Annotated in this window: 57 protein-coding genes (2 of these 57 running past the window's edge); 25 read left to right on the top strand and 32 right to left on the bottom strand. The window is 71.7% G+C overall.

Features of this window, described 5'->3' with window-relative positions; translation table 11 throughout:
* The 3 genes from K4G59_RS10785 to ygfZ form a co-directional block, all read left to right on the top strand.
* Positions 1 to 292: the 3' portion of a heme-binding beta-barrel domain-containing protein gene (locus K4G59_RS10785; protein WP_231250995.1), read on the top strand. 203 nt of this gene lie to the left of the window's left edge; 292 of the gene's 495 nt are visible here — the last part of the coding sequence; its start codon lies beyond the left edge, outside the window; its stop codon occupies positions 290 to 292.
* A 7-nt stretch (positions 293 to 299) separates the two neighbouring features.
* Positions 300 to 764: a Fur family transcriptional regulator gene (locus K4G59_RS10780; protein ID WP_231250993.1), complete on the top strand. Its 465-nt coding sequence runs from the start codon at positions 300 to 302 to the stop codon at positions 762 to 764.
* A 65-nt stretch (positions 765 to 829) separates the two neighbouring features.
* Entirely contained in the window at positions 830 to 1,777 is a 948-nt protein-coding gene (ygfZ, locus tag K4G59_RS10775; RefSeq protein ID WP_231250992.1) for a CAF17-like 4Fe-4S cluster assembly/insertion protein YgfZ, read from the top strand.
* Here the strand turns inward: ygfZ and mshD are convergent, their stop codons facing one another.
* Positions 1,778 to 2,590, bottom strand: coding sequence for a mycothiol synthase (gene mshD / locus K4G59_RS10770; RefSeq protein WP_231250991.1), 813 nt, complete (start codon positions 2,588 to 2,590; stop codon positions 1,778 to 1,780).
* Between the two features lie 33 nt (positions 2,591 to 2,623).
* On the bottom strand, positions 2,624 to 3,355 hold the full coding sequence (locus K4G59_RS10765; RefSeq protein WP_231250989.1) for a winged helix-turn-helix transcriptional regulator: 732 nt from the start codon (positions 3,353 to 3,355) through the stop codon (positions 2,624 to 2,626).
* A gap of 43 nt (positions 3,356 to 3,398) precedes the next feature.
* Between K4G59_RS10765 and K4G59_RS10760 the strand changes: the two genes are divergently transcribed.
* On the top strand, positions 3,399 to 3,695 hold the full coding sequence (locus K4G59_RS10760) for a MoaD/ThiS family protein (RefSeq protein ID WP_231250987.1): 297 nt from the start codon (positions 3,399 to 3,401) through the stop codon (positions 3,693 to 3,695).
* Positions 3,696 to 3,772: 77 nt separating this feature from the next.
* Here K4G59_RS10760 and K4G59_RS10755 read toward each other — a convergent pair whose 3' ends face one another.
* On the bottom strand, positions 3,773 to 4,201 hold the full coding sequence (locus K4G59_RS10755; protein WP_231250985.1) for an Hsp20/alpha crystallin family protein: 429 nt from the start codon (positions 4,199 to 4,201) through the stop codon (positions 3,773 to 3,775).
* 141 nt (positions 4,202 to 4,342) lie between these two features.
* Between K4G59_RS10755 and K4G59_RS10750 the strand changes: the two genes are divergently transcribed.
* The 8 genes from K4G59_RS10750 (at position 4,343) to K4G59_RS20125 (ending at position 10,704) form a co-directional block, all read left to right on the top strand.
* Entirely contained in the window at positions 4,343 to 4,627 is a 285-nt protein-coding gene (locus K4G59_RS10750) for a MerR family transcriptional regulator (protein ID WP_231250984.1), read from the top strand.
* Positions 4,628 to 4,669: 42 nt separating this feature from the next.
* Positions 4,670 to 5,134 (top strand): TlpA family protein disulfide reductase, encoded by a 465-nt coding sequence (locus K4G59_RS10745; RefSeq protein WP_231250982.1) that lies wholly within the window; start codon positions 4,670 to 4,672, stop codon positions 5,132 to 5,134.
* Positions 5,135 to 5,411: 277 nt separating this feature from the next.
* Positions 5,412 to 5,888 carry a DUF4395 domain-containing protein gene (locus tag K4G59_RS10740; protein WP_231250980.1) on the top strand — a complete coding sequence of 159 codons (477 nt, stop codon included), beginning with the start codon at positions 5,412 to 5,414 and terminating at the stop codon, positions 5,886 to 5,888.
* Between the two features lie 34 nt (positions 5,889 to 5,922).
* Entirely contained in the window at positions 5,923 to 6,771 is an 849-nt protein-coding gene (locus K4G59_RS10735; protein WP_231250978.1) for a sulfurtransferase, read from the top strand.
* A gap of 1 nt (position 6,772) precedes the next feature.
* Positions 6,773 to 7,090 carry a DUF1416 domain-containing protein gene (locus K4G59_RS10730; RefSeq protein ID WP_231250977.1) on the top strand — a complete coding sequence of 106 codons (318 nt, stop codon included), beginning with the start codon at positions 6,773 to 6,775 and terminating at the stop codon, positions 7,088 to 7,090.
* 134 nt (positions 7,091 to 7,224) lie between these two features.
* On the top strand, positions 7,225 to 8,709 hold the full coding sequence (locus tag K4G59_RS10725; RefSeq protein WP_231250975.1) for a sensor histidine kinase: 1,485 nt from the start codon (positions 7,225 to 7,227) through the stop codon (positions 8,707 to 8,709).
* A 97-nt stretch (positions 8,710 to 8,806) separates the two neighbouring features.
* On the top strand, positions 8,807 to 10,285 hold the full coding sequence (locus K4G59_RS10720; RefSeq protein WP_231250974.1) for a sensor histidine kinase: 1,479 nt from the start codon (positions 8,807 to 8,809) through the stop codon (positions 10,283 to 10,285).
* A gap of 296 nt (positions 10,286 to 10,581) precedes the next feature.
* Positions 10,582 to 10,704: a hypothetical protein gene (locus K4G59_RS20125; protein ID WP_269209956.1), complete on the top strand. Its 123-nt coding sequence runs from the start codon at positions 10,582 to 10,584 to the stop codon at positions 10,702 to 10,704.
* 18 nt (positions 10,705 to 10,722) lie between these two features.
* On the opposite strand, the gene K4G59_RS10715 is transcribed toward K4G59_RS20125, so the two are convergent.
* From K4G59_RS10715 to cysD, 3 genes are all read right to left on the bottom strand, one after another.
* The gene (locus K4G59_RS10715; protein ID WP_231250972.1) at positions 10,723 to 12,081 is read right to left on the bottom strand and encodes a helix-turn-helix domain-containing protein; all 1,359 of its coding nucleotides are present in this window, start codon (positions 12,079 to 12,081) and stop codon (positions 10,723 to 10,725) included.
* A 186-nt stretch (positions 12,082 to 12,267) separates the two neighbouring features.
* Positions 12,268 to 13,569, bottom strand: coding sequence for a sulfate adenylyltransferase subunit 1 (locus K4G59_RS10710; RefSeq protein WP_231250971.1), 1,302 nt, complete (start codon positions 13,567 to 13,569; stop codon positions 12,268 to 12,270).
* Positions 13,569 to 14,483 (bottom strand): sulfate adenylyltransferase subunit CysD, encoded by a 915-nt coding sequence (cysD, locus tag K4G59_RS10705; RefSeq protein ID WP_231250970.1) that lies wholly within the window; start codon positions 14,481 to 14,483, stop codon positions 13,569 to 13,571. Before cysD ends, K4G59_RS10710 begins: the two co-directional genes overlap by 1 nt.
* Before the next feature lie 102 nt (positions 14,484 to 14,585).
* On the opposite strand from cysD, the gene K4G59_RS10700 reads away from it, so the two are divergent.
* Positions 14,586 to 15,761, top strand: coding sequence for a glycoside hydrolase family 16 protein (locus K4G59_RS10700; RefSeq protein WP_231250968.1), 1,176 nt, complete (start codon positions 14,586 to 14,588; stop codon positions 15,759 to 15,761).
* Here K4G59_RS10700 and dtd read toward each other — a convergent pair.
* Complete coding sequence (dtd, locus tag K4G59_RS10695) at positions 15,758 to 16,186, bottom strand: D-aminoacyl-tRNA deacylase (protein WP_231250966.1); 429 nt, start codon at positions 16,184 to 16,186, stop codon at positions 15,758 to 15,760. The two genes, K4G59_RS10700 and dtd, sit on opposite strands and share 4 nt — an antisense overlap.
* Positions 16,187 to 16,203: 17 nt before the next feature.
* Between dtd and K4G59_RS10690 the strand changes: the two genes are divergently transcribed.
* A complete protein-coding gene (locus K4G59_RS10690; RefSeq protein WP_231250964.1) occupies positions 16,204 to 17,040 on the top strand; it encodes a beta-keto acid cleavage family enzyme in 837 nt (278 codons plus the stop codon).
* A 5-nt stretch (positions 17,041 to 17,045) separates the two neighbouring features.
* Here the strand turns inward: K4G59_RS10690 and K4G59_RS10685 are convergent, their stop codons facing one another.
* Genes K4G59_RS10685 through cysC form a run of 3 tightly spaced genes read right to left on the bottom strand, consistent with a single transcriptional unit; the run spans position 17,046 to position 19,769 of the window.
* Positions 17,046 to 18,053, bottom strand: coding sequence for a sulfite exporter TauE/SafE family protein (locus K4G59_RS10685; RefSeq protein WP_231250962.1), 1,008 nt, complete (start codon positions 18,051 to 18,053; stop codon positions 17,046 to 17,048).
* Entirely contained in the window at positions 18,053 to 18,595 is a 543-nt protein-coding gene (locus K4G59_RS10680) for an arsenate reductase/protein-tyrosine-phosphatase family protein (RefSeq protein WP_231250960.1), read from the bottom strand. The genes K4G59_RS10685 and K4G59_RS10680 overlap by 1 nt, the downstream gene beginning before the upstream one ends.
* On the bottom strand, positions 18,588 to 19,769 hold the full coding sequence (cysC, locus tag K4G59_RS20495) for an adenylyl-sulfate kinase (RefSeq protein WP_231250959.1): 1,182 nt from the start codon (positions 19,767 to 19,769) through the stop codon (positions 18,588 to 18,590). Before cysC ends, K4G59_RS10680 begins: the two co-directional genes overlap by 8 nt.
* A gap of 55 nt (positions 19,770 to 19,824) precedes the next feature.
* Between cysC and K4G59_RS10670 the strand changes: the two genes are divergently transcribed.
* The 4 genes from K4G59_RS10670 (at position 19,825) to K4G59_RS10655 (ending at position 22,484) form a co-directional block, all read left to right on the top strand.
* A complete protein-coding gene (locus K4G59_RS10670; protein ID WP_231250958.1) occupies positions 19,825 to 20,811 on the top strand; it encodes an asparaginase in 987 nt (328 codons plus the stop codon).
* A gap of 93 nt (positions 20,812 to 20,904) precedes the next feature.
* Positions 20,905 to 21,318, top strand: coding sequence for a helix-turn-helix domain-containing protein (locus K4G59_RS10665; RefSeq protein WP_231250956.1), 414 nt, complete (start codon positions 20,905 to 20,907; stop codon positions 21,316 to 21,318).
* A gap of 49 nt (positions 21,319 to 21,367) precedes the next feature.
* A complete protein-coding gene (locus K4G59_RS10660; RefSeq protein ID WP_231250955.1) occupies positions 21,368 to 22,090 on the top strand; it encodes a hypothetical protein in 723 nt (240 codons plus the stop codon).
* Between the two features lie 100 nt (positions 22,091 to 22,190).
* A complete protein-coding gene (locus tag K4G59_RS10655; protein ID WP_231250954.1) occupies positions 22,191 to 22,484 on the top strand; it encodes a DUF2516 family protein in 294 nt (97 codons plus the stop codon).
* Between the two features lie 4 nt (positions 22,485 to 22,488).
* Here K4G59_RS10655 and K4G59_RS10650 read toward each other — a convergent pair whose 3' ends face one another.
* The 3 genes from K4G59_RS10650 to K4G59_RS10640 are packed head-to-tail and all read right to left on the bottom strand — an operon-like array spanning position 22,489 to position 26,850.
* Positions 22,489 to 23,940 carry a sugar nucleotide-binding protein gene (locus K4G59_RS10650; protein WP_231250953.1) on the bottom strand — a complete coding sequence of 484 codons (1,452 nt, stop codon included), beginning with the start codon at positions 23,938 to 23,940 and terminating at the stop codon, positions 22,489 to 22,491.
* Positions 23,937 to 24,935: a dTDP-glucose 4,6-dehydratase gene (gene rfbB, locus K4G59_RS10645; protein ID WP_231250951.1), complete on the bottom strand. Its 999-nt coding sequence runs from the start codon at positions 24,933 to 24,935 to the stop codon at positions 23,937 to 23,939. The genes K4G59_RS10650 and rfbB overlap by 4 nt, the downstream gene beginning before the upstream one ends.
* A gap of 10 nt (positions 24,936 to 24,945) precedes the next feature.
* Complete coding sequence (locus K4G59_RS10640) at positions 24,946 to 26,850, bottom strand: DUF4012 domain-containing protein (protein WP_231250949.1); 1,905 nt, start codon at positions 26,848 to 26,850, stop codon at positions 24,946 to 24,948.
* A gap of 54 nt (positions 26,851 to 26,904) precedes the next feature.
* Between K4G59_RS10640 and rfbA the strand changes: the two genes are divergently transcribed.
* Entirely contained in the window at positions 26,905 to 27,771 is an 867-nt protein-coding gene (gene rfbA / locus K4G59_RS10635) for a glucose-1-phosphate thymidylyltransferase RfbA (protein WP_231250947.1), read from the top strand.
* Between the two features lie 120 nt (positions 27,772 to 27,891).
* On the opposite strand, the gene K4G59_RS10630 is transcribed toward rfbA, so the two are convergent.
* Both K4G59_RS10630 and gmd read right to left on the bottom strand, forming a co-directional pair.
* The gene (locus K4G59_RS10630; protein WP_231250945.1) at positions 27,892 to 28,827 is read right to left on the bottom strand and encodes a GDP-mannose 4,6-dehydratase; all 936 of its coding nucleotides are present in this window, start codon (positions 28,825 to 28,827) and stop codon (positions 27,892 to 27,894) included.
* Entirely contained in the window at positions 28,824 to 29,804 is a 981-nt protein-coding gene (gene gmd, locus K4G59_RS10625) for a GDP-mannose 4,6-dehydratase (protein WP_231250943.1), read from the bottom strand. The genes K4G59_RS10630 and gmd overlap by 4 nt, the downstream gene beginning before the upstream one ends.
* Before the next feature lie 41 nt (positions 29,805 to 29,845).
* Between gmd and galE the strand changes: the two genes are divergently transcribed.
* Together galE and K4G59_RS20490 are read left to right on the top strand one after the other, a co-directional pair.
* Positions 29,846 to 30,859 carry a UDP-glucose 4-epimerase GalE gene (gene galE / locus K4G59_RS10620; RefSeq protein ID WP_231250942.1) on the top strand — a complete coding sequence of 338 codons (1,014 nt, stop codon included), beginning with the start codon at positions 29,846 to 29,848 and terminating at the stop codon, positions 30,857 to 30,859.
* A gap of 191 nt (positions 30,860 to 31,050) precedes the next feature.
* Complete coding sequence (locus K4G59_RS20490) at positions 31,051 to 31,923, top strand: DUF559 domain-containing protein (RefSeq protein WP_231250941.1); 873 nt, start codon at positions 31,051 to 31,053, stop codon at positions 31,921 to 31,923.
* 46 nt (positions 31,924 to 31,969) lie between these two features.
* Here K4G59_RS20490 and K4G59_RS10610 read toward each other — a convergent pair whose 3' ends face one another.
* A complete protein-coding gene (locus K4G59_RS10610; protein ID WP_231250940.1) occupies positions 31,970 to 32,872 on the bottom strand; it encodes a dihydropteroate synthase in 903 nt (300 codons plus the stop codon).
* A gap of 30 nt (positions 32,873 to 32,902) precedes the next feature.
* Between K4G59_RS10610 and K4G59_RS10605 the strand changes: the two genes are divergently transcribed.
* The gene (locus K4G59_RS10605; RefSeq protein WP_231250938.1) at positions 32,903 to 33,580 is read left to right on the top strand and encodes a dihydrofolate reductase family protein; all 678 of its coding nucleotides are present in this window, start codon (positions 32,903 to 32,905) and stop codon (positions 33,578 to 33,580) included.
* 7 nt (positions 33,581 to 33,587) lie between these two features.
* On the opposite strand, the gene K4G59_RS10600 is transcribed toward K4G59_RS10605, so the two are convergent.
* The 5 genes from K4G59_RS10600 to K4G59_RS10580 all read right to left on the bottom strand — a co-directional run bounded on the left by K4G59_RS10600 (position 33,588) and on the right by K4G59_RS10580 (position 39,937).
* Positions 33,588 to 35,504 carry a pectate lyase-like domain-containing protein gene (locus K4G59_RS10600; RefSeq protein ID WP_231250937.1) on the bottom strand — a complete coding sequence of 639 codons (1,917 nt, stop codon included), beginning with the start codon at positions 35,502 to 35,504 and terminating at the stop codon, positions 33,588 to 33,590.
* An 89-nt stretch (positions 35,505 to 35,593) separates the two neighbouring features.
* A complete protein-coding gene (locus K4G59_RS10595) occupies positions 35,594 to 36,121 on the bottom strand; it encodes a type 1 glutamine amidotransferase domain-containing protein (protein ID WP_231250935.1) in 528 nt (175 codons plus the stop codon).
* A 190-nt stretch (positions 36,122 to 36,311) separates the two neighbouring features.
* Positions 36,312 to 37,262, bottom strand: coding sequence for a type IV toxin-antitoxin system AbiEi family antitoxin domain-containing protein (locus K4G59_RS10590; protein WP_231250933.1), 951 nt, complete (start codon positions 37,260 to 37,262; stop codon positions 36,312 to 36,314).
* A 200-nt stretch (positions 37,263 to 37,462) separates the two neighbouring features.
* The gene (locus tag K4G59_RS10585; RefSeq protein WP_231250932.1) at positions 37,463 to 38,623 is read right to left on the bottom strand and encodes an acyl-CoA dehydrogenase family protein; all 1,161 of its coding nucleotides are present in this window, start codon (positions 38,621 to 38,623) and stop codon (positions 37,463 to 37,465) included.
* A 231-nt stretch (positions 38,624 to 38,854) separates the two neighbouring features.
* Complete coding sequence (locus K4G59_RS10580; protein ID WP_231250931.1) at positions 38,855 to 39,937, bottom strand: P-loop NTPase family protein; 1,083 nt, start codon at positions 39,935 to 39,937, stop codon at positions 38,855 to 38,857.
* Between the two features lie 32 nt (positions 39,938 to 39,969).
* Here K4G59_RS10580 and K4G59_RS10575 point away from each other — a divergent pair, with 32 nt between their 5' ends.
* A complete protein-coding gene (locus K4G59_RS10575; RefSeq protein WP_231251094.1) occupies positions 39,970 to 40,419 on the top strand; it encodes a VanZ family protein in 450 nt (149 codons plus the stop codon).
* Here K4G59_RS10575 and K4G59_RS10570 read toward each other — a convergent pair.
* Together K4G59_RS10570 and K4G59_RS10565 are read right to left on the bottom strand one after the other, a co-directional pair.
* Positions 40,355 to 40,645 carry a PqqD family protein gene (locus tag K4G59_RS10570; RefSeq protein ID WP_231250930.1) on the bottom strand — a complete coding sequence of 97 codons (291 nt, stop codon included), beginning with the start codon at positions 40,643 to 40,645 and terminating at the stop codon, positions 40,355 to 40,357. The genes K4G59_RS10575 and K4G59_RS10570 overlap by 65 nt on opposite strands.
* Complete coding sequence (locus K4G59_RS10565; RefSeq protein WP_231250929.1) at positions 40,642 to 41,499, bottom strand: nucleotidyltransferase family protein; 858 nt, start codon at positions 41,497 to 41,499, stop codon at positions 40,642 to 40,644. Before K4G59_RS10565 ends, K4G59_RS10570 begins: the two co-directional genes overlap by 4 nt.
* Before the next feature lie 81 nt (positions 41,500 to 41,580).
* Between K4G59_RS10565 and K4G59_RS10560 the strand changes: the two genes are divergently transcribed.
* Positions 41,581 to 43,179 (top strand): tyrosine-protein kinase domain-containing protein, encoded by a 1,599-nt coding sequence (locus K4G59_RS10560; RefSeq protein WP_231250928.1) that lies wholly within the window; start codon positions 41,581 to 41,583, stop codon positions 43,177 to 43,179.
* A gap of 18 nt (positions 43,180 to 43,197) precedes the next feature.
* Here the strand turns inward: K4G59_RS10560 and K4G59_RS10555 are convergent, their stop codons facing one another.
* The 9 genes from K4G59_RS10555 to K4G59_RS10515 form a co-directional block, all read right to left on the bottom strand.
* On the bottom strand, positions 43,198 to 44,613 hold the full coding sequence (locus K4G59_RS10555; RefSeq protein WP_231250927.1) for a sugar transferase: 1,416 nt from the start codon (positions 44,611 to 44,613) through the stop codon (positions 43,198 to 43,200).
* Position 44,614: 1 nt separating this feature from the next.
* Positions 44,615 to 45,727 carry a glycosyltransferase gene (locus K4G59_RS10550; protein WP_231250926.1) on the bottom strand — a complete coding sequence of 371 codons (1,113 nt, stop codon included), beginning with the start codon at positions 45,725 to 45,727 and terminating at the stop codon, positions 44,615 to 44,617.
* Positions 45,724 to 46,746, bottom strand: coding sequence for a glycosyltransferase family 4 protein (locus K4G59_RS20110; protein ID WP_269209954.1), 1,023 nt, complete (start codon positions 46,744 to 46,746; stop codon positions 45,724 to 45,726). Before K4G59_RS20110 ends, K4G59_RS10550 begins: the two co-directional genes overlap by 4 nt.
* A complete protein-coding gene (locus K4G59_RS10540; protein ID WP_231250925.1) occupies positions 46,739 to 47,890 on the bottom strand; it encodes an O-antigen ligase family protein in 1,152 nt (383 codons plus the stop codon). Before K4G59_RS10540 ends, K4G59_RS20110 begins: the two co-directional genes overlap by 8 nt.
* A complete protein-coding gene (locus K4G59_RS10535) occupies positions 47,887 to 48,975 on the bottom strand; it encodes a glycosyltransferase family 4 protein (protein WP_231250924.1) in 1,089 nt (362 codons plus the stop codon). Before K4G59_RS10535 ends, K4G59_RS10540 begins: the two co-directional genes overlap by 4 nt.
* Entirely contained in the window at positions 48,966 to 51,239 is a 2,274-nt protein-coding gene (locus tag K4G59_RS10530; RefSeq protein ID WP_231250923.1) for an N-acetylneuraminate synthase family protein, read from the bottom strand. The genes K4G59_RS10535 and K4G59_RS10530 overlap by 10 nt, the downstream gene beginning before the upstream one ends.
* Before the next feature lie 72 nt (positions 51,240 to 51,311).
* Positions 51,312 to 51,983, bottom strand: coding sequence for an acylneuraminate cytidylyltransferase family protein (locus K4G59_RS10525; RefSeq protein ID WP_231250922.1), 672 nt, complete (start codon positions 51,981 to 51,983; stop codon positions 51,312 to 51,314).
* Positions 51,980 to 53,041 (bottom strand): hypothetical protein, encoded by a 1,062-nt coding sequence (locus K4G59_RS10520; protein WP_231250921.1) that lies wholly within the window; start codon positions 53,039 to 53,041, stop codon positions 51,980 to 51,982. Before K4G59_RS10520 ends, K4G59_RS10525 begins: the two co-directional genes overlap by 4 nt.
* A complete protein-coding gene (locus K4G59_RS10515; RefSeq protein ID WP_231250920.1) occupies positions 53,026 to 54,030 on the bottom strand; it encodes a glycosyltransferase family protein in 1,005 nt (334 codons plus the stop codon). The genes K4G59_RS10520 and K4G59_RS10515 overlap by 16 nt, the downstream gene beginning before the upstream one ends.
* Before the next feature lie 98 nt (positions 54,031 to 54,128).
* Between K4G59_RS10515 and K4G59_RS10510 the strand changes: the two genes are divergently transcribed.
* Positions 54,129 to 55,024, top strand: the 5' portion of a protein-coding gene (locus tag K4G59_RS10510; RefSeq protein ID WP_231250919.1) for a glycosyltransferase family 2 protein. Its footprint extends 22 nt past the window's final position; 896 of the gene's 918 nt are visible here — the first part of the coding sequence; it begins with the start codon at positions 54,129 to 54,131; the stop codon falls past the right edge of the window.

Raw genomic sequence — 55,024 nt, 5'->3', positions numbered from 1 at the left:
CGTCCGCGACGCCGCCATGGAGACCGGCTTCCTGCGCTGCCCCGAGCCGGGCAAGGTCGAGCTGCTCCTGGCACACAACATCGGCTTCTCCGAGGTCTGGTACGGCGCAGCCGAGGGCGGCAAGCTCGAGATGCACACCGCCGGGGTGTCCTTCACGGAGACTGCGAAGGAGGTCACCGGCGGGTCGCGCATGTACGGCAACGTCGAGGGCGACCTCCTCTACGCCTACGACATGGCCGCGGTCGGCCAGGACCTCCAGCCCCACACCTGGGCCCGCCTCCAGCGGGCGTGAGCCCCCGATGAGCGACGACCTCGCCGCCCGGCTGCGCAAGCAGGGGCTGCGCCTCACCCCTCAGCGGCAGCTGATCCTGCGCGCCGTCGAGGAGCTCGGGCACGCCACACCGGACGAGGTGCTCGCCCACGTGCGCAGCCAGGTCAGCTCGGTCAACGCCTCGACCGTCTACCGCACCCTCGAGGTCCTCGAGGAGCTCGGCCTGGTGCGCCACACCCATCTCAGCGACCGCGCCCCGACCTACCACTCGACCCGCGAGCACGAGCACGTCCACGCGGTCTGCCGCCGCTGCCACGCCGTACGCTCCTACGACCCCGCGGTCGTTGCCCCGCTCGTCGCCGCGCTGGGCGAGGACGGCTTCACCGTCGATGTCGGGCACCTCGCGATCTTCGGGCTCTGCGCGGACTGCGCCTCGGAGGATCCCCGGGCACCCGGGGAAACTGAAGCCTCCAGTGCGAGACTTCGGGGGTGAAGCTCCAGTTTCCCCGGGTGGCCGGGGAAACCGGCAAGCGCGGGGCCGCGACCTAGACTCGAGGCATGGCCAGCCCCTTCCTCGCCCTTCCCGGAGCCGTCGCCGGTGACGGCATCGACGCTCCGGTCGCCGCGCACTACGGCTCCTTCAACACCGAGCAGCGCAGCCTGGCCCGTGGCGAGGGATTCGTGGACCTGTCGCACCGCGACGTCCTGCGGATCTCCGGTCCGGACCGCCTGAGCTGGCTGCACAGCCTCACCACCCAGTACTTCGAGGGCCTCGCGCCCGGCGTGTGGACCCAGGCCCTGGTGCTCAGCCCGCAGGGGCACGTCGAGCACGCCTTCGCCGGCGTCGACGACGGTGAGTCCTTCACCGCCCACACCGAGCCCGGCGCCGGAGCCGCCCTGGTGGAGTGGCTGGAGCGGATGAAGTTCATGACCCGTGTCGAGATCGCGCTGGTCGACGACCTGGCCGTCATGTGGCGCCCGGGTGAGGCTCCGTCACGGACGGGCGGACGCTACGACCTCGTCCCGCGCGAGCGCATGGCGGCGTACGCCGACGCTGCCGAGCCCGCCGCTGGCCTGTGGGCCTTCGAGGCGCTGCGGATCGAGCGCGGCGAGCCGCGCCTGGGCATCGACACCGACCACCGCACGATCCCCAACGAGGTCGGCTGGATCGGTCCGGCGGTGCACCTCGAGAAGGGGTGCTACCGCGGGCAGGAGACGGTCGCGCGCGTGCACACCCTCGGCCGGCCGCCGCGACGGCTGGCGCTGCTCCACCTCGACGGGTCGGAGAACCGCCTCCCCGCTGCGGGGTCGCCGGTGTCGTACGAGGGCCGCGACATCGGGTTCGTCGGCTCGAGCGCCCGACACCACGAGCTCGGCCCGATCGCGCTCGCGCTCGTGAAGCGCAACGTCCCGGTCGACGCGACCCTCACCGTCGACGAGATGCCCGCCGCCCAGGAGGTCGTCGTCGACCCCGAGGTCGGGCTGCACGTGCGCCCGCTGCGCTAGTCAGCGGTCGGTGCGGGTGTACTGCACGTGGGTGTCGACGTCCGCGTGGGTGAAGCCGAGGCGTGAGTAGACGCTGACGGCCGGCGCGTTGTCCGACTCGACGTAGAGCAGCACCTCGTCCACACCGAGACCGGCGAGGTGGTGCAGCCCGGCGAGGGTCAGCACGCGGCCGAGCCCGCGACCCTGGGCCGCCGGCGCGACGCCCACGACGTAGACCTCGCCGAGCCGCGCGTCGTGCTGCTTGGTCCAGTGGAAGCCCAGCACGCCCGACGCGTCCTCGGCGATGAGCAGTCCGGCCGGGTCGAACCACGGCTCGGCCATCCGCCGGGCCAGGTTGTCGGCGTCCATGGCGCCCTGCTCCGGGTGCTGCGCGAACGCGGTGGCGTTGACCGCCACGACCGCCTCCGCGTCGGCGTCGCGGTAGGCGCGGATCGTGACCCCCGACGGCGGCTCCAGCGGGAGAAGTCCGAGGTGCGCGTCGCGGCGCATGACCCACAGGTCCCGCACCCGCTCCCAGCCGTGCCCCGCCGCGAGCCGGGCCGCGGCCGGGTGGTTGCCGTGGGACCAGGCCGTGCGCGCGTCGGCGTACGCCGTCTCCTGCAGCAGCGCGGTCGCGACGCCGCGCCTGCGGTGGTCGGGGTGCACCGCCAGGCTCAGGTCGCCGTCGTGGACCAGCGCGAAGCCTCCGTCGCGGACCATCACGGCCGCGGTGCCGTCGGTGAGCGCCATCCGGGCCGCCTCGTCGAGCGGTGATGCACCGTCGGCGGCACCTGCCGCCTCGGCGATCCGGATGACTTCGGCGACCTCGTCCACGCCCCGAACCCTAGCCCCGCCCCGGAGACCGGCTCAGGCGTCGGAGGTCGAGCGCGAGGAGCGGGGCTGCTCCTCGGTGTCCTTGTCGCGGGAGGGGACGACGAAGCGGTAGCCGACGTTGCGGACCGTGCCGATGTGGTGCTCGTGCTCGGTGCCGAGCTTGGCGCGCAGGCGGCGCACGTGGACGTCGACGGTGCGGGTGCCGCCGAAGTAGTCGTAGCCCCAGACCTCCTGCAGCAGCTGCTCGCGGCTGAAGACGCGGCCGGGATGCTGGGCGAGGTACTTGAGGAGCTCGAACTCCTTGTAGGTGAGGTCGAGCGGGCGGCCGCCGATGCGGGCGGTGTAGGTGGCGTCGTCCACGACGACCTCCCCGCGGTGGATCACGTGGGCGCTGGGGTCGTCGGGCGACGCCGCCCCGGCGCGGCCGATGGCCAGGCGGATCCGGGCGTCGAGCTCGGCCGGGCCGCAGGTGTGGAGCACCACGTCGTCCATGCCCCAGTCGTGGGCGACGACAGCGAGACCGCCCTCGGTGACGACGAGCAGGACCGGTGCGTCGGCGCCGGTGGTGCGGATCAGGCGGCACAGGTCGCGAGCCGCGGCCAGGTCCTGGCGGCCGTCGACGAGCACCAGGTCGGCGTCCGGCGCGTCGAGCAGCGCACTGCCCTGTGCGGGCACGATCTTCACCGTGTGCGCCAGCAGGGCCAGGCCGGGCAGCACCTCGGCCGACGGCTGGAGCGCGCTCGTGAGCAGCAGCAGTGTGCTCATGGCGGGGGCCCTCCTCGTGCCGGGATGAGCAAGGATATCCCGCATGAGCGACGCTGACGGGCGAGTCCAGGGACCTGAGACGGTGACGGTGCGCTACTGGGCGGGGGCACGGGCGGCCGCGGGGACCGCCGAGGACACCTTCGAGGTCGACGGAGCGCTCGCCCTCGCCGAGCTGGTGCGCCGGGTGCTCGAGCGGCACCCCGGCGACCGGATGGCTCGCACCGTGGGCGTCTGCTCGGTGCTCGTCGGGGACCGGCCGGTGCGGTCCCAGGACCCCGCGACCGTGGTCGTGCCGCCCGGCTCGGTGGTCGAGCTGCTGCCCCCCTTCGCAGGCGGCTGAGCCGTTCGACCGCTCGCATGACGACGGGCCCCGGGAAGCGTGTTCCCGAGGCCCGTTCGCCCTCCCCCCGCGAGGGCTCAGGCCTCGATCGCCTGGCGCGAGTCGCCGTCGGTGCGGAGCTCGATCTTGCGCGGCTTCGCCTTCTCCGCGACCGGTACGACGAGCCGGAGCACGCCGTCGCTGTAGGACGCGTCGATGTGGTCGAGGTCGAGGTTGTCGCCGAGCACGAGCTGGCGGCTGAACGCACCCCGTGGCCGCTCGGAGGCGAGCATCTGCCAGTCACCGTTGTTCTGCGCCACGCGCTCGGCGCGGATGGTCAGGACGTTGCGCTCCACGTCGAGGTCGACCGAGTCGGGGCTGACCCCGGGCAGGTCGAACTCGAGGACGAAGCGGTCGCCCTCGCGCCATGCGTCCATCGGCATGACGACGGGTCGGTTGGTGGTGCCCATGAGCTGCTGGGTGAGCCGGTCGAACTCACGGAACGGGTCGGCGTTGCGGATCAGCATGGCGGTCTTCCTCCTGGTTCTGGGATCGGTCGAGGCCCTGCGTGAGTGCCTCTGATCTATAACACACGGTATAGGTTTCTTATATTCCAGAGATCAGGCAGAATCAAGACCTCCAAGCGAGAAAGTTGGGAGGAGTCGACGGTGGCGGCACGGGAGGCAGGGGTCTTCGCGATCTCGGTCGCGGCCGAGATGACCTCGATGCAGGTGCAGAACCTCCGGGTCTACGAGCGTCGTGGGCTTCTCGCCCCGGACCGCACGTCCGGCGGCACGCGCCTCTACAGCGCCGAGGACATCGAGCGGCTGCACCGCATCCGCGACCTGCTCGCCGCGGGGCTCAACCTCGCGGGCATCGCGGCCGTCCTGGAGCTCGAGGAGGAGAACCAGCGACTGCGATCCCGTCTGGCGCGGGCGCGCGATCGGTCCTGAGGCTCGGGAACACGCGAGGCACCACGCGGCGTTGGGACCGTCATGAGCACGGGAGCATGGATCGCGGTGGGCGCCGTCGCGCTCGCCCTGGTCGTCGGCCTCTGGCGGCTCGCGACCGACGGCCGCTTCCGCGGCACGCACGTCGTACGCCAGCCGGACCCACCGTTGGTCGAGGAAGGACGACGTCCTGTCACGAGAGCTCCGGGCGCAGAGCTCGTCGCGGCGATGGGCGAGCAGCTGGGTGAGCGTGCCACCCTGCTGCAGTTCTCCAGCGCCTTCTGCGCTCCCTGCCGAGCCACGCGGCGGGTGCTGTCCGAGGTCACCGACCTGGTCGAGGGCGTACGCCACGTCGAGGTCGACGCCGAGCACCACCTGGACGCCACGCGCGCCCTCGGGATCCTCCGAACGCCCACGACGGTGGTGCTCGATGCCACCGGCACCGAGGTCACCCGCGCCACGGGCGCCCCGTCGCGCGACCAGGTGCTGAGCGCTCTGGCGCGGGTCTGATCTCACGATATGGATACAAGGACCACATCATGAGACCAACGTTCGGGACCCGTCGAGAACGGCCTACTGTCGTGGCCATGTCGTCGACCATGCTCACCAAGCGCCGCGCAGTGGACCACTGCCGCGTGCGCTCGGCGCTGTGTCGAATGTCGTGACGTCCCGCCGTTGACCTGAGCGCAGTCGTCTCCCGTCCGGGAGGCCTGCTCCGGTGGGACTCGGCGCTGGGTTCCCCCAGCGCGCCTGGCCTCGTGCCGCGCCGACCACCCCCGGGAGAGACATGTCCACCACCGCCACGCCCCGCTCCACCACGACCGTCACCGGTCGTCCGGACGGCGCCATCGACCCGCGCAGCCCCCAGCTCGCGGCGGCCCTGACCGCCGTCGTGCTGGTGGCGGTGCTGCTGCTGCCGTCGCCCGTGAACGTCGTCCTGCTCGCGGTCCAGGCCGCGCTGTTCGCCGTCGGCGCGGTTCGCGGGGTGCAGGCCACGCCGCACGCGTGGCTGTTCCGCACCCTCGTTCGTCCACGGCTGGCCCCGCCCACCGAGTGGGAGGCGCCGGAGCCCCCGCGCTTCGCCCAGGCCGTCGGCCTGGCCTTCGCCCTCGTCGGCCTGGTCGCGCTCCTGGCGGGCGCGACGGTGCTCGGGCAGGTCGCGGTCGGCCTCGCGCTGGTCGCCGCCCTGCTCAACGCCCTCTTCGCCTTCTGCCTGGGATGCGAGGTCTACCTGCTCGTCCGCCGCTTCATCGCCACCGCCTGATCGCCCGAACTTCCACCACAAGGAGCACACCACCATGAGCCGCGAGAACTCGCTCGTCACCGCCCAGTGGGTCGAGGACAACCTCGACACTGACGGCATCGTCCTCGTCGAGGTCGACGAGGACACCACCGCCTACGACAAGGGCCACATCCGTGGCGCCATCAAGCTCGACTGGACCACCGACCTCCAGGACCAGGTCCGTCGCGACTTCGTCAGCAAGGAGCAGTTCGAGGCGCTGCTGTCCGAGCGCGGTGTGTCCAACAACGACACCGTCGTGCTCTACGGCGGCAACAACAACTGGTTCGCCGCCTACGCCTACTGGTACTTCAAGCTCTACGGCCACCGGTCCGTCAAGCTCCTCGACGGCGGCCGCAAGAAGTGGGAGCTCGACTCGCGCGAGCTGACCGCCGACCTGCCCGACCGCGCGCAGACGTCGTACACCGCCACCGAGCAGGACCACTCCATCCGCGCCTTCCGCGACGAGACGGTGGCGGCCATCGGCACCCAGAACCTGGTCGACGTGCGCAGCCCCGACGAGTACGCCGGACGCCTCCTCGCCCCGGCCCACCTCCCGCAGGAGCAGGCCCAGCGCGCCGGCCACGTCCCGACGTCGATCAACGTGCCGTGGAGCAAGGCGGCCAACGACGACGGCACCTTCAAGTCCGACGACGAGCTGCGTGAGATCTACGGCGCGGCCGGCCTCGACGACTCCAAGGACACGATCGCGCTGTGCCGCATCGGTGAGCGCTCCTCGCACACGTGGTTCGTGCTCAAGGAGCTGCTCGGCCACGACAACGTGAAGAACTACGACGGCTCGTGGACCGAGTACGGCTCCCTCGTCGGCGTCCCCGTCGCCCTCGGCGACGAGCCCGGGAAGGCCTGAGATGTGCGGCGCGACCGAGGGCGGGCTGTCGCTCGACGGCGTCAACGTGGCCAGGGAGGCCGTGATCCAGGGCCAGGTCCTGCGTGCGGGTGCCGGTGAGGAGAGCGAGCCGGTCGCAGGCGCGTACGTGAGGCTGCTCGACCGCTCCGGCGAGTTCACCGCCGAGGTCCCGACCTCGGCCACCGGGCACTTCCGCTTCTTCGCCGGTGACGGTGAGTGGACGCTGCGCACCCTCGCACCGAAGGCGCAGCCGGTGGACACCCGCGTCGTCGCGGCGACCGGGTCCGTGGCCGAGGTGCAGGTGCTCGTCAGCGCCTGACCCCGAGCTCGACGACGAACCGCCCCCCACGACACGTGCGGGGCGGTTCGTCAGATTTCACGCAGTTCTCCCGCAGGAACAACAGCGGTGCCGTCCGGCCGCTTACCGTCGTTGCACGGGGAGAGGAGGGCGTGATGGCGTCCGTGACGGATGTGCGCGACTCGGGCGACCTCTGGCGCCTGACGATGGAGCACTCGCCGGTGGGCATGGCGCTGCTGTCCACCGAGGGGGTCTTCCTGACCGCCAACCGCGCGCTCTGCGAGATGCTCGGCCAGGACGTCGAGGCGATCACCAGCCTCACCTTCCATGCCGTGACCCACCCCGACGACCTCGAGCTGGTCGTGAAGTCGGTGCGCGAGATGCTCATCGGCGAGGTCGGGTCGTTCCGGATGGTCAAGCGCTGCCTACGCGCCGACGGCAGCGCGGTCCTCGGCGACGTGTCGGTCGCGCTGCTGCGCGACGACGACGGTCAGCCGCTCCACATCATCGCCCAGGTCGTCGACCTGTCGGGGCGTCACGCCCTGGAGCAGCGCCTCGACGCTGCGGAGGAGGAGATCGAGCAGACACGCATCAGGGCCGAGGCGGTCTTCGAGGCGGTGGACGCGGGGCTGCTGCTCTTCGACGCGGTCGGCAACACCGTGGCGCTCAATCGTCGCCAGCGCGAGATGATGGCCATCGCGTTTCCCGACGGGTACGGCGGGGCTGCGGGCCAGACCGGCCTGGTCTTCACCGAGGACCAGAGCCGCCCCCTCGAGGCCGAGGAGATGCCGTCGACCCGGGCGGCGGCCGGCGAGCCCTTCGAGGACGCGGTCGTGTGGATCGGCGCGGAGCCGCGTCACCGGCGGGCGTTGTCCGTCACGGCCCGGCCCGTGCGCGACCGGACGGGGGCCACCGTGGGGTCGGCCGTGGCCTGCACGGACATCACCGACCTCGTGCGCGCGACGCAGGTCAAGGAGTCCTTCGTCGCGGCGGTGTCGCACGAGCTGCGTACGCCCCTCACCGCTGCGCTGGCCTACCTCGAGCTGGTCGAGGACTCACCCGGCCTGAGCGACGACGTCCGCCAGCACCTCGGGGCCGTACGCCGCAACTCCCGACGTCTCGCGATGCTGGTCAACGACCTCATCTACGCCGCACGCGCCACCACCGGGACGCCCACGGCCGATCGCTACCGCATCGACCTGGCGGCGCTCCTCCGGGAGTCCTTGGCGGCAGCGGAGGTCGACGCGGCGGGCAAGGACGTACACCTGGTGGCACGGTTGCCCGAGGAGATGCCGGTGGTCGGCGACGGGATGCAGCTGCGGCACGCGATCGACAACCTCCTCGCCCACGCCGTCGCGTCCGCCGAGGACGAGGTGCGGGTCGAGGCGGCGCTCACGGACCGGGGGCGCCACGTCGCGCTGTCGGTGGTCGACGACGGAGCCGGTGTGGCCGACCGGGACGGCGCGGTGCTCTTCGGCAGCGGCCTGTTCGTCGAGCAGGACACCGAGCGGGAGCGGCTCCCGACCGCCGGCCGCGGACTCCGTATCGCGCGGTCCATCATCGAGGCCCACGGGGGCGAGATCCACGTCGAGAGCGACCTCGGCGTGGGCACCACGGTGCGCGTCGGCCTGCCCTGCTGATTCCCTCAGTTCTGCCACTGTTTCGCCAAGTGGACGAGTGCGGAGTGCGCCCACTCGTACGGTGAGCATCCCGGCGGTGCGTGCGAAGGAGGGTTGCGTGACGGCACAGACCCATCTGGCCGAAACGGAGGACCTGTGGCGACTGACCATGGAGCACTCGCCCGTCGGCATGGCGATCGTCTCTCCCGCCGGGGCGTTCCTCACCGTCAACGCAGCGCTGTGCGACATGCTCGGCCACGAGCCCGACGTGCTCGCCACCCTCGACGTCCAGTCGGTCACCCACTCCGACGACCTCGCGAGCGACCTCCGGCTGCTCCACCGGACGATAGCGGGAGACATCAGCTCCTACCGGATCACCAAGCGCTTCATCCGCGCCGACGGTGCCGTCGTGATCGGCGACCTGTCGGTGGCGTTGCTGCGAGCACCGGACGGCTCACCGGTCCACTTCATCTTCCAGGTCGCCGACATCACCGAGCGGCACGCGTTCGTCGAGCGGCTCGACGCGGCCGAGGCCGCGGTGGAGGCGGAGCAGCGACGCACCGAGGCCCTCTTCGAGTCGGTGGCCGTCGGCCTGCTCCAGGTCGACGCCGACGGCGCCTACCTCGCCTTCAACAACCGACTCTCGGACATCCTCGACCTGGTCTACCCACGCGGGCACGACGGCCACGCGGGCCCCGGCGCGTTCGCCTACGACCTCGACCTGCGCCGGCTGCCCGTCGACGAGCTGCCGACGGTGCGAGCCGCGCGGGGCGAGCAGTTCGACGACGTGCTGCTGTGGGTCGGGGAGGACCCGGACTCCCGGCGCGCCCTGTCGGTCTCCGCACGTCCGGTCCGTGACCGATTCGGACGACTCTCCGGCGCCGTGGTGGCCCACCAGGACGTCACCGACCTGCTGCGGGCGGTGCGGGCCAAGGACGACTTCGTCGCGACCGTGTCCCACGAGCTCCGTACGCCGCTGACCTCCGCGCTCGCCTACCTCGAGCTGCTCGACGACTCCGGCGACGTCACGGCCGAGGGGCACCAGCAGGTGGGCGCCGCCCGGCGCAACATGCTGCGGCTGTCCCACCTGGTCGCCGACCTGCTCCTCGCCGCCCGCGTGTCGGCCGGGTCGTCGGTCGTCGACCCCTACCGTCTCGACGTCGCCGCGGTGCTCACCGAGGCGGTCGAGGCCGCCGGTCTCGACGCGTCGGGATCCGGGGTGCGCGTGGAGTGGCACGGGCCATCCTCGCTGGTGGCCGTGGCCGACGGCATGCGCCTGCGGCAGGTGCTCGACAACCTGCTCGCCAACGCCATCGCCTACAGCCGGGCCGGCGACCTGGTCCGCGTCACCCTGTCGGAGGACCGGGGCCAGGTCGTGCTCACCGTCGTCGACGAGGGTGTCGGCATCGACCTCCTCGACGTGGCCGACGTCTTCACCCGCTTCTTCCGCGGCGCCAACTCCCGTCGCCTCCGGGTGCCCGGCGCGGGCCTCGGGTTGCACACCGTGCGCACCATCGTCGAGGCCCACGCCGGCGAGGTGTCGCTCGACAGCGCCCCCGGAGCCGGCACCACCGTGCGGGTGGCCCTGCCGCGCTGACCCTTCCTGCAGGCCGTCCCCGACGCGGGCTGCGTGAGACCCTGCGCGCCCGGACGCGCGGGGACCCCCTGCCGGGGCAGGGGGTCCGGGCGGTGTCCGGGTGGGGTCCGGCACGTGTCCCGCAGGGGTGGGTTCCCGCAGGGCTGGTGCGATGCGTCTCACGTGATTTGTCATCGCACTTGCCCAACTTTGCCAAACGGGACGACACTCAGCACCAGCTTTGACAAGATTTCTCCGGCAGGGGCTCGGGACGCCTGCCACAACCCCACCCAGCACACCTAGCCCCTGGAGACACCATGATCCGCAAGGCCCCCCGCATCCTCGTCGCCTCGATCGCCCTGATCGGCATGATCGGTCTCTCCGCGCCGGCCGAGGCCGCGCCCGCCAAGCAGCAGATGCGCAACGTGTGGTGCTGCTGATCCCGAGTGACCTGAGGATCAGCTGCGGGCGAGGGTCGTCGAGGTGACCCGAGCCCGCAGCCCGGTCGACGCCGCGGCACGGCGGTAGGCGTCCAGCGCCTGATCGGCCAGCCCGACGCCCTCGAGGAGGTCGGCGAGGTCGAACCACAGCTGTGCCGCGCCCTGGTCGGCACCGATGGCTGAGAGCCGGAGGACCGCGGCCTGGTAGGACCGTGCGGCGAGCTCGGTCGCGCCCTCGGCGGCGTACGTCCTGCCCTCGAGGGTCAGCGCCTCGGCCTCGGCCAGCGGGGCGTTCCCGTCGGCGGTGGTGTGCACCTGCGCCACGAGGGCACGGCTCCCGGCGAGGTCCCCGGCCAGGAAGCCCACGCGCGCAAGCCCCAGCAGCGTCCACGCGCGGTCGACGGGGGAGGCGCTGCTCCACTCCATCTCCGCCGCCGCCTGCTCGAGGTTGTGGCGCGCCTCGTCGATGGCCGGCGGGTCCAGCTCGAGCTGGAGTCGTCCGACCTCGGTGCGCAGGCGGGCGAGGTTGCGGGCGTCCTGGCCCTCGCCGAGCAGCGCCAGCGCGCGCTCCGCGAGGGGCACGGCCGCGCTCACATCGCCGCGGTTGGCCTGCATGACGCTGGCGTTCCAGTAGGCCGAGGCGCGCGCTCGGGGCGACCCGAGCGACTCGGCCCTGGTGATGGCCTTGCGGCACAGGCGTACGGCGTGGGCGGTGTCGCCGCGCTCGAAGTGTGCGGCGGCAACGGTGACCGCGAGCTGGACCGCCTCGTCGCAGGACTCGAGCCCGGCCTCCTCCACGTCGGACATGACCCGCTCGCCGCACTCGATGGCGCGACCCAGGTCGCCGGTCTCGCGGTAGATGCGGCTCAGGGCGATGCCGGCCTTGATCCGGGTCAGCCCGTCGGCGGACCGGTCGTCGATGACCGACTCGAGCTCGATGACGGCGTCGTCCTCGCGGTGGGTGGCCTCGAGGGCACGGGCGTGGAGCAGGCGCGCGCGCTCGCGGAGCCCGGCCGTGCGTGAGGTGGCCAAGGTGTCCAGCGCCTGCTGCAGGTGGCGCTCGGCGTCCTCGGGCTGCCCGGACTCCAAGGAGAGCTCGGCATAGTCGAGGGCGAGGCGGATCTGGTCGACCACGTGGCGCTCGGGCTCGCCCAGCAGGGAGTCGACGGTGACGCCGAGGCGCTCCGCGAGGGTCTCGAGCGCAGGCGCGGTGGGGCGGCGGTGGCCGCTCTCGATGCGGGAGAGGTAGGCCACCGACATCAGGTCGCCCGCGACCTGCCCCTGGGTGAGACCCCGTGCCTGGCGTGCGGACCGGAGCCGGCGACCCAGCGCCTCGCGGTCGGTGCGGCCCAGCATCTCGGCATGACGCGCGTCCATGGGGTCATTGTGCGCCACGTTTGCCACTCAGGTGTCGATTTCGGGCAAGCGCGGGGCCGTGGTTCTCACATTTTCAATTGGGTGAGCTGGCGCACGACGCGACGAGGCCCCGACCGGGTGGTCGGGGCCTCGTGAGCGTTGGTTCCGCGACAGGCGCTGAGCCCGTCCCTCCACCAGCGTCGAGGATCAGCTGCCGCTGTTGATCATCCCCGCGCCGACGGTCACGCCGGTGGCCTCGTCGATGAGGATGAACGAGCCCGTGGTGCGGTTCTTGGAGTACGGGTCGCACAGCAGCGGCACCGTGGTGCGCAGCTGGACGCGGCCGATCTCGTTGAGACCGAGCTCCTTCGTGTCCTGGTCACGGTGCAGCGAGTTGACGTCCAGGCGGTACTGGATGTCCTTGACCATCGCGCGCCCCGTGCGGGTGGTGTGCTTGATGGCCAGCTTCTGCCGCGGCTTGAGCGGCTCGTTGGTCATCCAGCAGATCATCGCGTCGATGTCCTGGCTGGGCTTGGGCGCGTTCTTCGGCCTGGCGATCATGTCGCCGCGCGAGACGTCGACGTCGTCCTCGAGGTGCACCGTGACGCTCATGGGCGGGAAGGCCTCGGCGACCTCCTGGTCGAAGAGCTCGACCTTGGCGATCTTCGACGGCATGCCGCTGGGGAGCACGACGACCTCGTCGCCCTTCTTCAGCACGCCGCCGGCCACCTGACCGGCATAGCCACGGAAGTCGTGGTAGGCGTCGGACTTGGGGCGGATGACGTACTGCACGGGGAAGCGGGTGTCGACCAGGTCGCGGTCGGACGCGACGTGGACGTGCTCGAGGTGGTGCATGAGCGTGGGACCGGAGTACCACGGGGTGTTCTCGGAGCGGTTGACGACGTTGTCACCCTGCAGCGCCGAGATCGGGATGACCTCGAGGTCGGGGATGTTGAGCTTCGTCGCGAAGGTCGTGAACTCGCGGTGGATCTTCTCGTAGACCTCCTCCGACCAGTCGACGAGGTCCATCTTGTTGATCGCGAGCACGAGGTGCGGGACCCGGAGCAGCGACAGCAGCACCGCGTGGCGGCGCGACTGCTCGGTGAGGCCCTGCCGGGCGTCGACCAGCACGAGGCCGAGGTCGGCGGTCGAGGCGCCGGTGACCATGTTGCGGGTGTACTGGATGTGGCCGGGGGTGTCGGCGATGATGAACTTGCGCGTGGGCGTGGCGAAGTAGCGGTAGGCCACGTCGATGGTGATGCCCTGCTCGCGCTCGGAGCGCAGGCCGTCGGTCAGCAGTGCCAGGTCGGTGTAGTCGTAGCCCTTGGACACGCTCGTCGACTCCACCGCCTCGAGCTGGTCCTCGAAGATCGACTTCGAGTCGAGGAGCAGGCGCCCGATGAGGGTGGACTTGCCGTCGTCGACCGAGCCGGCGGTCGCGAAGCGGAGCAGGTCCATCCCGCCCTGGGCCATGGTGTGGGAGTCAGAGGTCTGGGGGGTGCTGGCCATCAGAAGTAGCCTTCCTTCTTGCGGTCTTCCATGGCGGCCTCGGAGAACCGGTCGTCGCCACGGGTGGCACCACGCTCGGTCACGCGCGCGATGGCGATCTCGTCGATGATGGCGGCGGTGTCGGTGGCACGGGACTCGACGCAGCCGGTCTGGGTGCGGTCACCCACGGTGCGGAAGCGCACCATCTTCTTCTCGACCTGCTCGTTGCCCTTGGGCTGGATCTCCGGACCGAGCGAGAGCAGCATGCCGTCGCGCTCGATGACCTCGCGCTCGTGCGCGAAGTAGATCGAGGGGATCTCGATCTGCTCGCGGTGGATGTAGTGCCAGATGTCGAGCTCGGTCCAGTTGGACAGCGGGAAGATCCGCATGTGCTCCCCGGCGTGGATGCGTCCGTTGTAGAGGCTCCACAGCTCGGGGCGCTGCATCTTGGGGTCCCACTGGCCGAAGTCGTCGCGGTGGGAGTAGACGCGCTCCTTGGCGCGGGCCTTCTCCTCGTCGCGGCGCCCCCCACCGAAGGCGGCGGTGAAGCCGTGCTCCTCGATGGCGCCGAGCAGCGTGCCGATCTGCATCCGGTTGCGGCTGGTCTTGCCGTCGTCGACCACGTGACCGGCGGCGATCGCCTCGTCGATCGTGGCGACGATCATCCGCGCGCCGAGCCGCTCGACCCACGAGTCACGCGTGGAGAGCACCTCGTCGAAGTCCAGGCCGGTGTCGACCTGGAGCAGCGGGAAGGGGAGCTTGGACGGGAAGAACGCCTTCTCCGCGAGGCGGAGCATGACGATGGAGTCCTTGCCACCGGAGAACATCAGGACCGGCTTCTCGAACTCGGCGGCGACCTCACGGAAGATGTGGATCGACTCTGCCTCGAGCTGGTCCAGCTGACTCAGCTGGTAGTCGACGTGGGTGTTGGTCATGACGTGGCAAGGACCTCTCTAGGGACAGCAGCGACCATCGTAGCGACGGCGCTCCCCTCGGTGAATTCGCGTCACCGGGTGTGGTCGGCCAGACTCGACGGAATGAGCCGAAACCCCCGACTCGTGTCCCGCACGCTCTCCTCCCGGAGCGCCCTCGGCGCACTGCTCGCCGTCGCCCTCGTCGGCGCCGGCTGCTCGTCCGCCGAGAGCACGCCCGCGCCCCCGACGTACGACGCCAGTGACGCCGTGCAGGCCCGCGTGCTGCCCCAGCTCGCCGCCACCGGCGAGGACGTCGAGGCGGCCGACGAGGCCGCGTGGGTCGTGGACGCGACCGTGGCCGACGTCGAGGCCGGAACCGCCGTCACCCTGGTAGCTGAGACCGGCGACGGCGAGTGGGAGACGGTCTCGGAGGCCGAGACCGACGACGAGGGCCACGTCGCGCTGACCTCGCGCGAGGACGGCGAGCTCCACGTCGTGGTCGGCGACGGTGACGACGCGATCGGCGCCGCGGTGGACACCGCTGACGCCCCGGAGGCCGGCTTCACCGACGACTTCGACGAGGACACCGTCGACGAGGCGGACGGGCCCTGGGCCACCCGCGACCAGGGCTACATTGGCGTACGCACCTGCTCGCGCGCCTCCGCCGACGCCGCGGAGGTCGCCGACGGCGTGCTCCGGCTGAGCGTGCTCGAGGACCCGGACCGCCGCGGCGACGAGTGCCAGCTGCCGGGACGGCGCAAGAAGTTCCCCTTCCGGCTCAACGGCCACGTCGGCACCGAGGGCTCGTACGCCTTCACCTACGGCTTCGCCGCTGCGCGGATCAAGACCCAGGCCGCACGCGGGCAGCACTCCGCCTTCTGGATGCAGGCCGCCGGCGGCCAGCAGCCCGGCGGCCCCGAGAAGGGTGGCGCCGAGATCGACGTCATGGAGTACTTCGGCGACGACCACCCCGAGGGCGGGCTGACCAGCTTCACCTACTTCCTCGACGAGGCCGGCGAGAAGAAGACGCTCGGCGGCTGGCTCCCCGACGTCGACGAGCTCGGCGACGACTGGGCCAGCGAGTACCACGTCTTCTCCGTCGAGTGGACGCCGGAGGAGTACGTCTTCCGCATCGACGGTCGTGTCACCCAGCGCATCGAGGGCGAGACGTCCGGGCGCCCGGAGTTCCTGATCCTCAGCCTGCTGTCGTCGGACTACGAGCTGCCGCGCTTCAACGGCGAGCTGCCCGAGCACATGGACGTCGACTGGGCGCGGGTCTGGGAGACCGGGCCGAGCTAGGGAGTGTCGAGGACGAGGGTGATCGGGCCGTCGTTGACGCTCTCCACCCTCATGTCGGCCCCGAAGCGCCCGCGCTCGACGTGGGCGCCGAGGCGCACCAGCTCGGCGCACACCGCGTCGTAGGCCGGCTCGCTGACCGGTCCCGGTGCTGCGGCCTGCCAGGTGGGTCGTCGGCCCTTGCGGGCGTCGCCGTACAGCGTGAACTGGCTGACCACCAGCACCGGGGCACCGACGTCGCTCGCGCTCTGCTCCTCGCGGAGCAGGCGCAGGTCCCAGATCTTGCGAGCCGTCCACGCCACCTCGTCCGGACCGTCGCCGTGGGTGACGCCGAGGTAGACCAGGAGCCCCGGGACGTCGATGCTCCCGACGACCTCGTCGTCGACCCGGACGCTGGCGGAGAGGACCCGCTGGATGACCGCACGCATGGTGCAAGGATGCCGCCATGCCTGCCACCCACGCCGACGCGTTGCTGATCACGGTCGCCCCCACGGGGGCCGAGACCGCCAAGGCCGACTGCCCGCACCTCCCCACCACGCCGGAGGAGATCGCGCGCACGGCCGCCGAGTGCGAGGCCGCCGGAGCGGCGATGATCCACCTCCACGTGCGCGACGGCGAGCACGCGCCGACGCTCGACCAGTCGCTGCTGCGCGAGTGGGTCGACGCCGTGCGCTCGAGCTCCTCGCTCGTCGTGCAGCTCTCGACGGGAGGGTCGGTGCACGACCCGTTGGATGAGCGGCTGAAGGTGCTCGACGCCGGGCCCGACTCGTGCAGCCTGACCATGGGCACCACGAACTTCGGCGACGACGTCTTCCTCAACCCCTGGCCCTTCGTGAAGGACCTCTACCAGCTCGCCCTCGAACGCGGCGTGGCTCCGGAGTTCGAGCTGTTCGACCTCGGCCAGGTGCACGCGCTGGGTCGGCTGCTGCGGGAGCACGGCACGCCCGCCGGCGCCAAGGTGCACGTCGACTTCGTGATGGGCGTCCCCGGCGGCATGCCCGGCACCGCCCCGGCCCTCGTCGCCGGCGTCACGGCCCTGCCGCCCGAGGTCACCTCCTGGTCGGCCACCGGCATCGGGCGCTCGACGCTCGCGGTCGCGATGGCCTCGCTGTCCATGGGCGGGCACCTGCGCGTCGGCATGGAGGACGTGCTCACCATCAGCCGCGGCGTGCCCGTGGAGTCCAACGCCCAGCTCGTCGCGCGCGCGGTCGACCTGGGACGGATCGCGCAGCGTACGCCGATGACGCCCGCCCAGTGCCGCGAGCTGCTCGGCCTGGGCTGAGGGGTCTAGGAGTCGTCGACCTTCTTCATCCCCACGAGCCCGGGGCGATAGCTCGGGTCCTCGAGCTGGGCGATGGTGGGGGAGCCGAACATCGGCAGTCCCTGCTGCTTGCGCAGGAAGCCCCACACGATCGGGAGCACCAGCAGCACCGCCAGGCCGATGCCGGCGATGAGCATCGGGTGGGTCTCCTCCACGCCGAGCGGGGCCCAGCCGGACTTGTCGAGCAGCGCGACACCGCTCATGGTCAGCACCACCACGATGCCGCGGCGGATGAAGGACTGCGGCACGCGCGGGGCGAGGACCGATCCCAAGATGGTGCCGGGCACCGAGCCGATGACCAGGGGGATGAGGATCTCCCAGTCGATGCCGTGCAGCGCGATGTTGGAGATGGCCGCGGCCAGCACCAGCGGCACGGCCTGCACGAGGTCCGTGCCGACGAGCTTCACCGCGGAGAGGCCGGGGTAGAGCATCAGCAGCGCGATCATGATGACCGAGCCCGAGCCGACGCTGGTGACGCCGACGAGCAGGCCACCGAGCATGCCGACCAGCAGGGTCGGGACCACGCGGATCGCCGGGTTGTCGTCGGTGACGTGGGTGCCGGAGCGCACGCGGAGCAGGTTGACGTAGAGGCGCAGGGCGTACGTCGCCGCGGCGAGGAGCAGGGCGAAGCCGATGCAGATCACCAGGACGTGGTTGAGCTGGTCGACGTCGTCGGTGAGCCACGCCACGAGGTGGGGGCCCAGCAAGGCCATCGGGATCGAGCCGATCATCAGCCACTTGGCCAGCTGCATGTTGGGCGAGCCTTCGCGCTGGTGCACGATCGCGCCGCCGGTCTTGTAGATCGCAGCCGCCGTGAGGTCGGCGGTGACCACGACGGCGGGGGAGCCGACGCCGAGGAACAGCAGCGCCGGCGTCATCAGGGCGCCTCCGCCCATGCCGGTGAGGCCGACGACGATGCCGACGAAGAACCCGGCGGCGAGGATCGAGAAGAAGGCGGCTGTGATCCAGTCCATCAGCGCGTCTCCTCCGACGGGGCTCGGCCGGTCAGGCGCGGCACGATCACGCTCAGCATGGCAGTGATTGTGCCGGTTGCCTGCTGGGCGGCTGCCCTCCCGCGCCGGTAGGGGTCGGCGACGTCGTGCTCGGGGGCCGACGGCGTACGCCGCTGGCCGGCCGCGGCCACCAGCTCGTGGCCGCTGAGGTCGGGCAGGTCCGCGACGGTCGCCTCGAACTGGCCCAGCGTGAAGACCTTGCGGTGCAGCTGCGGGAAGTCGTCGAGGATGTGCTGGCGGTGCGCCGACTCGGCGGTCAGTACCAGGTCGGCGTCGTCGAGCAGGGCCGGGGTGAGGTGCCGGCTGCGGAACCCGCTGGCCATCCCCTCGGGCAGCAGCGCGCGCATCTCGGAGTTCATCCGGTGCCCGTCGCGGGCGTGGGTGCCGAGGCTGCTGAAGACGATGTCGGCATCGCCGGCGAGGTCGCGGGCGATGAGCTCCATCGCGGGCGAGCGGCAGATGTTGGCGGTGCACACGAAGAGCACCCGCAACGGCTCAGCCATGCGAGGCCTCGAGGTGGAGGTAGCCGGCCTCGTCGAGGGCGACGAGGACGTCGCCCAGCGCGTCCTCGATGGTGCGTCCGGTGGTGTCGACGCGGACGGCGGGGTCCACGGGCTCCTCGTAGGGCGAGGAGATGCCGGTGAACTCCGGGATCTCGCCGGCGCGCGCCTTGGCGTAGAGGCCCTTGCGGTCGCGACGCTCGCACTCCTCCAGCGGCGTGGCGACGTGGACCAGGAAGAAGGCGCCGCCGGCGACCTCGACCATCTCCTGCACCTGCTCGCGGGTCTCGGCGAAGGGCGCGATCGGCGAGCAGACGGCGACGCCGCCGTGGCGGGCGATCTCGGCGGCGACCCAGCCGATGCGGCGGATGTTGGTCTCCCGGTCGGCCTTGGAGAAGGTCAGGCCCGCGGACAGGTGACGGCGTACGACATCTCCGTCGAGGCTGGTGACCGAGCGGCCGCCCTGCTCGAGCAGGAGGTCCATGAAGGCGCGGGCCAGCGTGGACTTGCCGCTGCCGGAGAGTCCGGTGAAGAAGAGCACGAGGCCCTGCTCCTCGGGCCCGGGTCGGTCCGCGTCGGCGATCGCTGCGACGGGTGCGGGGAGGGGCGAGTCGGGGGCGTCGGCCAGCCCGTGGACCGGGTCGCCCGCGGCGTAGTTGCCGACGACCCTCACGCCCAGCTCGTGGTCGGCGTCCGCGTCGCCGTGGGCCGGAAGCGGCACCGCGACCACGCTCGCGTCGTCGAGCAGGTCGGCCGCGACCAGCGTCGCGCGGACCAGCGCGACCGGGGACAGGGCAGCGGTGCCGGTGCCGGTCAGGGCGAGCAGGACCACGCGGCCCAGGCCGCGCAGCTCGGCGAGCTCGGCGTCGGAGAGCGCGTCGGTGACCGGCACGAAGGTGGCACCGGCGTGCTGCTCGCGGACCTGGGCGGGGGAGAGGTGCAGCCGGCGGAAGGGGCCGTACTGCGCGTGGGTGAGGGGATCCAGCGAGCCGTCCGCGCCGACCCGCGCCAGGGGGAGCCCCTCGGGGTCGACGAGCTCGGCCTCGCTCACGCCCTCGGGCAGCGCGAGCGTCACTGCGCTGCCGGGCTCGTTGAAGCGGGTCGACGGTGCGTAGGCACCGGAGACGAGGAGCTCCAGGTCGTCGAGCTCGGTCGGCGTGGGGCAGTGCTGGATCACCCGCGCATCCTCTCACTGTGCAGGTGGGCCGTCCGCGGTGAGTAGCCTGCGGGCCATGTCGTCTGCTGCCCCCACCACGCCCCGGACTGGCCTGCCGGTCGTCGCCGAGATCGTCCGCTCCGGCTTCGTCGAGGGCCACCACTACGGATCGATCGTCGCGCTCGCCGCCGACGGGACGGTCGACTGGTCCGTCGGCGAGGTCACCGTGCCGGTGCTGCCGCGCTCGAGCAACAAGCCCGTGCAGGCGCTCGCGATGGTCGAGCTCGGCCTGGACCTCCCGCCGGACCTGCTGGCGCTGGCCTGCGCGTCGCACTCGGGGGAGTCCTTCCACGTCGAGGGCGTACGCCGCACGCTGGCCTCGGCGGGCCTCGACGAGTCGGCCCTGCAGACGCCGCTCGACTACCCGCTCGACGACGCCGCGCGCGAGCGGGTGATCCGCGAGGGCGGGACCCGTTCCTCGATCCTGATGAACTGCTCGGGTAAGCACGCGGCGATGCTGGCCACCTGCGTGCTGCAGGGGTGGGACACCGCGACCTACCTCCACGCCGACCACCCGCTGCAGGTCGCGATCGGCGAGACCTTCGCCCGGGTGACGGGCGAGCCCGTCGACACCGTCGCCGTCGACGGCTGCGGAGCCCCGCTGCTGTCCACCTCGCTCGTGGGCCTGGCGCGCGCCTTCGCGACCCTCGCCACGGCGACGGACGGGCCGGAGCGCACCGTGGCCGAGGCGATCCGCCGCCATCCCGACCACGTCAGCGGGACGACCCGCGACGAGCTCGCGCTGCACCGCGCGATCCCGGGCCTTATCGGCAAGGCCGGCGCCGAGTCCTGCTACGCCGTGGCGCTGCCCGACGGCCGCGCCTGGGCGCTGAAGACCGACGACGGGGCTCCCCGTGTGCGCCCCGTGCTGATGGCCGAGGCGTTGCGGCGCTCGGGGGTGCTGGAGGAGGCCGGCGTCGACGCGGCCGCGGTCAAGGCCACCGGGCACCACGAGCTCCTGGGCGGCGGCGTACCCGTCGGGGTGATCCGCGCTGCCTTCTAGCTAGCGCTGAACGTGCGTAAAATATGGCGGTTGTGAGCGCAGTCACCCTGTCAGGACTTGGCTTTTGCTAACTGGTGTTAGCACAATGGGGACATGGCCAAGGACAAGAGCACCAAGACGAGCAAGGCTGTCGTCGGCTCCCTGGGCTCGCTCGGCTCCCTGGGTGACTACCTCAAGGAGCAGCGCCTGGCCGCCCAGCTCTCGCTGCGGCAGCTGGCCGATCAGGTCGGCGTCAGCAACCCCTACCTCAGCCAGATCGAGCGCGGTCTGCGCAAGCCCTCGGCCGAGGTGCTGCAGCAACTGGCCCGCGCGCTGCGGGTCTCTGCCGAGCAGCTCTACGTCCGCGCGGGCATCGTCCATCCCGATCCCGGCCAGGCCGGCTCCGTCGAGCTGGCGATCCTCGCCGACCCAGGACTCACCGAGCGGCAGAAGCACTCGCTGCTCGACGTCTACGCGTCGTTCCTCGCGCTGAACGAGCGCGACGCCCCCGAAGCCATCCAGGACTGAAACCCGACCCGACCATCCGGGTCGGGACATCCACCAGAAGGAGAAGGACATGGCCAACGCCAAGTTCGACATCAAGACCGAAGCCCTCAAGCCCGTCCTCGCCGGTGTCGGCGTGACCGACCTCGCCGTCGAGGCCGTCCGCGAGGCCGTCGCCGACGTGCAGAAGCGCGTCTCCGCCGTGCAGAAGGACGTCAGCACCCGGGTGACCGACGTCCAGAAGACCGCGACCGACCCGAAGGCGCTGCGCAAGCAGGCCCAGGCCCGCCGTGCCGCCGTCGAGGCCCGCGTCGCCGAGCTCCAGGCCGAGGCCAAGGCGTACCCCGCCAAGGTCACCACCCAGGTCTCCACGCTGGTCGACGAGAACGTCGCGGCCGCGAACGCCACCTACACCGAGCTGGTCAAGCGCGGCGAGTCCCTCGTGGGCCGCATCCGCCGCCAGGAGTCGACCAAGGCGACGGTGAAGTCCGCCAAGACCACCGCCACCAAGGCCAAGACCACCGCCACCCAGGCCAAGAAGGCCGCCGAGGCCAACGTCGAGGCTGCCGACAAGACCGCTGCGACCAAGGTCGCCCCCAAGCCGAAGCCGACCGCCAAGAAGGCGACGCAGAAGGCTGCCGGCAAGAAGGCCGCCGCGACCACCGCGCGCAAGACCGCGGCCAAGAAGACGGCCACCGCACAGAGCAGCGCCAAGGCCACCGCGACCACCGCCACCAAGACCGCGACCACCGCGGTCAAGGCCGTCGCCGACGCCGCCGAGAAGGTCGGCGACTGAAGAGCACCCGCCGATGAGCAGCAGCTGATGCTGTTCTGACACGCACGAGGCCCCCGTCCGCGAGGACGGGGGCCTTCTGCGTTCGCCTACTCTTGTCCTCGTGACCATCTACGCGTTCCAGAGCACCCTCATGCTGGTGGTGCTCGTCGTGCTGCTCGCGGTCAAGGGGTTCGCCTTCATCAACTCCCTCACCTACTCCGCCGAGGCCTACGAAGCCGCCGGCAAGCTCACCAAGCAGGCGTGGTGCGCGATCACCGGTCTCGGCTTCGCGGCGCAGCTGATCTTCATCGGCTCCTCGCCGCTGGGGATCATCCACCTCGTCTTCACGATCGCCGCGTTCGTCTACCTCGCCGACGTACGCCCTGCGCTGGCCGAGGTCACCTCGCGCCGCTGATCGCTCAGCGGGCGAGGTAGCGGTCGAGCGCGATCAGGGCGTCCTCCGGCTCGAAGCCGGTGGCCCGGATCTTCGCCAGCGACAGCGCGGAGTTGAGCGGGCGCGGGGCGAACGGGTTGCCCTGCGCCAGCACGCCCTCGGCGTACGCCTCCGTGGTGGTTCCGGAGACGTCGTCGGCGCTGCGCCCGGACCGCTGGAAGACGGCCTGCGCGATCTCGCGCCACGACATCGCCGGCCCGCCGTTGGACAGGTTGTAGGTGCCGAAGTCGGCGCCGCTGTCGAGCAGGTGGGCGGTCGCGCGCACGAGCTCCTCGGTGAAGGTGAGGCGGCCGACCTGGTCCTCGACCACGCTGGGTGAGACGCCCTTCTCCGCCAGCGACTGCATGGTGCGCACGAAGTTCTTGCCCTCGCCGATCACCCAGGAGGTGCGGAGCAGGTAGTGGCGCGGTGCCAGGCCCACGGCCAGGTCTCCGGCGGCCTTGGACTGGGCGTAGACCCCGAGCGGGGACAGCGGCTCGTCCTCGGTGTGGCCGGGGTCGAGGTCGGCGGTGCCGTCGAAGACGTACTCCGAGGAGTAGTGGACCAGCGTGAAGCGGTGCTCGCGCGCGAGCCTGGCCAGCGTGGCGGGACCGGAGGCGTTGGCGGCCCAGGCGGTCACCCGCCCCTCGGTGGTCTCGGCGGCGTCGACGGCGGTGTACGCCGCTGCGTTGAGCACGACGGCGTACTCGTGCCACGGCCAGGCGGCGACGGCCTCGCTGTCGGTCAGGTCGAGCGCGGTGACGCCGCTGTGCCCGTCTTCCTCGGCGGCGACGAGGTCGACGCGGTCCGCAGCCGGGTGGGCGGCGTGCAGGGCGCGGCCGAGCTGGCCGAGCGCACCGACGATGAGCGTCTTCCTCGGTGCCATCGCCGTGCTCGGGTCGAGCGCGGGGGCGTTCTGGTCCTTCTCGCTGATGATCGCCTCGGACAGCGGGATCGGCCAGTCGATCGCCGCGGTGGGGTCGCCCAGCGCGAGCGCGGGGTAGGTCACGCCGGGACGCCAGTGGTCGTTGACGAGGTAGGTGTAGGCGGTCGAGTCCTCGAGCACCTGGTAGCTGTTGCCGACGCCGCGGGGGACGAAGACCGCCACCGAGGTGTCCATCTCGAGGGTGAAGGTCGTGCCGAAGGACTCGCCCTCGCGCATGTCGACCCAGGCGCCGAAGATCCGTCCGGTCGCCAGCGAGATGAACTTGTCCCACGGCTCGGTGTGGATGCCGCGCGTGACGCCGCGGTCTGCGTTGAAGGAGACGTTGTTCTGGACCGGGCCGAAGTCGGGCAGGCCGATGGCCAGCATCTTCTCGCGCTGCCAGTTCTCCTTGAAGAACCCGCGGTCGTCGTCGCGGCGGTCGAGGCGTACGACGACGAGGCCCGGGATGGGGGTCGTCTCGAGGCTCGGCAACGTCTGGGGGGAGAGGCTCACTGGCCCTTCTCCGCGTACTTCGCCTCGGTGGCGTCCTTGTGGGGGCGCCACCAGTCCTCGTGGGTCTCGTACCACTTGATGGTGTTGGCCAGGCCGGACTCGAAGTCCTGGAACTGCGGCGACCAGCCGAGCTCCTGGCGCAGCTTGCCCGACTCGATGGCGTAGCGCATGTCGTGCCCGGCGCGGTCGTTGACGTGGTCGAAGTCGTCGGCGTCCTTGCCCATCAGCGTGAGGATGAGTCGGACGACCTCGAGGTTGTTCTTCTCGCCGTCGGCGCCGATGAGGTAGGTCTCGCCGATGCGGCCCTTCTCCAGGATCGTGAGCACGGCCGAGGAGTGGTCGTCGGCGTGGATCCAGTCGCGGACGTTCTCGCCGGAGCCGTAGAGCTTGGGGCGGATGCCGTCGATGACGTTGGTGATCTGGCGCGGGATGAACTTCTCGATGTGCTGCCAGGGGCCGTAGTTGTTGGAGCAGTTGGACACCGTCGCGCGGACACCGAAGCTGCGCACCCAGGCCCGGACGAGGTGGTCCGACCCGGCCTTGGAGGCGGAGTACGGCGAGGACGGGTTGTAGGGGGTGTCCTCGGTGAAGCGCTCGGGGTCGTCGAGCTCGAGGTCGCCGTAGACCTCGTCGGTCGAGACGTGGTGCAGGCGCTTGTCGTGCTTGCGCACCGCCTCGAGGATCGTGTAGGTGCCGAGGATGTTGGTGCGGATGAACGGGCTCGGGTCGTTGAGCGAGTTGTCGTTGTGGGACTCCGCGGCGTAGTGGACGACCGCGTCGTGGGCCGCCACCAGCGGGTCGACGACGTCCTCGTCGGCGATGTCGCCGACCACCAGCTGCACCCGGTCCTCGGGCAGCCCGGCCAGCGACTCCTTGCTGGCCGCGTAGGTCAGCTTGTCGAGGACGGTGATGCGCAGGTCGGTGTGGTCGACGAGGTGGTGCACGAAGTTCGACCCGATGAACCCCGCGCCCCCGGTCACGAGAAGGCGTTCCATGCGGGGGAGTCTAGGGCGCGGTGGCCCCGACGGTGGAGCCGGTGATGCTGAAGCTCGGCTGGGTGACCAGGCCCGGGTCGTCGTACGTCGCCCGGCCGGGGCCGGAGCGCGTCCAGCCCTCCGGCAGCTCGGAGACGTCGTAGCCCTCTGGCCACTGCACGCTGACCTTCATCGCCTGCGGGATCACCATGCCCTGCGGCGTGGCGTCGAGCCGGTAGGTGAGCGTGCCGTCGTCGCGCGCGACCGCGGCGGCAGGGACGACGTACTCCAGCACGGCCTCACGGGTCGTGCGCGGCGGGAGCGTGATGCCGAGCAGCTTGTAGGGGCGGCCGTAGTAGTCGAAGACCTTGGTGCCGACCTCGCGCCCGGCGACCACGGCGCGGTCGACCTCGACGCCCTCGGGCAGGAAGACGCCCAGGCGCATGCCGTTCCAGCGGGTGCGGGCTGCGCCGCCGCGCGGGTCGCCGTAGAGCTCGTTGGCGTAGGGCGGGGAGTCGTTGAAGACCGAGATGGTGAGCTCGACCGCCGCCGACCCGTCCTTGCGCAGGCGGACGTTGCTGGTCACCGTGCGGCGCTGCCAGTAGTCGGACTTGCTGCGGTTGGTGTTCTGGTTGAAGACGCCGATGTAGTCGTGGTCGGTGGTGGACAGCTCCCCGGAGAGCCCGACGTCGGTCACCGCCGCCTGCACGTCGGGGTCGCGCATCCACATCGCGAAGTGGCGCCCGCGGGCGGAGTCGCGCAGCGACTCGATCTTCTCCATGCCCTGGCCGGCGCCGAGGATCTGGTCGGCGAAGAGCGGGACCAGCGCGAGGTTCAGCTCGTGGCGGGCCTCGTTGTCGGGGAAGGCGTCGTAGTCGCCGACCATCTTCTGGGTGAAGTTGGAGGAGTCGATGCGCCCGTAGATCGGGACGTCGACAGGGCCGGTGACCCGCAGCAGGTCGGCGAGCGCGACCACGTCGACGGCGATCAGGCCGTCGGTCTCCTCGCCGACGATGCGCTCCCAGCCACGCAGCAGCTCCTCGCCCGAGACCGACCAGTCGGGGGCGTAGGTGGAGGTCGACAGGCGCAGCTTGCCGGTGTGGAACGGGTTGTCCTCCACGCGCTCCCAGCGACCGACGCGGTAGAGCTCCTTGTCGGTGGTGTCGCGCGCCTCGCCGACGGTCAGCCGGCCGTCGCGGACGGTCATCGGGGCCAGCGTCAGGGGTGCGCCTCCGGAGAAGCGCTGCTCGCTGGGGTTGAGCAGGGCCAGCAGGTAGGTGCGGTCCTCGCCGCCGCCGAACAGGTCGGGCAGCGCAGCGGCCAGCGGCTTCGCGCGGCGTGCGGTCGCCGCGAGCGGGTCGACCACGTCGGCGGCCTCGTCCCGCGCCTCCGACAGCCGCGTGCCGACGCCGACGCTGGCGTCGTTGACCTCGCGCAGCTCGATCTGGGCGGTGTCGAGGTGGATGCTCGCCTCGTCGACCGCGCCCACCAGCGTGTCGAGGGCCTCCATGTCGACGGAGCGATCGCCGAAGAGGGTCGCCTGCTCGCCGTTGATGGTCGGCCAGGCCTCCACCGCGAGCTCCGCGGCGGCGGTGAGGTGGTCGAGCGCGTTGCCGAGGTGGCGTACGTCCGAGACGGGCTCGCCGACCACGGGAACCAGGCTCCAGATGTCGCCGCCGATGCCCTGCATCGCGTCCTGCACCTCGTCGGCGTGTCGCCGGGCGCTCTGGATGCTGGTCTCCGCGGACTCGACGTCGCCGTTGGTCAGCGAGGCGCGCGCGGCCTCGAGGTCGGCACGCGCACCCTCGGCGTTGCCGGGCGCCTTGAGGAAGGGGATCGCCAGCAGTCCCAGGACGATGACGAGGAGGAACAGACCGCCGATGACGGTGAAGGGTCGCACCAGCCGTCGGGCGGAGGACGAACGCGAGGACGGCATGCCTCACATGGTGCCGTACGGCACCGAGCGCCGTTCCCGCAATAGGGTGGGCGCATGCGTGGAATCATCCTGGCCGGTGGCACCGGCTCGCGACTGCACCCGATCACCCAGGGCATCAGCAAGCAGCTGGTCCCCGTCTACGACAAGCCGATGATCTACTACCCGCTGTCCACGCTGATGCTGGCGGGCATCCGGGACGTGCTGATCATCACGACGCCCCACGAGGCCGACGGTTTCCACCGCCTGCTCGGCGACGGCTCGCAGTTCGGGATCGACCTGACCTTCGCGGTCCAGCCCTCGCCCGACGGGCTGGCGCAGGCGTTCATCATCGGTGCCGACCACATCGGCGACCAGCGCTCCGCGCTCGTGCTGGGCGACAACATCTTCTACGGCTCCGGCCTGGGCCACCAGCTGCTGCGCTTCTCCGAGCTCGACGGTGCCGCCGTCTTCGGCTACCACGTCGCCGACCCCCGGGCGTACGGCGTGGTGGAGTTCGACGACCAGGGCCGCGCGCTGTCGCTGGAGGAGAAGCCCGAGCACCCCAAGAGCGACTTCGCCGTGCCGGGGCTCTACTTCTACGACAACGACGTGGTGCAGTACGCCGCCGAGCTCGAGCCGTCGGCGCGCGGCGAGCTCGAGATCACCGACCTCAACCGCCGCTACCTCGAGGAGGGACGCCTCCACGTCGAGGTGCTGCCGCGCGGCACCGCCTGGCTCGACACCGGCACCTTCGACTCCCTCAACGACGCCTCCAACTTCGTGCGCACCATCGAGGGCCGCCAGGGCTTCAAGGTCGGCGCGCCCGAGGAGGTCGCCTGGCGCATGGGCTGGCTCTCCGACGACGAGCTCGTCGAGCGCGCCCAGCCGCTGCGCAAGAGCGGCTACGGGGAGTACCTGCTGGGGTTGCTGCAGCACGGGTGAGGGGCGGGTTGGTCCCCGTCCCCGTCGCGTTCCCCGGGTACCCGGGGAAACTGGAGCCTCCACCCCGAAGTTTCGGGGGCAAGGCTCAAGGTTGAGGCGTGAACCCTGGGCGTACGACGTTCAGGTGAGGTCGGCGGCGACCATCCGCGCCACGATCTCCTCGAAACCGACCGTCGGCGCCCAGCCGAGGACCTCGCGCGCCTTCGACGCATCGCCCACCAGCTCGGTCGGGTCGGCGGGACGGAAGAATCGCTCGTCCTGGCGCACGAGGTGCAGCCACTCCGGGATGCCGGCCGCCGCGAAGGCGGCGGCGACGAGCTCGCGTACGGAGTGGGCGCGCCCGGTCGCGACGACGTAGTCGGCCGGCTCGTCAGCCCGCGCGGCGCGCACCATCGCGTCGACGTAGTCGGGCGCCCAGCCCCAGTCGCGGCGCGCGTCGAGGTTGCCGAGCACCAGCTCGTCGGCGTCACCGCGGGCGATCGCAGCCACCGTCGAGGTGATCTTGCGCGTCACGAAGCGCTCGTGGCGGCGCGGCGACTCGTGGTTGTAGAGGATCGCGCTCGACACGTGCAGTCCGCGCTGGCGGAAGACGCGGGCGGAGAGGTGCGCGAAGGCCTTCGCGGCGCCGTACGGGTTGAGCGGCGCGACGGGCGTCGACTCGGTCTGCGGCGACGCGGCCGGCTCGCCGAAGATCTCGGCGCTGGAGGCCTGCACGAGGCGTACGTCGCCCACCAGGCGCGCCGACTCCATGAGCGCGACCGCTGCCTGGCCGTTGACGTGGGCGGTGAGGTCCGGCTCGTCCCACGACTGCGCGACCGAGCTGATCGCGGCGAGGTTGTAGACCTCGCTCGGCGCGACCTCTCGCACCAGCTCGCGGGTCGCCGCGAGGTCGCCGAGGTCGCCGGCGTGGAGGACGACCTCGTCGGGGCAGTGCGCCGGGTGCCCGTCCGCGGACAGCACGAGGGCGTGGACCTCCATGCCGTCGGCGACGAGACGCTCCGCGAGGTAGGAGCCGTCCTGGCCGCCGATGCCGGTGATGAGGGCCCGAGCGGTCACCAGCCGGCCTTGACCGCCGCGATGTCGCTGTCGACCATCATCGCGACGAGCTCGGGGAAGGACACGGTGGGAGCCCAGCCCAGCTGGTCCCTGGCCTTCGAGGCGTCGCCGATGAGCAGCTCGACCTCGGCGGGGCGCATGAAGCGCGGGTCCTGCGTGACGTGCTTGGTCCAGTCGTCGATGCCGACGTGGGCGAAGGCGAGGTCGAGGAAGTCGCGGATGGAGTGCGTCTCGCCGGTGGCGATGACGTAGTCGTCGGCCTCGTCCTGCTGGAGCATGCGCCACATCGCCTCGACGTAGTCGCCGGCGTAGCCCCAGTCGCGTTGCGCGTCGAGGTTGCCGAGCGCCATCGAGTCCTGCTGGCCGAGGTGGATCCGGGCGACGGCCTGGCTGATCTTGCGGGTCACGAACTCGGGACCGCGGCGCGGCGACTCGTGGTTGAACAGGATGCCCGAGGAGGCGTGCATGCCGTAGGACTCGCGGTAGTTGATGGTCATGTAGTGGCCGTAGACCTTGCTCACGCCGTAGGGCGAGCGGGGCCACAGCAGGGTGCTCTCCGACTGGGGCACCTGCTGCACCTTGCCGAACATCTCCGAGCTCGAGGCCTGGTAGAAGCGGATCGACGACGGGTCGTCGCCGGCGTGGAGGCGTACGGCCTCGAGCATGTTGAGCACGCCCATCCCGGTCACGTCGCTGGTGACGAAGGCGTTCTCCCAGGAGTAGGCGACGAACGAGATCGCGCCGAGGTTGTAGACCTCGTCGGGCTGGGAGTCGCGCATCGCGCGCATCAGGCTGGACAGGTCGGTCAGGTCACCGTTGTGGAGCCGGACGTCTGGGACGACCTTCTCGACCAGCTCGCGGCGGGGGTTGTTCTGGCCACGGATCAACCCGTGGACGTCGTACCCCTTCTCGAGGAGGAGCTCGGCGAGGTAGAGGCCGTCCTGGCCGGTGATTCCGGTGATGAGAGCGCTGGGCATGCTCACACTCTGTCAAAGCCTGCTGTCGTTAGGGTGATCTCATGAAGATCCTCGTGAGCGGCGGGGCCGGCTACATCGGCTCGCACACCGTCGTCCAGCTCGTCGCCGCCGGCCACGACGTCGTCATCGTCGACAACTTCAGCAACTCCCACCCGGTGGTGCTGGCCCGGATGGAGTCGCTCACCGGCACCAGCCTGCCGACTCACTCCTTCGACCTGTGCGACCACGACAAGACCGAGCACCTCTTCGCCGCCGAGGACTTCGACGCCGTCATCCACTTCGCCGGCTACAAGGCCGTCGGCGAGAGCGTGGAGAAGCCGCTCGACTACTACGAGAACAACCTCGGCTCGACCTTCTCGCTCGTGCGGGCGATGCAGAAGCACCACGTGCACAAGCTCGTCTTCTCCTCCAGCGCCACCGTCTACGGCACCGACCAGGCCGGCGCGACCGAGGACCAGCCGACCTTCGCGACCAACCCCTACGGCTGGACCAAGGTGATGCAGGAGCAGATCCTGCGCGACGTCGCCGCCGCCGACCCGGACATGCGCGTGGCGCTGCTGCGCTACTTCAACCCCGTCGGCGCGCACGAGTCCGGCACGATCGGTGAGGACCCCTCGGGCAGGCCCAACAACCTGATGCCCTTCATCGCGCAGGTCGCGGTGGGCAAGCGCGAGAAGCTGTCCGTCTTCGGTGACGACTACGACACCGTCGACGGCACCGGTGTGCGCGACTACATCCACGTCGAGGACCTTGCGGCCGGCCACGTGGCCGCGCTCGAGGCGCTCACCACCACCACCGAGAGCGTCAACACGTGGAACCTCGGCTCCGGCCACGGCACCAGCGTGCTCGAGCTGTTGCACGCCTTCGAGCGGGCCGTCGGCCGCGAGCTGCCCTACGAGGTCGTGGCCCGCCGCCCCGGTGACGTGGCGACGTCGTACGCCGACCCGTCCAAGGCCAACGCCGAGCTCGGCTGGCGCACGAAGAAGACGATCGACGAGATGGCCGCCGACGCGTGGCGCTGGCAGGAGCAGAACCCGCGCGGGTTCGCCGGGTGAGGGGAGCGCCGCCCTTCTGCGGGCGCTGCCGGGGTTCGGGCCTTGGCCGGCACCATGCAGGCAGTTGGTGGCGCCTGCCCGCACGTCAGACGTGGCGGGTCCCGACCCACGGCTGAACTGCCTTCCTGGTGCAGGCCTCGGCCTGTGGAGGAAGGCGACGGCGGCGGGCGGGAAGATGTCAGGGTCTCACCGTGGATCCGGTCGAGGCGCTACGAGAGCTGGGCGGCGTCGCGCCGTTCCACGAGCTCATCGCCCTGACGACGCGGGCCAAGGTGACGGGCGCGCTCGCGGACGGGCGGATCCTCAAGCCGCGTCACGACCGGTACTGCCTCGCAGATGCGAGCCTCATCCACCGCGCGGTCGCCGCGACGGGTGGCACCGCGTCGCACCTGAGTGCCGCGCAGGAGTTCGGCTGGAAGCTCAAGCACGACCCCGTGAGGCCGTGCATCACGCTGCCACGCAGTGCCCGCAAGCCGGCCGGACCCTACGAGCTCCACTGGGCCGATCTCTCCGAGCGCGAGCGGCGGCGCAACGTCACCTCGCGGACGCGCACCGTGATCGACTGCGCGCGGGCCTACGACCACGACGTCGCGCTGTGTGTCGCGGACTCGGCACTGCGCGAAGGCATCGTCGACCGCGACGACCTCCTCCTCGCCGCCGCGCGCAGCCCCCGCACCGGGCGGGCCAAGGCTGTGCGTGTTGCCGCCGAGGCGTCCCACCTGCGCGCCAACCCGTTCGAGACCTGCCTCTACGTGATCGCCCGCTCGGTGCAGGGTCTCGATGTCGTCCCCCAGGGCGAGGTCCCGGGTGTCGGCTTCGTGGACCTGCTCGACCGCGCTCTGGGGATGGTCATCGAGGCCGAGTCGCTGGAGCACCACTGGACCAAGGCGGGTCTCCAGCGTGACGTCGACCGCTACACGAAGGCAGCGCGGCTCGGGCTGGTGGTGCTGAGGTTCACCTGGACTGACGTGATGTTCCAGCCTGACGACGTGGCTGCGGCGATCGCAGAGGTCGTCCGGTGGCGCACTGTGCAGGCAGTTGGGCGCCACGGGCTGGCTGCTTGATCGTGGCACGGCCCCGGAGCCGGCCAACTGCCTTCGTGGTGTCGGCTCAGCGCACGGCGAGCTCGGTGACGCCCCGGAGCACGGTGCGCAGGTGCGGCACCTCGTGCGTGCGCAGCAGGTGCGTCCCGCCGAGCGCGGCGAAGACGCCGTAGAAGCCCTCGGCCTTGCGGAACTCGTCGCCGAAGATGTCGTAGGAGTGCGGCACCGCGTTGCAGACGGGCACGCCGAGGGGGCGCAGTCGGAAGACCTGGGCGAGCACCCGCGCCTGGTGACGAGCGCGGGTGGGCGGGTCGACGAGGTTCCCGTAGTAGAAGCCCATGCCGGGGTCGATGACGACCTTGTCGACGCCGAGGGAGCGGGCCTGCGCGATGCGGGGCGCGAAGTGGTCGAGCAGCACCGGCATCGGGTCGGCGTCGGGCGGGACGTCGGCGATCTCGCGGACGTTGGCGGTCTCGCCGAAGCACATGACGACAGCGGCGTCGTACTCCGCTGCGAGCGCCAGCATCTCGTCCTCGTGCTGGCGGCCGGTCATGTTGAGGACGCGGGCTCCGGCGTCGAGGCAGGCGCGCACCACCTCGGGCTCGTAGGTCTCGACCGACACGATCGCCTCGTCGGCCAGTCCCTTCACCGCCGGCACCAGGCTGGCGACCTGGTCGTCCGCGGAGACCCGTGCGGCGTCGGCATTGCTGGACTCGGCGCCGAGGTCGATGACGCCCGCGCCCTGCGCGACCTGGATCCGGCCCATCCGGACCGCATCGGCAGGGCTGGTGGCCACGCTCTCGCGGTAGGTCGAGTCGCGCGAGAGGTTGACGCAGCCCATGAGGGTCAGCGGGCCGTCGCCGATGGCGACCGGACCGCGCGGACCGTCGAGGACGACCGGCGCCACCGGGTGGTCCCAGGCCGCGCCGTGGTCGTTCTGCAGCGCCGCCAGGTCCGCAAGGGTGATCACGCCTGAAAGGGTAGGGGGGAGGATGAAGTGGTGAGCGAATCCCTCGAGCTGCAGCGGCTGTCCGACCTGTCCGACGACGAGCTGGCGGCGGCGTACACGCCGTCACGGGAGCCGTGGCTCCGGGTCAACTTCGTGAGCACCGTCGACGGTGCAGCGCAGGGCTCGGACGGGGTCAGCAAGAGCATCAACAACGACGCCGACAAACGGGTCTTCGACGCGCTGCGCAGGCGGGCCGACTGCCTGGTCGTCGGCGCCGGGACGCTGCGCGACGAGGGGTACGACGTCCCGCCGATCCCGCTGGTGGTCGTGAGCCGCTCGGCCGACCTGCCGCCGACGCTGGTCGACGCCCCGCGCGGGCGGATCCTGATGGCGACGGTGGCCTCGGCCGACGGTCTGGAAGAGGTCCGCGAGGAGCTGGGACAGGAGCACGTGCTCGTCCTGGGCGACGACGAGATCGACCTGCCGCTGCTGAAGGCGACGCTCGCCGAGCGTGGCTGGACCGAGCAGCTGTGCGAGGGCGGGCCGTCGCTGTTCGCCGACCTGCTCGCCGCCGACGTCGTCGACGAGCTGTGCTGGACGATCGTGCCGGCCCTCGCCGGCGGCGACGCCGTACGCATCGCCACCGGCGCCGAGGTGGAGGTCGCGCTGCGTCCCGCCCTGCTGCTGGAGCAGGACGGGACGCTGCTGGGGCGCTGGCTCGTGGAGTGATCCCTGCTCAGGGAGCCGGGTAGTCCACCACGTAGCTCGGGATGCCGGGGGCGTCGCTGTCCACGCGCGCCCCGGTGTCGTTGACGACGTGCTCGATGCTGCCCGCCTCGAGGTTGACCGTCAGTACGTGGTGGAGGCGTACGCCGGAGCGCTCGGGCACCTCGAAGCCGCTCTCGGTGGTGATGGAGGGGTCGTTGCGGTTGAAGACGTAGACCCCGCCGCCGTAGAGCTGGTGGCGGCGCACGTCGTCGGCGACCTTGTAGCCGGCCCAGCCGAGCGTGCCGTCGGGGCGGGTCCAGTCGGCCTGCGAGGGCGGGTCGTAGGGGAGCTCGTTCTGGTAGAGCACGACCTCGCCCTGCTCGCCGTTCCAGATCGTGTTGAACTCCTGGTAGTGCTCGACGAACAGACCGGTGGCCCGCACGCGGTCACCGTCGACGACCACGCCGACGCGACCGATGTTGGTGTTCCAGCGGTCGGTGTCGCCCACGGCGCCGGCGGTGAAGTCCTCGATGCCGTGGTCGGCGCGCCAGACCCACGCGTGGTCGATGAGCACGTCGTCGGCGTCGATGCGCAACGAGACGTCGGCCTTGCCGATGTGGGGGCCGCCCACGCGGAAGTAGACGTCGTTGAGCGTCGTGGTCGGTGCCGCCGCTGCGGGACGACGGTCGCCGGACCGGCCGGGACGGCCCTGGACGTGCATCAGGTTCGGCGAGAGACGGGTGCCGGCGTCGATGGTGACGCCCGCGACGACCACACCGGTCGTCTCGGGGCGTACGACGACGGGGGTGGCGCCGCCGACGGCCGTGAGGGTGGCGTGGCCGAGGCCCAGGACGACCGTGTCGTCGCGGCGGATCACGAGGCTGCGGTCGACGTCGTACACGCCGGGGGTGAGCAGCAGGTTCTTGCCGCGGGCCAGCGCCTTGGCGATCTCCTTGGCCGACTGGTCGGGGCTGGCGACGTGGAAGGACGAGAGCGGGAGGTCCTCACCGGCGGTGGTGCCGCCCGCCCAGCTGGTCCCGCGCGAGCTGGTGCGCACGTCCGGCACGCGGACCTGCCAGTCGCCGTCGGCACCGAGGTGGAGGTAGGGCTTCTCGCGGCTCAGGGGGGTCCGGTCCAGCGTGGTGTAGGGCTCGGTCGGGAAGTTGGCCTCCGACGGGGCGCCGATGGTGCCGGCGAAGACCTGGTTCCACACGCCGTTGGACCAGTTGGCGACCTCGCTGTTGCGGGTGAGCCACTGCTGCTGCGAGCCGTTGATGACCGTGCCGGCCCGCGAGTCGGCGAGGTAGCCGCCGCTGGCGAACTGCGGGCCCTCGGTGCAGTAGTCCATCAGCGACAGGTTGCCGCCGCGGACGTCGACGCGGCGCAGCGAGGCGGCCTGCGAGGTCGCCCAGAAGTTCGCGGACGCGCGGCAGCCGTCCTGTCCGGTGCCGTTGACGTCGATGGTGAGGTTGGACAGCGAGCGCCAGAAGTTGTTGAGCGCGACGCAGTAGGGCTGCCGCGGGCCGTCGGTCAGGCAGCGGTTGTAGACCTCGACCTTGCCGTTGATCACGACGTCGGAGGGGTCCGCGCCGAGACCGGCGACCTCGGTGTAGTAGCCGACCTTGATCTGCAGCGGCTCGGCGGGCGTGCCGTAGGTGCCGGGGAGGAAGAGCAGGCTCCATCGCTCCTCCGACATCTCGGCGTCGACCTGCTGCTGCCAGATCGCGTCGGCCTGCTGGCGGATCTCGGCCGTCGGCATGCTCGGGTCGAAGACGATGACGCGTTCGCCGAGGTCCGGCGTGGCGGCCGGTGGGGCCGCGGGCGCCGCCGTGCTCGGGGCGATGGTGGGGGCTGTCAGGCCGACCACTATGAGGGCGAGCGCCGTGAGGGCCGCACGCAGCGGCGTACGACGAGGTCGGCGGGGGTGCGGAAGCGGACGGGACATGGGAGACCTTCCGGGTGTGAGAGCGCTTCCATGCAGGATGCACCATTCGTGTGACGGCTGCCACACCCGGGGTCTGCCCCTGAGACGGCCTAGCGTTCGAGCGCGCTGAGCAGCGCCTTCGAGAAAGCCGGGATGTCGTCGGGGTTGCGGCTGGTGATGAGGTTGCCGTCCACGACGACCTCCTCGTCGACCCACTCGCCGCCGCCATTGCGGATGTCGGTCTGCAGGCTCGGCCAGCTGGCGACCCGCTTGCCCTGCACGCGGTCGGCCTCGACGAGGGTCCACGCCGCGTGGCAGATGGCGGCCACGGGCTTGCCCGAGTCGACGAAGTCACGGATGAAGGCCACGGCCCCCTCGTCCATGCGCAAGGCGTCGGGGTTGGCGACGCCACCGGGCAGGACCAGCGCGTCGTAGTCGGCGACCGCCACGTCGGCCACGCGCCGGTCCACGCGCTGGGTGCTCGACTTGTCGAGGTGCTGGAAGAGCTGGACCTCGCCCTCGTCGAGCGAGAGGAGCTCGGCGGTGTGGCCGGCGTCGACAGCTGCCTGCCACGGCTTCGTGAGCTCGACCTCCTCGACGCCCTCGGATGCGGTCAGGAATGCGATTCGCTTGGACATGGCTCCACGCTTGCTCGCCGGGTGGAGGGCGGCAACCGCCTTCGGGGTGGGGTTGGGGTGCCGGGGTCCGGGCTCGCGTCGCGTCGCGTCGCGTCGCGTTCCCCGGGTACCCGGGGAACCTGGAGCCTCACCCCCGAAGTTTCGGGGTGGAGGCGCGAGGTTGGGCCGGGAAGCCCGTACGCGTGAGCGCTCAGGCCGCCCTGCGCCGTGACTCGAGGATCGTGCGGATCCGCACCGCGAGCTGCCGGGGGGTCCCGAGCTGAGCCCACGTGACGCGGATGCAGACCCAGCCGGTGAGCTGGCAGATGCGCTCCTCGCGCTCCTTCTCCCGCAACAGGAATTCCTCGAGCGTCTCGCCGGGCTTCCGGTGGCGCTCGTACTTGATCTTCCCGTCGAACTCGAGGAACACCCCGAGCTCGACCCACGCGAAGTCCACCCGCGCGAACTTCACGCCGTGTTCGTCGAGGACCCAGACCTGTGGCTCGGGCCTCGGCAGTCCTTGGCTGTAGAAGAAGTACGCCGTACGGGACTCGCCGGCGGACTCCCGCCGGCCGTCCGCGAGGCGCAGCACGACGTTCGTGCGAAGGCTGTTGGGCCACCACCGGGTGCGGTGGGCGAACTGACGTACACCGTTCGTCCTCGTCAGGCCGGCGTGGAGCAGGCCGTCGACGGTGATCAGCGCAGACTCGACGGTGGAGACCGTGGTCATCTCGACCGCGCAGCGCGTGGGGAGAGAGACAGGCACACCGTTGACCACCTTGACGTGGTAGCTCGGCATCCAGCCGGCGTGCTGCACCCGGTCGCACTCCTTGCGCCCCGCGCGGCCATCGGTGCGGGTGGTGTGGACCTTCGTGAGGTCATGGCCCCACACGGGCGCCCCCTGCTCGATGGCCGAGGACACGTGGGTGAGCACGGTGCTGGGATGGGCTCGTGCCAGGACGGCGCGCGCCAGGACGCGATGGCGGTCGGCGAGGCTGAGCGACTCCCACAGCGTCGCGTTGCAGTAGCTGCCATGGCGCACGCGGTGCAGCTCACCGCTCGTGACCATCGTGCGGATCTGGCGGTCGGTGTAGCCGGACGCGAGGAGCTCGCGCCGGAGCACGACGACGCCAGCGAGGTCGATGAGGTCGGTGGTGGACATGTACGCCGACTGCCCCGCGGCCGGACGTCCGAACCCCATCATTTCGGGCCTGTGGACAGACCGGTGACGGCGGGCGGGGCGGCTCGACGACGTCCGTTGACCGAGCTTCCGGGCCCGAACTGGAGCCTTGCCTGCGAAGTTTCGGGGTGGAGGCTCCAGTTTCCCCGGGTACCCGGGGATCGCGACCTCCCCAGCCCCCCTCAGCCGATCGCGCCGGCGTTGTCCTTCGCCAGCGAGCGGGAGATGACCATCCGCTGGATCTGGTTGGTCCCCTCGAAGATCTGCATGACCTTCGCCTCGCGCATGTAGCGCTCGACGGGGAAGTCGCGGGTGTAGCCGTAGCCCCCGAGGACCTGCACCGCGTCGGTGGTGACCTTCATGGCGTTGTCGGTGGCGACGAGCTTGGCGACCGAGGCCTCACGTGAGAAGGGCAGGCCGGCGTCCTTGAGGCGCGCGGCGTGCAACATCGTGGCGCGGGCGGAGACGATCGCGGCCTCCATGTCGGCGAGGACGAAGGCCAGGCCCTGGTGGTCGATGATCCGTGAGCCGAACGTCTCCCGCTCGCGGGCGTACGCCACTGCGGAGTCGAGGGCGCCCTGGGCGAGCCCGACGGCCACGGCAGCGATGCCGAGGCGGCCGGAGTCGAGCCCGGCGAGCGCGATCCGCAGCCCGTCGCCCTCGTTGCCGAGGAGGCGGTCGGCGTCGATGCGGACGTCGTCGAAGCGCATGGTCGCGGTGGCAGAGCCGGTGAGGCCCATCTTCCGCTCCGGCGGGTCGGCGGACAGCCCCTCGGCGTCGGCCGGCACGAGGAAGCAGGAGATCCCGTTGCGGTCGTCGGAGGTCCGCGCCATCACCTTGTAGAAGTCGGCGTGGCCACCGTGGGTCGTCCAGGCCTTCGCGCCGTTCAGGACGTAGGAGTCGCCGTCGCGGCGCGCGGTCGTACGCATCGCCGCCGGGTCGGAGCCCGCGTGCGGCTCGGAGAGGCAGTAGGCGCCGAGCAGGTCGCCACCTAGCATGTCGGGCAGCCACCGCGCCTTCTGCTCCTCGGTGCCGAACTCGGCGAGGCCGAAGCAGGAGAGCGCGTGGACTGACACGCCGACGCCGACCGAGGACCACACGGAGCCGATCTCCTCGAGCACCTGGAGGTAGACCTCGTAGGGCTGGTCGCCGCCGCCGACCTCCTCGGGGTAGGGCAGGGACAGCAGGCCGGCCTGGCCGAGCATGCGAAAGACCTCGCGCGGGAACGTCTCGGTGGCCTCCGCCTTCGCCGATCGCGGCGCGAGCTCCTTCGTGGCGATCTCGCGCGTCAGGGCGAGCAGGTCGCGGGCCTCGTCGGTGGGCAGCTGGCGGCGTGCGGTCATGTGACGCACGTTACCGGCGCCGTCCGCGGGCTCGAAGTCGGCGACCTGTGCCAGGGGTTCCGGTCCCGAACTGGAGCCTTACCCCCGAAGTTTCGGGGTGGAGGCTCCAGTTTCCCCGGGTACCCGGGGAAAGCGACGGCCAAGAAGCCCCGGGGAAAGCGACGGCCAAGAAGCCCCGGGGAAGCGACCGCCAAGAAGCCCTGGGAAAGCGACGGCCAGGAGGCCCCGGCCTCACACCGCCGGCCACGACAGCGGCGGGGCGATCATCCCCTCCTCGGTCATGAGCGCGAGCGCGTCGGAGACCAGCCCGGGGGCCTCGGGGTGCTCGCCCCAGAGCTCCTGGGCCCGGGCGACGAGCTCGCCGGCGGAGCAGGGCACCTCGAGCGCCAGCCAGATCAGCACGCCGAGCCCGGCGAGCACGTGGACCCGGTCGTCGACCATCAGCACCAGCTCCTCGTCGTACTCCACCGCGTCGCGCCACGGGGCGCGGGTCCAGGTGTCGCCCGGCGGGGCGGGTACGGCGGCGACGCCGGGGTGGTGCAGCCGCGGGGCGGGCGGCTGGCCCTCGACGTCGAGCAGGTGGACCAGGTCGCCGATCCAGTCCGCGAACTCCCGGTAGTGCAGCGCCCAGGCGCCGCCGCAGGCGTCGATCGTGTCGGCCAGGCGCAGGATGGGGTGCTCGAGGAGTGCCAGCGACGAGCTCTGGGTCACCATCTCGGCGATCGCGTGGGCGGGCGCGAGGGGCACCAGGCCGTCGTCGTCCTCGCCGCGGTGCAGGAGCACGATGCGGTGAAGCCAGGCCTGCGCGGGCGGCTGCACGAGCCCGAGCTCGTCGGGTGAGAGCGACTGCTTGAGGTGCGGTGACCCGCCGGCGGGGATGACCGACAACGGCTTGGGGTGGGGGTGCACGGCGAGGGTGTCGTCGATGGACGTCGTCTCGTCGGTGAGGTAGCCCAGCCGCCCGGCCAGCTGGCGTACGGCGGTGGTCTTGCCGGCCCCCGACGCCCCGACCAGCGCGAGGGCGCGGCCCTCGCGGTCGGCGACGGCGCCGGCGTGCAGGTTGATGCGCTGCCCGGCGGTGGCCTCGAGCGCGGCCATGGTGACGCGCGAGGTGATGGCGTAGTCGTGGACGTCGTCGTCGGTCCCGTTGCCGGTGAGGTCGGTGAGGTCGACGACCGCGACGGGCGCGGCGTCGGTGAGCGCGCGGCTCCACTGTCCTCGCAGCCGGCCGACGGCGTCGCCGGTGACGGGGATCCCGATCGGCACCCCGAGAGCCGCCACCACCACGGCCGGCGGACCTGCCTGTGTGCTCACGGCGCCCACTCTAGGGTGGTGGTGTGGGCTGGATGCGTGATCGCCGGATGCTGGTGGTCGCGTCGGTGGCGTACGCCGTCGGGCTCGGGGTGCTGGTGGCGGGGCCCTGGGGCGAGGACCTCAACGACCTGACCGTCCGGTGCTACACGTTCCTCCGCTACGACTGGCCGCTCGCCCCGGAGTGGGCGCTGCCGCACCACTACGGCGTGCTGCTCAACGTGGCGCTCTTCGTGCCGGTGGGCGCGCTCCTGGTCGCGCTCCTGCGGGGCAGGTGGTGGACCGCGGTGCTGGTGGCGGGGCTGTGCTCGGCCGTCATCGAGGTCGTGCAGTCGCGATGGCTCGAGCGGGTCGGCAGCGTCGACGACCTCGCCGCCAACACCGCCGGCGCGGCGCTCGGCGCACTCGGCGCGCTCGCGCTCACTCCTCGCAGACGACGCCGATCACGACGAGCTGGTCGACCAGCGTCGCCACGTCCTCGCTGATGTCCTCGGGGGCGGCGTCGGTCATCGAGGCGGCGGTGGCGGTGACCTCCGCGAGCGTGCCGCCCTCGGCGAGCGCCAGCCAGACCACGCACCCGGATCCCTCGAGCAGGATCGGCGGACCCTTGGGCAGACGGGTGAGGTAGGCCGTCGGCACCTCGCCGCCGTCGAGGTCCTCCTCGCTGACCCACGCGATGTCGTCGGCGATGCGATAGCGGAGCTCGCTCACGTGCGCCTCACCCGGCTCGAGAGCTCGGTGACGGCGCGTCGCACCCGCAGCCGCTGACGGGCCCGCACCTCGGTGCGGGTGGGTGCGCGTCCGAGCTCCATGCGCAGGTGGTCGCGGTTGACCCGCATCGCGGCGGTGAGCAGGTCGGCCTTGGCCCGCACCGTGGTCGCTGCGGCCAGTCGGGCGCGCCACTCGTCGAGCCGGCTCCCGCCCTGCGTGACGTGGCGCCAGAGCAGGTAGGTCGGGTCGCCGCGGTGCAGCTCGAGCTCACCGATGCCAGCGGCCAGCGCGACCTCGGCGCGCAGCTCGGCGGCGAGGGCGCGTACGGCGTCCTGCTCGTGCGGCTCGGCGCCGCTCCACGCGTGGTCGAGGTCGGCGGTGCCGCCCGAGCGCGCGGAGTGGAGCACGAGGATCAGCCGCTGGGCGGTGCGGTCGGGCACGTGGCAGTCGCGGTGGGCGATGGGGCGTACGACGCGGTCGCGGGCGAGGACGTCGAAGGCCCGCTCGGCGTCGACGGTGACCCCGGGCCAGCTCACGTGCACGTCGACCCAGCCCCAGTCGTCGTGCCACCAGTTGGCGGCGTGGGCGAAGACGGACCCGGTGGCGAAGCCGGTGCGCTGCTCGAAGCCGACCGACTCCACCGCGGCGACCAGCCGGTCGAGGTGGCTGGGACGGACCAGCACGTCGACGTCGCTGGAGTGACGTCCCTCGGCGCGCAGCCCCGGCAGGACGGCCGGTCCCTTGAGGTGGAGCAGGTCGATGCCGGCGTCGTCGGCGAGCTTCTGGACGACGGCGTGGGCGAGGTGGACACGTGCGGCGATGGGTGCCGCTCGCACGTCCGACTCCTCGCTCATGCGGCCATCGTGCCAGCCGCGCCGCGGCGGGTGTCGGCGAATCGACCGGGCGGTCGCGGTGTACGGCCTACACTCGCGGGCATGACGTTCGGGGACTTCGTTCGGCTGAGCCGCGCCTACGTGTGGGTGTTGATCGGCTGCACGATCCTCGGCGCCCTCCTGATGATCGGCAAGACGACCCGTGAGCCGGTGCTCTACTCCGCCACGTCGTCGGGGCTGGTGCGTGTCGGCCAGGCCACCACGGCCGGCGAGGAGCAGGGCAACTCCCAGCTCGCGGAGGACAAGGCCAACCTCTACGCGTTCCTCGTCTCCACCACCCCGGTGGCCGCGCAGGTCGTGGAGGACCTCGACCTCGCCATCCCGCCGAGCGCCATCGCGGGCCGTTTCTCCGCCTCGGTCGACGCCAACGTCAACTCGCTCACCGTCTCGGCGATCGGCAGCACGCCCGAGGAGGCGCGCGACCTCGCCAACGCGGTCGTCGAGGCGGTCGTCGTGGTGGCCCAGGAGATCGAGACGGGGGAGCAGAACCCGAAGGAGCCGCCGCTCACGCGGATCATCCCGCTCGAGCAGGCGCAGCTGCCGGGCGCGCCGTTCACCCCCGACTACCGCGGCGCAGCGATGAAGGGCGCGATCGGCGGCCTCGCGCTCGCCTACGCCTTCCTCATCGGTCGCCGCCTGATCGACCGCCGCATCCGCTCGGCCAAGCACGTCGAGGACGCCACCGGCGCCGCCGTGCTCGGCATCATCCCCAAGGAGGATTCGCTGGGTCGCGTCCACCGCGGCGTGCGCGGCGACCTGGGCCGGGCAGCCGAGGCGTTCCGCCAGCTGCGCACCAACCTGCGCTTCGTCGACGTCGACAACGAGCCCCGGCGCATCGTGGTCACGTCCGCGCTGGCCGGGGAGGGCAAGTCGACGGTCTCCTCCAACATCGCCCGCCTGGTCGCCCAGGCCGGCACCCCCGTCCTGCTCATCGACGCCGACCTGCGTCGCCCGATGATCGCGACCACCTTCGAGGTCGACGGCGCCGTCGGCCTCACCCAGGCGCTGGCCGGCGACGTCGACGTGCGCGAGGTCATCATCGAGTCCGGCATGGCCAACCTCAGCCTGCTGCCGGCCGGGCGCATCCCGCCCAACCCGAGCGAGCTGCTCGGCTCGATGCGGATGAAGCAGTTCGTCGACGAGCTCTCGGTCGACTACCTCGTGATCCTCGACGCTCCGCCGCTCCTGCCGGTGACCGACGCCGGCCTGCTGTCGGCCTTCTGCGACGGCGCCCTGCTGGTGCAGGCGGCCGGCAAGACGCAGATCGAGCAGAGCCAGCAGTGCCGCCGCATCCTCGACCAGGTGGGCAGCCGCCTGCTCGGCGTCGTGCTCAACAAGGCGCCTGTCAAGGGTGCCGCCGCGATCGCCTACGGCGGTGGCTACGGCAGCTACGGGGGCTACGGCGGCTACAAGGCGGAGTACGCCTCCCGCGAGGCGTACTCGACCGCGGGCAAGGGCCGGCGGCGCAAGCAGGCCAGGAGCGAGGCGAAGGCCGAGGCCAAGGCCGACGCCAAGGCTCAGTCAAAGGCCGAGCCGAAGGCCCAGTCGAAGACCGACTCGACGACCCGGTCCACGACCGGGGCCACGACCGAGGCCAAGCCTGCGAAGGCGGACGTGCAGGAGAAGGCCGCGAAGTCCTGACCCCCGCCGGGGACAGGGTCAGTACGCCCCGCGGCTGGCCAGCACGGCGGTGACGGTGCGCGCCAGGATCAGCAGGTCCTGGACCATCGACCAGTTGTCGACGTAGTAGAGGTCGAGGCGCACGGTGTCCTCCCACGAGAGGTCCGAGCGACCGGAGACCTGCCAGAGCCCGGTCATGCCCGGCAGCACGTTGAGCCGGCGCAGCATGTCGTCCTCGTACTTCTCGACCTCGGAGGGCAGCGGTGGACGCGGGCCGACGAGGCTCATCTCGCCGCGTACGACGTTCCACAGCTGGGGCAGCTCGTCGAGCGAGAAGCGGCGGATGAAGCGCCCCGGCCGGGTCACGCGCGGGTCGGTCGTCGACTTGAAGAGGACGTGGTCGGACCGCGGGTCGAGTTCGGCGAGGCGCTGCTCGGCGTCGACGGACATGGAGCGCAGCTTGAGGCAGGTGAACTCCACTCCCTCGCGCCCGACCCGGGTCTGGCGGAAGAGGGCCGGTCCGCCGTCGTGACGCTTGATCCAGATCATCAGGAAGGCCAGCAGCGGCCAGACGAGGGCGAGGATGGTGAGCGCGCCGACGACGTCGAAGACCCGCTTGGCGTCGTTGGTGGCCAGCTGTGAGCGTGAGCGGCCCAGGTGCATCAGCGGCAGGCCGGCCACCGGGCGGATCCGGACCCGCTCGCTGGAGACGTCGGTGACGTTGGGCGCCACGATGATCTGCACGTTGGCGTGGTCCTCGAGTTCCCACGCCAGGCGACGCAGCGCGGTGGAGGAGCTGACGGCCCCGGCGGTGAAGAAGACGATGTCGGGCGACAGCTCGTCGACGACCGCTCGCACGTCCTCGCTGTGGCCGAGGACCTCCAGGCCGGTCGAGGTGCGCGCCAGGCCGGCGTAGTCGCTGGGCACGAGGCAGCCCATCACGGAGTAGCCCAGCCACGACTCGCGCGCCAGCACGGTGTGGATCTCGCCGATGTAGCCCGGCGTGCCGACCAGGATCACCTTCTCGTTGAAGTGCCCGGCGCTGCGCAGGCGCTGGATGATCCGGCGCGAGATGAGGCGACCGATGAGCAGCAGCAGCACGCCGATCGGGAAGAGCAGGACGAAGAAGCCCCGGGAGAGGGGGTACTGCATGAGGAAGGCCATCGTGGCGACCAGGGCCGCGGTGAAGAAGGACGCGTTGACGACGAGCTTGAACTCCTCGGTGCCCGCGCCGAAGACGTGGCGCTCGTAGGTGCCGAAGATCGAGAGCATCACGATCCACGTCGCGACGAAGAAGCCGCTCGCCAGGACCGTGTTCTCCAGGACGTCGCCGGAGGTGGTGAAGATCGGCAGCGTCAGCCGGAACCGGATCGCCATCGCGGTCGCGGCGGTGATCATCACGAGGTCGATGACGCCGATGAACCACGGGAGGAGCCGGGTGCCTTCGGGTCGCACGTCAGAGCCTCCTGTCCTCGTGCAGTGCGATCGAGCGGATCCGGTCGATGAAGCGGGTCTCCCCGAACTCCTCGGCCCTCCTCGTGAGTGTGTCAGGGTCCCAGCCGTGGTGCTCGGACTTCTCGAGCGCGGCGGCGATCAGCTCGGGCTCGGGGCTGTCGAAGAAGAGCCCGGTCTCGCCCTCGACGACGGTCTCGAGGAAGCCGCCGCCGCGCAGCGCGACCGACGGGACGCCGAACGCCGCAGCCTCGAGCGGGGTCAGGCCGAAGTCCTCGTGGCTGGCCGCGACGAGCACGTCGGCGCCGGCGTACACCGCACGGAGCTGGGCGTCGCTGAGCCCGCCGAGCAGGCGCACGTTCGCCGGCAGGGTGGCGCGCAGCCGTGCCTCCTCGGGGCCGCGCCCGACGACGACGAGGCGCCGACCGGTGCCGCGTACGGCCTCGATGACGGCGTCGACGTTCTTGTAGGGCAGCAGCCGCGAGACCACGAGCGCGTAGCCGGCGTCCCAGCCCGCGAGCTCGGGCACCGGCTCGCGGGCGGCGGAGGCGTCCATGCCGTGTGGCGGCGGCAGCAGCTCGGCGTCGCGACCGTACGTCGTCGCGATCCGCTGCTGCACCACGCGGCTGTTGGCGAGGTAGACGTCGACCTGCGCCGCCCGGTCGCGGTCCCAGCGCTTGAGCATCGGCCGCATCGCGAGCAGGGGCGGACCGAGCGGGGAGCGCCACGCGGTGCCGCCGAGGTACTCGTCGGTCTGGTAGAGCCAGCGGGCCGGGTTGTGGCAGTAGACGACCGTGCGTCCTGGGGCGTCGAAGCCGTGCGCCCACCCGCTGCTGGAGGCCACCACGACGTCGGCGTCGACGCGCATCCGGGAGGAGGCGGGGGCGAGGAGCGGCAGGGCGAGGCGGTGGTCGCGCCGGAAGGCGCCGATGCGGTTGAGGGGCGAGGTGCGGATGTCGGCGCCGGCGAAGTCGGGGTAGGTGCCGTCGGGGTCGTAGAGGGTGGTGTGGACCGGCGCCTCGGGGAAGGCGCGCATCAGGCTCAGCACCACGCGCTCGGCTCCGCCGCGCTGGGTGAGGTAGTCGTGGGCGATCGCCACGCTCGCGCGCGTGCTCATGGCACCCCCAGGTCCGTCAGCAGTCGCTCCACCCGCGACCGGCCGGCCTGCGGGGAGAACTCGTCCTCCCAACGCTGCCGCGCCCGGTCGGTCACGAGCCGCACCTCCTCCGGGGTGGCGGCGAGCGCGCGGGCGACGACCGCTGCGAGGTCGTCGGCGTCCCCGGCCCGGGCGACCCAGGGGTGCTCGGGTCCGGCGACCTCCGGCAGCGCGCCGGCGTCGGAGACGACGTAGGGGGTGCCGGCGGCCATCGCCTCGGTGGCGACGAGTCCGAACGACTCCGCGACCCGGCTCGGGAACACCGCCAGGTCGACGTCGGCGAAGAAGGCAGCGGGCGTGACCCGGCCCAGGCGACGTAGGCGGTCGCCGAGCCCGGCCAGTGCCTCGGCGACGGGCGCCTGCTGCTCCGCGGGCACCCAGCGGTCGTCGCCGGCGACGACGAGGGTGGCGTCGGCCAGCGCGGGCGCGCCGAGTGCACGCGCGACGAGGTCGGCGCCCTTGTCGGTGGAGAGCCGGCCCATGAAGCCGACCCGGCGCTGCGACCCGGCGCGGGCCGCGGGCTCGACGGCGTCGGTCCAGTTGGGGAGCACCTCGGCACCCGCGACCTGCGAGGCGAGGAAGCGCGAGGGCACCAGCACCCGCTGCGCGCCGACGCGCGCCGCGGCGAGGGCGGCGCGCTGGGCCCGCGAGCGGGGCAGCTGGTGGAGGTGGACGACGCGGCGGCGGTGACCGGCGGTGGCGAGGGAGGGCACCAGCCCGTGGCACCACAGCAGCCCGGTGCGCTCGCGGCGGTCCCATGCGCGGAGCCGGTGGAGGTGCTCACGGCGGCCGTCCGCGCGGAGCGCCACGACCTCGGCGCCGACCGCGGCGGCCGCGTCGAGCACGTCGGTCGGCCGGTCGGGCGCGACGACGACCACGCGGCGACCCAGCGCGACCAGGGCCGCGGCGCAGCGGACGAGCACCTGCTCACCGCCGCCGAGGTCCGCGTTGTTGGCGGCGAGGTGGATCGGCTCAGGCATCCGGTGGGACCTCGACGGGTGACTGGAGGACGTGCCCGAGGGCGAGGGCCACGGCGACGCCCATCGGGGTGTCGAGCAGCACCTCGCCGAGGGTGATCGCCATGACGCCGATGCCGATGATGGCGCCCTGGGCGCCCGCGGCCACCAGGTCCCCGGCGCGGGCCCGGTCGGAGAGGCGGACGAAGGCGAAGACGAGCAGGGCCAGCACGAGGATCAGCGCACCCCAGCCGCCCTCCTGGCGCACGGCGAGGTAGCTGTTGTGGAAGAAGAACTCGAGGTCGCGGATGTTGACCGTCGCGGTGCCGGGACCGTTGCCGTGCCATGGCGCCGCCGCCAGCTCGACCTGCTCCTGCGCGATGATCCGCTGACGCAGGTTGTCGCTGCCCGAGCGGTCGGAGAAGGGCCCGAAGGTGGTGAGGCCCTGCGGGATGTTGTCGACGAGCCAGACCAGGCCGGCGGCCATGGCTGCACCGCCGAAGGTGCCGAGCCGGCGGCCCAGCAGCACCCAGACGCCGACGAAGACGCCCGCGAGCAGACCGGTGCGTGAGAAGCACAGCACGAGTCCGACGACCATCGGCACGGCCACGGCGACCCGCACCTTCGTGCGCTCGTCGCAGAAGAAGACGGCCAGCGTGCCGAGCACGGCGATGAAGTAGGCGCCGGCGTTGGGGTCGCCGAGGAAGCCGGTGAGCCGGCCGGCGTAGGTGTTGCCGCCGACACCGACGATCGCCAGCGCGATCACCGCGATGAGCCCGGTGGCCAGGCCAGCACCCACCGACCGCAGGGACAGCCGTCCGGTGCCGCCCGCCCAGATGAGACCGGCGACGATCGCGACGTGACCGACGCGGCGGGTCCACTCCACCTGGTTCGTCACGCCGGAGTAGAGGAGCAGGGCGAGGAGGGCGCCGAGGACGAGGACGACGAACGCCGGCAGCCGCGCCCCGCCGCGTGCGGGACGGAAGAAGCAGAGGCCGACGAGGCCGGCCATGGCGAACTCGTTGATCGGATAGCCCGAGACCTCGACCGTGCGCAGCGGGAGCAGGGCCATCAGTGCGAAGTCCGACATCCGGATCTCGCGGTCGGCCTGCTCGGCCTTCTCCAGGGTGCGGTCGGGGAGCTCCCACGGGGAGTCGGTGCGGCTCATCGCCCGGCTCCTGCCGCGGCGTACGTCGTCGCGATCCGCGCGCACATGTCGTCGACGCCCGGCCAGCCGTCGAGCCCCGGTCGTGTCGTCGGGTCGAGGCCCTGGCGCTCGAGCGCCTTCGCGACGGCCACGGTGTCGCCGGCGTCCACCAGCGAGGCGGACGGGAGGATCTCGGGGTTGCCACCGACGTCGCTGGCCACGACGCCCATGCCGCGTGCGGCGGCGTCGAGCAGGGCGTAGGAGCAGTTCTCCCAGACCGAGAGCATGGCCAGCACGTCGTGCTCGGCCATCGCGGCCTCCGGGTCCACGAAGCCCGGCATCGCGACCACGTCGCCCAGCCCGAGCCGCTCGACCTGCGCCGCGAGGGCCTCCTGCTCGGGGCCGGTGCCGGCCAGCGTGAGCCGGGCCTCGGGGCGGGAGCGGTGCAGCTCGGCGAAGCCCTCGACCAGCGCGGGGAGACGCTTCTCCGGTGACAGCCGCGCGAGCGACAGGATGCGCAAGCCGGGTGCCCTCGGTGGTCGAGGTGCGAGCGCAGCGGGCCTCGACACCACGTCCACCCCGTTGGGGACCACCGTCACCGGCACCCGCGGGTGCCACTTCTCGCGCATCGCGTCGGCGGTGGCGCGGCTGACCGCGATCGCTGCGGCGAAGCGGCGCAGCCGCAGCGTGTGGACGCCCCGCATCACGCGCGCCTTGGCCCCCGAGCGGTGGTAGACGACGTCGTCACGCGCGATGCCGTGCTCGGTGGTGACCAGCCGCGGCCCGCGCCGGGAGGCGAGTGCGACGACGATGTCGGCGTAGGACAGGTGGCTGTGCACGACGGCCGGCTGCTCGCGGCGTACGACCTCGCGCAGCGAGGCTGCGGACGCGCGGAGCCCGTGGTCGGGGCCGAAGGGGGCCTCGACGACCGTCGCGCCGAGGTCACGCAACCGCTCCGGCAGCGCACCGGGCGGGGCGAGCACGACGAGACGCCAGCCCGGGATGCCGGCGCGCGCCACGTCGAGGACGTGGCGGGCCACCCCGGCCAGGTCGCTGACCGGGACCACCCAGAGCGCCGTCGGCGCGGAGGAAGGACTCAGAACCACTGCTCCAGCCGCTCCAGGGCGATCCAGAAGCCCTCACCGTCGTTGACGTGACCCTGCCAGATCTCGGGGATGAAGCTCACCCCGGGCGCCATCGCGTCGAGCTGCTGGGCGAGCACGGCCCAGTCGATCTCGCCGTCGCCGACCTGCACGCCCTCGCCGTCGACACCGGTGGCGTCGACGAGGTGGAGGTGCTCGGTGTGCGGTGCGAGCAGGTCGGTGGCCTCGGCGAACGACATGCCGAGGTAGTTGGCCGACAGCTTGGAGTGCGACACGTCGAAGCACAGCCGGCGGTCGTGCTCCTCGGCGAAGGCGGCGGTGTCGCGGGGGTCGACGAAGAGGTTGCAGTAGAGCTGGCCACCCATGTACCACGGGTAGGGCGGCAGCGTCTGCGCGCAGAGGCGTACGCCGGAGTCGTCGACGCGGGCCAGGCCCTCAGCCACCCGGGCATACATCTGCTCGCGCTCGGCCGGGGCGACGAAGGCGTCGGTGGTGAAGCCGCCGAGGCTGGCCACGATGACCGGCCCGGCGCTGTCGGCCCGCGCGTCGGCGCCCTTCGTGAAGTGCTGCTGCATCTCACGGGTCGTGTCGACCACGCGCTGGAGCTCGCGGATCGAGCGCTCCCAGTGGGCGTCGTCCTCGGAGGCGAGGTTGAGCAGGAAGTCGCCGGCGAAGAGGTCGGGGGAGTGGGTGGTGAAGCCCATCGGCAGCCCGCCGGCGTAGGTGGAGAAGACGTCGGCGACGGGGAGGTCGAGGTCCTTGTAGGAGAAGTGGAACTCGAGGAAGTCGGGCGTGGTGTCCTTCGTCATCGCGTCGATGTCGTGGTAGCGCACGGCCAGCCCCCACGGGCGGCGGAAGGAGTAGTCGCGCCCGCGTGGTGCGGCGTCGCCGAGGTCGGTGGCGTAGAAGAAGTCGCCCGGGTCGAGCGCCCGCGAGGTGGTGCGTCCCACCAGCTTGTCGTAGGCATTGGGCTGGAGGCCGCGGCCGGGGCTCTTGATGTCGATGTCGGCCGGCGCGAGGGTCTCGCCGACCTCGATGCGGCGCGTGGCGACGAGTGACTTGGCGAGGTTGACCCGGTTCATCATCTCGCCGGTGGAGACGGCACGGGGCGCGTTGGTGCCCAGCGCCTCCTCGACCTCGCGGACCCGCTGCACCATCTCCTTGAACTCGTCCGGGAGCAGGCTGACCTTGTGGTCGTTGCCCTCGAGCCCCCGGTCGACGGTGAAGTGCTTCTCGATGATGCGCGCGCCCAGTGCCACGGCTGCGACCGGCACGTGGAAGCCGCGCTCGTGCCCGGAGTAGCCGACCGGCGCCTGGGTGAGCTCGGCGAGGCGCGTCAGGTAGGCGAGGTTGATGTCCTTGAAGGGCGCCGGGTAGGTCGACTGGCAGTGCAGGAACGCGTGGGCGACCCCGGTGCTGCGGACGACGTCGACGGTCTCGCGGATCTCGCCCTCGGTGGACATGCCGGTCGAGATGACCATGGGCGTGCCGCTGGCGGCCATGTGGCGCAGCAGGGCGTGGTTGGTCATGTCGGCCGAGGCGACCTTGAGCGAGGGGATTCCGTAGTCGACGAGCCGGTCGACGCTGACCGGGTCCCACGCGGTGCACATGACGTCGATGCCGACGTCCTTGCAGTGGTCGAAGACCTCGAAGAGGCCGTCGGCGCCGAGGTTGTACTTCGCGAGGAGGTCGAGGGTGTACTGCGGGCCGAGGTCCTCCCCGCCCGAGCCGGACGCGCCCTGGCGGTAGACCGACTCCATGTCGCGCAGCTGGAACTTCACGATGTCGGCGCCCGCCTCGACCGACAGGTCGACGAGCTGCTTGGCCAGCGACACGTCCCCCTGGTGGTTGATGCCGATCTCGGAGATCAGCAGCGCAGGGGCGTCGGGGGCCACGACATGGCGCCCGATGCGCAGCTCGTCGGCGCGGTTGATCGCGATCGCGACCAGGTGGCCGCGGTCGTCGACGAGCGCGACGTGGTCGATGCCGGAGCCGAAGGCGTGGCTGATCTCGGCGGGGGTGCTTGCGACGGGCAGGCTGCGCGGTGAGGTGTTGGCCGCCTCGATCGCCGGGACGTCGACGGTCAGGCTCGCGGCGCCGCTGACCCAGCGGCGGAAGTCGCCGTCGGACAGCACGCCGTCGAGGTGCCCGTGGGAGTCGACGAGGAAGATCACCCGGGCCTTGTTGGCGGTGATCTTCTCCAGGGCCCGCAGCACCGGGTCGCCCGAGTAGACGACGTAGGGCGTGAGGTCACGCTCGATGATCACGCGGGGGCCTTCCGGTCGAGGTGCGGTCCGCACCACCGTAACCAGCGGACGGTCTCCGCGTGGTGACACCGCTCAAGGTGCGGCCAACAACCGCGCGGCGAGCGCGACGTCGAGCTCGGTGTCGATGTCGATGCCCTCGTCCTCGGCCATCACGAAGAGGCCGATGCGACCGCCGAGGCGGTTGTCGTGGCGCTCGTAGACCTCGGTGCGGGTGACGTAGAGCGAGCCCGTCTCGCGGTAGCGCCGGGTCTGGTCCGTCAGGTCCTGCCGACGCGGCCGGGCCGCGACGTCGTACGCCGCCGTCGGCGGGTCGCCGGCCTGCCAGACGAAGGGCGGCTGCTCGACGACGCCGACCATCGAGTCCACGCCGGTGGCGGCGAACTCGGCCAGCGCCCGGGCGAGGGTGTCGTCGTGGCGGACCGGGGAGGTGGCCTGGAGCAGCATCACCGTCTCGGGACGCCCGCGCTCGGTCGTCACCTGGTCGATGGCGTGGCGCACGACCGGCTCGGTCGGGGTGGTGTCCTGGGCGAGCTCGTCGGGGCGCAGCCACGGCACGCGCGCGCCGGCCGCGCGGGAGACCTCGGCGATCTCCTCGTCGTCAGTGGAGACCAGCACGTCGAGGTCCGGCACGGCGAGCGCCTGCTCGATCGTCCAGACGATGAGCGGCTTGCCGCCGACGTCGAGGAGGTTCTTGCGCGGCACGCCCTTGGAGCCGCCGCGGGCGGGGATCACGCAGAGGGTCACGACGCCGCCCCGGTCACGATCTCGGCGATCCGGCGGGCCGGCTCGCGGGCGGGACGGGCGGGTGCGGGCGTGGGGTCGTGTCCGAGACCGTGCATGGAGTAACGCTCCCAGAACTCGCCCAGCCAGGCGGGCGGACGGGGGAAGTCGACCCACGCCGCACGACCGCGGGCTGCCGCCTCGAGCACCCCGGTGGAGAAGACGCTGACGATCGGCGCCTCGAGGTCGACGAGCGGCACCCCGCTGGTGTCGACGGTGATCCCGGCGCGGCGGTAGCCCGCGAGGACGGCGCGCGAGGTGACGTCACGCTCCGACGGGTGCGGACGGTAGGTCGCGCCGTGTGCGCGGCAGGTGCCCAGGGCGGCCTGCGCGAGCCGGGCCCGCGAGATCTCGGCGGCGTGTCCCTGACCGAGGTAGGTCAGCGGGGCAGCGTCGCCACCGGTGGTCGAGGAGCGCGCCCTGACGCCCGTCACGAGGCCCCCGGCCACCCACAGCAGCTGGCTGCCGACCACCTCGACCTCGACGTCCTGGCGCCCGGCCGTCCAGAAGGCGCCGTCGGCCTCGCTCCAGGAGAGCAGCCGGGCGGCGCGCGGCAGCGGGGGAGCGTACGGCGTGAGCGCACCGTGCTGGGAGACCAGGAAGGGCAGGTCCCGGTCATCGGCGACGGCGAAGGCCGCCGCGCCGATCTCGGTGTAGTGGCCCGCGGCGAGGACCGCGCGCGACGTGACGAGGTCGGCCAGGTCGGACAGCGCCACCGTGCGCCGACGGTGGGTGGCGTACGCCTCCGGGGCCTGCCAGCCGACGGGGGCGACGATCGTCGTGCGCCCGGGCTCGAGGTGGTCGAGCGGTGCGACGACGGCCCGCGCGACGCTCGCGTGCGTGGCCTCGACCGCCACCAGCAGGTCGGCGTCCGGCCCGGGCGAGAGGAGGTCGACCTGGGTGTCCGCGGGGGGCCGCAGCCGCGCGCGCATCGCCCGGGTTGCGCCGCGGACGGGGTGGCGCGACTCGTGCCAGCGTCGCCAGGCGACGAGGTCGGCGGGGTGCCTCAGACCGTGTCCCATGCGCCCTCCAGGACCGCGACGCGGTGGTCGAAGGTGTGCTCGGCCAGCGTCCGGGAGCGGGCCGCGGCGCGGATCGCGTCGGCCCACGCGGCGTCGGCGACGGCGCGTCGGCACAGGTCGAGCAGCTCGTCGGTGCCGTTCCACGTGAGCACCTCGGTGCCGGGGTCGTAGAGACCTGCGACGTCGGGGCGGTCGATCAGCTGCACCGCTCCGACACCGGCGGCCTCGAAGGTGCGCATGGTGAAGCCGTCCTGGTCGCCGTGGAGGTTGAGGGTGGCCGCCGACGCGGCCATGACGTCGTACGCCCCGGCGCGCGACACGTCCCGCTCGGCCGGCACCTCGGGTGAGCCGACACGCCACGTGCGCAGGCGGTCGACCGGGTGGGCGGACCAGTCGCGGCCGTAGGCACGGATGGGCACGCGCTGCGCGTGCAGGCCCGTGAGCACGTCCTCGCGGGCTGGATACCGCGCGCCGATGAAGCTGACGTCGCCGGTGCGTCGCTGCGTCGGCGAGGGGACCAGCCGGTGGTCGAAGGCGAGGGGAAGGTGCCGGGCATCGAGGCCGGCAGAGGCGAAGGCCGCCGTGTCGTGCGCGGAGTACGTCGCCACGGGGCCGACTCCCGCCAGCCGGTCGAGGCTCCAGCGGGTGCGGCGGACCTCGTCGTAGAGCCACGTCACGCGGGGGAGGCCGGCGATGCGGTCCCAGAACTCCTGCCCGAGGGTGTCGCCCTTCACGACGACGACGGCCTGCGGACGGCTGCGCCCTACGGCCGCGACCGCACCGGCCGTCTCGTCGCGGGCCAGGCGGCGCAGGGATCCGGCGCCGAGCCGCCGCGGGAGCTGGTGGCGCACCTGGTGCCACGTGCGTCCGGCGAGCCCGCCGTGGTCGTCGTAGAGGTGGGTGGACACCACGTGCCCCCGCTCGGTGAGCGCACCCGCGATGGCCGAGTGGTAGCCGTGGAAGCCGGGGCTGACCAGCAGGACGCGCACGGGCCTCACAAGGCCCGCCGAACTCGACAGCTCAAAGCGGTTGCCGCACAACTGCTCATCGCATCCCTCTGCTCGAGTTTGTCCCTAGGATCAGCTGCGTGACTGATGACCTCGAGGGACAGCCGGCCATCTCGATCGTCATTCCCCACTACGGCGACCCCGCAGTCACTTCCGCCCTCATCGTAGGACTCCGTGCGCAGATCCTCCGCCGGCAGATGCAGATCATCGTCGCCGATGACTGCTCGCCGATTCCGTTTCCCGAGCATGAGGGTGTCGATCTCGTTCGCCTCCCGGTGAACCGTGGCTTCGGCACCGCCGTGAACCGGGGAGCGGAACTGGCTCAACATCCTCTCCTGATGGTGCTGAACAGTGACGTCGCTCCAGAAGAGGACTTCATCGAGAGGCTCGTGACGGCGGTCCAGCCCCACCTGCCTTGCATCGCCTCGCCGAATCTCGTCGAGGGTGATCGACGCGGCACGACCGCGTCCTCCCACTTCCCATCTGCTCGACCACAGTTCCTCAACGCGATGATGCCTGTGTCGGCGTGGCGCAACAGGCGACCGCCTCGGACCCCCAGCGCGACACTCGAGGACAAGATCGCATGGGTGGCGGGCGCCTGCATGTTGTTGCGCACCGAGGACTTCCGCAGGGTCGATGGCTTCGATGAAGGCTTCTACATGTACAGCGAAGACATCGACATCTGTCGTCGGTTGGCGGACGTCGGGGTTCCTTCCTTCCACGCGGAGGACGTGGAGCTCGAGCACGTGCACGGAGGGTCGACAGACCCGTCCAAGGTCAATGTCTGGGCGGCTGCCTCCCGCTTTCGCTACGCCGAGAAGTGGGGATTTCGCCGCCGGCTCGCAGCCGGCCTGGCAACAGCTTCGATGGTGAACCTGGCCTACAACGGGCTGCGGCGCGCCACCGGGCGCGACGTGCGCCCCCTGGAACGCGTGATGTACGAGTGGTCGATGCTCAGCTACGGCTGGAGACGACG

It is taken from the genome of Nocardioides furvisabuli (assembly GCF_021083185.1).
In the GTDB taxonomy this organism is placed as follows: Bacteria; Actinomycetota; Actinomycetes; order Propionibacteriales; family Nocardioidaceae; genus Nocardioides; species Nocardioides furvisabuli.
The sequence above is the reverse complement of the archived record's forward strand: the minus strand, read 5'-3'. Positions and strand labels throughout refer to the sequence as shown.

Coding starts and splice junctions, on each gene's coding strand:
- K4G59_RS10780 (WP_231250993.1), top strand. CDS start 300: ATGAGCGACGACCTCGCCGCCCGGCTGCGCAAGCAGGGGCTGCGCCTC.
- ygfZ (WP_231250992.1), top strand. CDS start 830: ATGGCCAGCCCCTTCCTCGCCCTTCCCGGAGCCGTCGCCGGTGACGGC.
- K4G59_RS10765 (WP_231250989.1), bottom strand. CDS start 3,355: ATGAGCACACTGCTGCTGCTCACGAGCGCGCTCCAGCCGTCGGCCGAG.
- K4G59_RS10760 (WP_231250987.1), top strand. CDS start 3,399: ATGAGCGACGCTGACGGGCGAGTCCAGGGACCTGAGACGGTGACGGTG.
- K4G59_RS10755 (WP_231250985.1), bottom strand. CDS start 4,201: ATGCTGATCCGCAACGCCGACCCGTTCCGTGAGTTCGACCGGCTCACC.
- K4G59_RS10745 (WP_231250982.1), top strand. CDS start 4,670: ATGAGCACGGGAGCATGGATCGCGGTGGGCGCCGTCGCGCTCGCCCTG.
- K4G59_RS10740 (WP_231250980.1), top strand. CDS start 5,412: ATGTCCACCACCGCCACGCCCCGCTCCACCACGACCGTCACCGGTCGT.
- K4G59_RS10735 (WP_231250978.1), top strand. CDS start 5,923: ATGAGCCGCGAGAACTCGCTCGTCACCGCCCAGTGGGTCGAGGACAAC.
- K4G59_RS10730 (WP_231250977.1), top strand. CDS start 6,773: ATGTGCGGCGCGACCGAGGGCGGGCTGTCGCTCGACGGCGTCAACGTG.
- K4G59_RS10725 (WP_231250975.1), top strand. CDS start 7,225: ATGGCGTCCGTGACGGATGTGCGCGACTCGGGCGACCTCTGGCGCCTG.
- K4G59_RS20125 (WP_269209956.1), top strand. CDS start 10,582: ATGATCCGCAAGGCCCCCCGCATCCTCGTCGCCTCGATCGCCCTGATC.
- K4G59_RS10715 (WP_231250972.1), bottom strand. CDS start 12,081: ATGGACGCGCGTCATGCCGAGATGCTGGGCCGCACCGACCGCGAGGCG.
- K4G59_RS10710 (WP_231250971.1), bottom strand. CDS start 13,569: ATGGCCAGCACCCCCCAGACCTCTGACTCCCACACCATGGCCCAGGGC.
- cysD (WP_231250970.1), bottom strand. CDS start 14,483: ATGACCAACACCCACGTCGACTACCAGCTGAGTCAGCTGGACCAGCTC.
- K4G59_RS10700 (WP_231250968.1), top strand. CDS start 14,586: ATGAGCCGAAACCCCCGACTCGTGTCCCGCACGCTCTCCTCCCGGAGC.
- dtd (WP_231250966.1), bottom strand. CDS start 16,186: ATGCGTGCGGTCATCCAGCGGGTCCTCTCCGCCAGCGTCCGGGTCGAC.
- K4G59_RS10690 (WP_231250964.1), top strand. CDS start 16,204: ATGCCTGCCACCCACGCCGACGCGTTGCTGATCACGGTCGCCCCCACG.
- K4G59_RS10685 (WP_231250962.1), bottom strand. CDS start 18,053: ATGGACTGGATCACAGCCGCCTTCTTCTCGATCCTCGCCGCCGGGTTC.
- K4G59_RS10680 (WP_231250960.1), bottom strand. CDS start 18,595: ATGGCTGAGCCGTTGCGGGTGCTCTTCGTGTGCACCGCCAACATCTGC.
- K4G59_RS10670 (WP_231250958.1), top strand. CDS start 19,825: ATGTCGTCTGCTGCCCCCACCACGCCCCGGACTGGCCTGCCGGTCGTC.
- K4G59_RS10665 (WP_231250956.1), top strand. CDS start 20,905: ATGGCCAAGGACAAGAGCACCAAGACGAGCAAGGCTGTCGTCGGCTCC.
- K4G59_RS10660 (WP_231250955.1), top strand. CDS start 21,368: ATGGCCAACGCCAAGTTCGACATCAAGACCGAAGCCCTCAAGCCCGTC.
- rfbB (WP_231250951.1), bottom strand. CDS start 24,935: ATGGAACGCCTTCTCGTGACCGGGGGCGCGGGGTTCATCGGGTCGAAC.
- K4G59_RS10640 (WP_231250949.1), bottom strand. CDS start 26,850: ATGCCGTCCTCGCGTTCGTCCTCCGCCCGACGGCTGGTGCGACCCTTC.
- rfbA (WP_231250947.1), top strand. CDS start 26,905: ATGCGTGGAATCATCCTGGCCGGTGGCACCGGCTCGCGACTGCACCCG.
- gmd (WP_231250943.1), bottom strand. CDS start 29,804: ATGCCCAGCGCTCTCATCACCGGAATCACCGGCCAGGACGGCCTCTAC.
- galE (WP_231250942.1), top strand. CDS start 29,846: ATGAAGATCCTCGTGAGCGGCGGGGCCGGCTACATCGGCTCGCACACC.
- K4G59_RS10600 (WP_231250937.1), bottom strand. CDS start 35,504: ATGTCCCGTCCGCTTCCGCACCCCCGCCGACCTCGTCGTACGCCGCTG.
- K4G59_RS10595 (WP_231250935.1), bottom strand. CDS start 36,121: ATGTCCAAGCGAATCGCATTCCTGACCGCATCCGAGGGCGTCGAGGAG.
- K4G59_RS10590 (WP_231250933.1), bottom strand. CDS start 37,262: ATGTCCACCACCGACCTCATCGACCTCGCTGGCGTCGTCGTGCTCCGG.
- K4G59_RS10585 (WP_231250932.1), bottom strand. CDS start 38,623: ATGACCGCACGCCGCCAGCTGCCCACCGACGAGGCCCGCGACCTGCTC.
- K4G59_RS10575 (WP_231251094.1), top strand. CDS start 39,970: ATGCGTGATCGCCGGATGCTGGTGGTCGCGTCGGTGGCGTACGCCGTC.
- K4G59_RS10565 (WP_231250929.1), bottom strand. CDS start 41,499: ATGAGCGAGGAGTCGGACGTGCGAGCGGCACCCATCGCCGCACGTGTC.
- K4G59_RS10560 (WP_231250928.1), top strand. CDS start 41,581: ATGACGTTCGGGGACTTCGTTCGGCTGAGCCGCGCCTACGTGTGGGTG.
- K4G59_RS10550 (WP_231250926.1), bottom strand. CDS start 45,727: ATGAGCACGCGCGCGAGCGTGGCGATCGCCCACGACTACCTCACCCAG.
- K4G59_RS20110 (WP_269209954.1), bottom strand. CDS start 46,746: ATGCCTGAGCCGATCCACCTCGCCGCCAACAACGCGGACCTCGGCGGC.
- K4G59_RS10540 (WP_231250925.1), bottom strand. CDS start 47,890: ATGAGCCGCACCGACTCCCCGTGGGAGCTCCCCGACCGCACCCTGGAG.
- K4G59_RS10520 (WP_231250921.1), bottom strand. CDS start 53,041: ATGGGACACGGTCTGAGGCACCCCGCCGACCTCGTCGCCTGGCGACGC.